The organism is Nonomuraea zeae (genome assembly GCF_005889725.1).
Lineage (GTDB): Bacteria > Actinomycetota > Actinomycetes > Streptosporangiales > Streptosporangiaceae > Nonomuraea > Nonomuraea zeae.
The window spans coordinates 1-51185 of sequence record NZ_VCKX01000056.1 but is presented as its reverse complement, the minus strand read 5'-3'; the positions used below and the strand labels follow the sequence as shown (position 1 = coordinate 51185).

Here is a 51185-nt window from a genome sequence, read left to right as displayed (position 1 = left end):
CGCCCGCCCGCCCCGATCCATCGAGATCTCGGCCTTGACCTCCTCCGGCAGGGCGAAGAAGGCCCGGCTGGCCCGGTCGAGCCGGGCGAGGAGGTCCGGCGGCACCCCGTGGCCCGAGACGTAGAAGAAGCCGTTGTCCCGGCAGGCCGCCCCGATGGCCTCGGCCACCGCCTGCTTGCCGGAGCTCCCGCGGGAGCCCGGATCCGGACGGGTGGCGTCGGAGAGGAGTGGCGCGACATCGATCACCGGCAGTTCGCTCACGCCACCATTCTCACCCCTTGTCGCGTCCGGCATCATTCCTCCCCGTCTCCGGCGGCGGGACTTAGCATCGAAGTCAGAACCCCCTGTGGGAGGCCAGATGCGCTTCATTCGCCGGAAGCAGGACGAGCCCGCCGAGCCTGGTCAGGTCACGCGCATCGCGCCGGCCGTCGCGTACGACGGCGACCTCTACCACCTGCCGGACTGGCCGCGGCGCCGCCAGGAGGAGCGGGAGCTCGGCCGCGCCCATGCCAACGACGGACAGATCGACACGCTCACCCTCCAGACCGGCAGCGTGCCACGCTTCCACGAGCTGGAGGACGAGCGCCTGGAGGAGCTGGCCAGGATCGAGGACCGTACGGAGCAGGAGGTCCAGCAGGCGCGGGCCGAGTTCGAGTCGCAGAAGATCCGGCTCGCGGAGTCGCAGCGCACGTTCGGCGAGGCCCGTAAGGCGCTCGACGACAGCCAGCACCGGGTCACCGAGCTGGAGCAGCCCAGCAGACGGCCGGGTGACGGCCGCCCGAGCTCGATCGCCATCTCCGGCAGCCACTGGCCGGTCATCCGCCGCTGGCTGCCGGCCGCGCTCCTGCTGCTGCTCCTCCTGATCGTCGAGGTGCCCATCCTCTACCAGGTGATCCTCAGCTGGGGCGACAGCGTTGCGATGACCGCCCTGCTCGCCGCGGGCGCGGCCCTGATCATGCTGGTGGCCCCGCACATGTACGGGCGGGCGTTCCGGTCCTGGCAGGAGCACGGCAGCTCGGCCAAGGGCCGCTGGCTGCTGGCCGGGGTGGCGCTCGTCTGGCTGGGACTGATCGTCGCGGTCGCCGTCCTGCGCCGGGACGCCCTGGTCAAGCCCCTGGTGGTGGACGGCCAGGAGATCGGCCCCACCTCGGACGGCGTGGGGCAGCTCCCCACCATGATCCTCCTGCTGGCCCTCCTGGTGGCCACCGCCCTGATCGCCGCCGACCTGGGCCGCAGGATGCACAACCCGAACGACCGCCGCCTCAGGGAGCTGCGCGCCAAGCGTGACGCCGAGGCCAGGACCTGCGCCGCCGCCCAGGCGGCCTACCAGCGGGACGCGGGCTACGCGGAGAGCGTCGCCCAGTTCCTCCAGGCGGTGGACCGGCGCAGGGCCAGCCGGTTGCGGCAGCTGGACAGCGGGTTCGACAGCCTGGCGACGGCCTATCTCGGGGGAGTGGTGGAGGGCCTGCGGGACCCGGAGGCCGCGAGCTGGGCGGAACGCATCGTCCTGCGGCGCCGTACCCGCTCCTGAGCCGGACGCAGCCGCCGAGCGCCGGGCTCGGCGGCTGCCCCGGGCGGCTCACGCGGTCGAGAACGTGAGCCAGTTGACGTTGACGAAGTCGGCCGGCTGGCCGCTGCTGAAGGTCAGGTACACCGTGTGCGTGCCGGTCACGCCCGAGATGTTCGCCGGCACCGTACGCCAGCTCTGCCAGCCGCCCGTGCTGGCCAGCGCGAAGTCACCGATGACCGCGCCCGTCGGGCTGTCCAGCCGGACCTGCACCAGACCGCTGACCCCGGCCGCCGCTCCTGAGGCCACCCTGGCCTTGAACTGCCTGGCCGCCTCCGTGCCGAAGTTCACCCCGTCGAAGCGGAGCCAGTCGCCGTTGGAGATGGCCCCGACGTTCTGGCCGCCGCCCGTGTCGGTGGTCGTCTCGACGATGGTGCCCGACTGGGCCTGGTAGCTCTCGGCCTGGATGGTCGAACGCGCGTCGACGCCCCCAGGGGGAACGGTCGGCGTGACGGTCGGGGTCGGGCCGGTGCCGCTCTGCCAGACCGCCACGTAGTCCACCATCATCGGCCTGCCCGGCACGGTCGCCGCCGTCGGCGTCTGGCCGCCCAGCGCGTTGGGGAAGGCGCCGCCCATGGCCACGTTCAGCAGCAGGAAGTAGCCCGCGTGCCCGGTCATGTTGCTCCAGGTCGTCGCGTCGAACTGCGACTGGCTCACGCTGTGGAACTGCTGGCCGTCCACGTACCACCGCAGCTGGTTCGGGCTGACGCTGCGGTCCCACTCGAAGCGGTAGGTGTGGTAGGCCGCCTGGCAGGTGGAGCCGGGGCAGGCGCGGTTGGCGCCGAGGCCGGTGGTCTCGTTGCACGGCCCGCCCGGGTTGACGCCGCAGTGGAGCACGGCCCAGACGGAGTTGATGCCGTTGACGTTCTCCATGATGTCGAACTCGCCGATGGCCGGCCAGTTCCAGTAGTTCCCCCGGTACGGCGCGCCGAGCGCCCAGAACGCCGGCCAGTAGCCGAGGGCGGCGTTGCCGGTCACGTTCGGCATCTGGATGCGGCTCTCGATGCGCAGGACGCGCCCGTCGGCGGGCTTGAAGTCGGCCCGCCTGGTCTCGATGCGGGCCGAGGTCCACTCGCCCGATGAGCTGCGCAGCGGCGTGATGCGCAGGTTGCCCGAGCCGTCGAGGCTGAGGTTGGAGGTGCTGGAGGTGTAGTTCTGGATCTCACCGGTGCCCCAGTTGCCGGGGCCGCCCGGGTACGCGTGTCCCGTGTCGATGATCCAGTTGGACGACGAGGGCAGGGTGTTCGCGCTGCCGTTGAAGTCGTCGGACCAGACCAGAGACCAGCCCGACGGAGTCGCGGGGACGGTGGCGGAGGCGCTGACGGCCACTTTGACGAGCAGGCCGGTGAGTGCCAGGAGCACCGCGGCCACTGCCGCCAGGCGGCGCCGGTGCCGGGTCGTTGTCGTCATTCTTGCTCCAGAGGGGGTGTGGAGGCGGAGAGAGAGCGCTCTCTCAGGCGATGTGAACACAGGGCTTACTTCCTGTCAATATTCCGCACTGACAGGTAGTCGCGGCTGTGATGCGCCCTGGGGAGAGACAGGAGAGAGCGCTCTCGGGTCGAGCCCCGGCGGGCAGTTGCGAACAGGAGGCCGGGTCCGCGGAAGCCCGCTCAGAGCAGGTCCACGGTGGTGGCGCCGGCGGCCTCGAACGCCTCCTTCCAGAAGCCTTCGAGCAGGGGGAACCTGTCAGGGCTGGACGTCTTCTCCCGCAGGAAGCCGTGGACGGTCACCGCGTAGCCGGTCAGGTCGGGCAGCAGGCGCGCGGTCTTCAGCTCCTGGATCTTCTGCTTGCGCGCGCCCTCGTTCAGGTCCAGCCGGTTGATGTCCAGGTCGCCCCGGTTGTTGATCAGGTCGCTGAACACGATGATCTGGTGCGCCTGATCCGGCCGCCGCTGAGCGCTGAGCTGCTTGACCAGGTACCGCAGCGCGCCCAGCACGTCCGAGCCCTGGCCCTCGGTGGGGCAGTCGAACAGCTTGACCGCCCTCGGCAGCACCTCCGTGATGCGGTGCGCTCTGACGCGGTCCTCGACCATGGGGTTGTCGTTGGGGTTCTCGGCCTGGGTGGCGGCGATGGCGACCGGGTCCTGGCGGCAGGTGCTGCTCTCCGAGCTGCCGGTGACCGCCGCGAAGGCGATCCAGTCGCAACCCTGGGCGAAGGGCGGGAGTTTCGAGGTGACGTCGGCTCTCGACGTGGCGGGGTCGGCGTAGCTGGTGGAGTCGACGATCACGCCGCAGACGCCCTTGGCCTCCGTGCCGCACCCGGCCACCCCCGTCAGCGCCAGGGCCAGCACCGCCACCGCTCCTGACGCCCGCCGCAGGCTCTCCTTGCCGCCGCTCTCCTCCGCCATCAGTCGCCTTCCTGCCGATCCCGCCGATCCCGCCGAGACTCCGCCTGGCCTGGGCCCTCCGAGGTGTCCACGGCCTCCGGGGCAGGCGGCTCGTCCGTGGCGCCTGAGGGGGCGGGGGACAGCTGGTGCTGCCGTCCCTCCGGCAGCTCGGCGGGACGTTCGCCGCGCGGCCCCCGGGCGGAATCCCTCGGCAACTCCCTGGGCAGGACCTCGGCGTGCCACACCTCGATCCGCTCCTCGACCTCGCGCAGGATCCGCCCGATCTCCTCGCGCCCGGAGACGGCCGCGGGAGTGCCCCTCGTGGCGTCCACCGCGATGACCTCGCCCTTCCACAGGGACGGGATCTCCTCCTTGCGCGGATGCGCCTTGAGCACGCCGCTCTTGTAGGCCGCGATGAGCTGCTCGGCCCGGGCGTGCACGGCCTCCACCTCGTGGTCGCGGTCGATCAGCGCGCTCTCCCACTCCTGGGTGAGGTGCTCGATGCGGGCTCGGGCCCGCTGCACGTTGGCGTTCGCCTCTTCGACCACGGCCCGCCGCCGCGCCTCCGCCCGCCGCACCCTGGCCTCGGCGATCGAGATGAACGGATCCACCGGCGGCCGTTCCTCCTCGCGCGGGCCCCGGGGACGGTCAGGCTCCGGCTCGGACCCGTCGTGGGCCGTGGCGGCGTGGCCGTTCGCGGAGGCGGCGGCCGGCTCCGGCCGGGTGTCGCTCCTGCCCAGCTCCCGCAGGATGACCTCGCGCGCGCCCAGCGCCCGCTCGAGTAACGCCGTACGCGCGGTGGCGAGTCGCCGGTCCACCTCGGTGACCTGTTCGCGGGCCCGGGCGCGGATCTCCGTCACATAAGAAGGTTGGAACTCCGGATTCGTGAACTCGCCTAAAGGGTGTTCGCGGGCGTCCCTCATCCCCCGCCGACGGGCCTCCTCCCGCTCGGCCGGCGGATCGTCCCGCTTGAACAGCCGCGACAAGAACGCCATCCGCGTCTCCCGGCTCCGGCCGGACCGGCACCCGGCCCGAGTGTCCCTGACTCCCCAGACTAATCGGCCACTTCCCCGAATGGCGGTGATGTCACCCGATGGCGCGGTGTCCTGCGTGACCACGTAACCGGCCCACGTCGCGCCGTTTCGGCGGCCAGCCGGTGAAGAGTCAGCGGGCGTCTCCCCGGAGGGCCGCCGGCGAAAGGCGGTGAAACGACTTGCGGCGCCGCACAGGGTGCGGCGCCGCAGGATCACGGAGGTAAGACGGTCGTCGGGTCAGCCCTTTTCTGCTTCGCCGGTGGCTTGTTCGAGGGCGTCTTCCGGGGATGCCTCAAGGTCCTGTTCGGCGTCGGCGCCCGCCTGGGCGGAGGCCTTGTCGAGGCGCACCCAGCTCGTCACGCTCTCCACCGCGAACAGCACGAACAAGTACGCCGTCAAAACCGCCAGCACGGGCGTCAGCACGTCAAGGGCGGCGCCCACCCCGATGATCAGCAGGCGCAGCTCCCAGCCGAGCCCCGCGTGGAAGACCCACGCGGGCGGCCAGATGCTCTGCCGGGTCCGGTAAACCGTGTCGTAAGTGTGATAACCCACGACGTACACCAGCACGAACAGCAGCCACTTGGGCGCCCCGCCCGCCAGGCCGATCGCGATCATGGCGAAGAACTCGGCACCGCGCAGCAGCGGCGGCGTGAGCCAGTCGAAGCGGCCCAGGTGGTCGCGCGGCGTCGTGGGCAGCACGAGCAGCAGCATGATCGCCACAGGCAGGAGCAGGATCGGGCCGGAGGTGAGCAGGCCGGTGACGGTGACGGCCACGACGGCCAGCAGGGCGATGAGCGCGGCGGGCACGGGCGGCAGGCCCTTGCCGAGCTTGCCCGACAGCGCGTGGGCGAGCGGGCCGTCGTCGCGGTAGGCGAGCAGGCGGGCGGTCTGGATGCGGCGGCGTTCCTCGTCGGGGTCCGGCGTGGGGGTGGCCATGGCCTGCGGAGCGGTGATCATACGAGCGACCTCATGAGGCGTCCGGTGAGGGTGTAGGCGGCGGCGACGGAGCCCCAGATCACCAGCGTGAGGAAGGTGATCCGGGCGTCGAAGAGGGCGGCGGTGATCGCGATGGCCGCGAACCGCTCGCCGATGGGGAACACGATCATCTTGCGCGCCCAGTGGACGGCGCGGAACTTGCCCGCCCGCGTCCACATCTTGAGCACGCCACGCAGACCCTGGCTGCGCTCCACCTTACGGCGTACGAGTGCCTGGCGGAGGCTGCGGTCGTCGGGGGCGTCCAGCGGCACGGTGGGCAGCGGGGACGGGGGCTTGCGGCGGTTGGAGATGCCGAAGGAGAAGTCGAGCAGGTGGCGCACCGACTGCAGGCCGATCGCGGCCAGCGCGAGGATCCAGATGTCGTCGCCGTTGCCGGAGACCACCCAGCCGACGGCCAGTCCGGCGAAGACGACGTATTCCTTGAACCGGTCGAACGTGGCGTCCAGCCACGCCCCCAGCACCCCGAACTTGCGGGCGTAACGGGCGACCTGCCCGTCGACGCAGTCGAAGACGAAGGCGAAGTAGATCAGCACGCCGCCCGCCACCATCCACGGCCGGTCGCCGGTGGCGAAGCAGGCGGCGGCGGCCACGCCCAGCACGATCGAGATCAGCGTCACCTGGTTGGGCGTCAGCCCGCGCCTGGCCGCCCAGCGGGCGATGAAGCGCGAGTAGGTGGAGACGAAGTAGGTGGTGAAGAAGCCGTCCGCGCCCTTGACCGCGTTGTCGAGCCTGGCCCGGTCCTCGTTCATGCCGGCCATCTCGGCGCCGGCCTCGTTGATCTCCTCCTGGGTGGTGACCCGGCGGTAGAACAGGTCGCGGCGGCCGCGGATGCCGACCGACACGCCGTTGCGCACCAGGCCGAACACGACGAGCTGGATCAGGTCGTCGTCCGCGCCGAACGCGTCGGCCATCTCGGCCAGCTCGCGGCACGTCTGCGCCAGGACCGGCGCGTTGCGCGCGCTCACGTGCAGCGGGCCGAGCAGAACGGCGTTGGGCCTGGTCACGGCGTGGTTGGCGGTGCCGACCGACACGACGCGGGACTTGCCGACGCGCGAGCGCACGGGCAGCCCCTCCAGGCGGTTGAGGCCGATCTCGGGCTCCGCCTCGTCGATCGGGACCGTCTCCTCCTGGACGGAGTCCTCCTGCGCCTCCTCGGTCACCCCCGCACGCGGCTCCTTGGCGACGAGTGCCAGCGCGCCGCGCTTGGCCTTGCTGATCTGGTAGATCAGCTCGTCGTGCACCACCGAGTTTTCCGGGATGATGAAGAGGTTCTCCGTTGCGGACTCCGCGACGTCGGCCAGTGCGCGCAGAGCGGCGGCCACGTCGCCTGACTCGATCGCGGCTGGTCGCGGATCCATGGTCGTGAGCTGGCTGCGCAGCCGCTCGGCCACGGAGGGATTGCCGGGTAGCGCGGCCAGCCTCAGGCCGGTCGGAGAGGTGTCGGGGCCGGGCGAGGCGCCCAGCAGGACCACGCGGGTCATGACTCCCTTTCGAGGCAGTAGCGGGGGGTTGAACAACGGGTAATGCGGGGACAGACGTCAAAGTCTAGTGAGGGTCACGCAAAGTCGGGTCACCAGAGCATGCCCGTAACGTCCCGACCGCCGGTATAGAGAGCGGCCGTAAGATGTCCGAGTGAGTCTCTACCGTGACGAAGGCGTGGTTCTGCGTACACAGAAGCTCGGAGAGGCCGACCGTATCATCACCATCCTGGCAAAGCGGACGGGGAAGATCCGGGCCGTGGCGAAAGGTGTCCGCCGGACGACCTCGCGCTTCGGGGCCAGGCTTGAGCCGTTCACGCACGTCGACCTGCAGCTCCACACCGGGCGTACGCTCGACGTCGTCACTCAGGCGGAGACGCTCAGACCTTACGGGGAGGCGCTGGCCGCCGACTATCCCCGCTACACCGCCGGCAGCGCCATGCTGGAGACGGCCGACCGGCTGACGCACGGGGAGAAGGAGCCGGCGCTGCGGCAGTTCCTGCTGCTGGTGGGCGGGCTGCGCACGCTGGCCGACCGCGATCACGAGGCCAGGCTCGTGCTGGACGCGTATTTCCTGCGCTCGCTGGCCGTGGCCGGCTACGCCCCCGCGCTGGACGCCTGCGCCAAGTGCCGGGCGCCGGCGATCAGGGCGTTCGCCATCGTGGCCGGCGGCGTCGTGTGCGGGGCCTGCAAGCCGGCCGGCTCGGCCGTTCCCGCCGGAGAGACGATCGGGCTCATGACCGCGCTGCTGCGCGGCGACTGGGCCGCCGCCGACGCTTCGGAGTCACGCCATCGCAGCGAGTGCAGCGGGCTCGTGGCCGCATATCTGCAATGGCACCTCGAACACGGAATACGCTCTCTCCGACACGTGGAAAGGGAGCCTGTGTGAACGTACGACCTCCGACCCCGCACCCGTCGGGCGCGACCCCGCCGCCGATCCCGCGCGAGCTGGTGCCCGATCATGTCGCCATCATCATGGACGGCAACGGCCGCTGGGCAAAGGCGCGGGGCCTGCCGCGCACCGAGGGGCACAAGGCGGGGGAGTCCTCGCTGTTCGACGTCATCGAAGGGGCTCTGGAGCTGGGCATCCCCTACCTGAGCGCGTTCGCGTTCTCGACCGAGAACTGGCGGCGCTCGCCCGACGAGGTGCGCTTCCTCATGGGCTTCAACCGCGACGTGATCAGGCGGCGGCGCGACGAGCTCAACGCCATGGGCGTGCGCGTACGGTGGGCCGGCCGCCCCGGGCGGCTGTGGAAGAGCGTCATCTCCGAGTTGCAGACGGCCGAGGAGATGACGGTCTCCAACCGCAAGCTGACGTTGCAGTTCTGCGTCAACTACGGCGGGCAGGCCGAGATCGTCGACGCGGCGGTCAAGCTGGCCGAGGACATCGTGGCGGGGCGGGTCAAGCCGTCCAAGGTCAACGAGAAGGTGTTCGCCCGCTATCTGGACGAGCCGGAGATCCCGCCGGTGGACCTGTTCCTGCGCTCGTCAGGCGAGCAGCGCTTCTCGAACTACCTGCTGTGGCAGTCGGCGTACGCGGAGATGGTCTTCCTCGACCGGCTGTGGCCCGACTTCGACCGCAGGGACCTGTGGGAGGCGTGCGAGACGTACGCCAAGCGCGACCGCCGCTACGGCGGCGCGATCCCCAACCAGGTCTAGCCTGCCGCTCTCCTGCGTTCCGGGGATTCCGCCTGGACTATTGACTATACGCGGGTATAGCTTGCTATCCATACGAATAGCGAGCTGTACACGCGAATAGGAGATGATGGCGGTGCGGTCTCCAAGAAGAGCCAGGCTGACACGTGCGGAGGCGGCCGGATGAGCGCCTTCGCGGGCACCGGCCACCTCGTCCGCCTGGCCCTGCGCCGCGAGCGCGCCATCGCCCCCTGGTGGATCCTGCTGACCGTGTCCCTGGCCCTGGTGATGGTCTCCTACGTCGAACGGGCCATGGGCACCCCGGAGCTCAAGGCGACCTACGTCGACCTCATCAGCACGAACGCCTTCCTGCGCGCCCTCGGCGGCGGCACCCCCGAGCCCCGGCTGGAGGTGCTCGCGACGTGGCGCAGCGGCGGGTTCCTGTACGTGGCGAGCGCGTTCGCGGCCCTCATGTCGGTCGTGCGGCACACCCGCAGGGAGGAGGACGCGGGCAGGAGCGAGCTGGTCCGCGCCGGCGTGGTGGGCCGCCGCGCGCCGCTGACCGCCGCCCTGCTGGTGGCGGGCGGCCTCAGCCTGCTCGGCGGGGTGCTGACCGGCGCCGTGCTGATCGCGATCGGGTTCGACCCGGTCGGGTCGATCGCGTACGGGGCCGCCATCACGGTCGCGGGCTGGGTGTTCGCGGCCGTCGCCGCGCTCGCCGCCCAGCTGGCCAAGAACGCCCGCACGGCCTCGGCGATCGCCCTGTCGGTGCTCGGCGCCTCCTACGTGATGCGGTACGCGGGCGACGCCGCCGGGCAGTACTGGCTGAAGGACCTGTCACCCATCGGGTGGAGCCATTTGGTCCAGGCGTACCAGGGCGAGCGCTGGTGGATGCTCGGCGTCTCCGTGCTGGCCGCCGGGCTCCTGGGCGCGCTGGCCTACCGGCTGCTCGACCGCCGCGACCTCGGCTCGGGGCTGCTGCCCGAGCGCCTGGGCAAGGCGGAGGCGGCCGAGCTGCGCGGCCCGGTCAGCCTGGCCTGGCGGCTGCACCGCGGGCTGCTGGTCAAGTGGGCGGCCGGGGTCGCGTGCTTCGCCGCGGCCGGAGCCGGGCTGAGCCCCCTGAGCAAGGACCTGCTCTCGCGGCCGAGCATCGTGGTCGAGAACATCATGAGCGTCCTCGGCGTGTCCGCCGAAGCGGCCCTCGGGGCCTACTCGTGGTACCTGATCCTGATCCTCGCCTACGCCGTGGCGCTCTATCCGGTGCTCATGACGTTGCGGCTGCGGTCGGAGGAGGTCTCGGGCCGGGCGGAGGCCGTACAGGCCACGCCGCTGACCCGCCTGCGGTGGGCGGCCGGGCACCTGGTGGTCACAGGGCTCGGCACGGCGGCGCTGATGGCGGTGGCGGGGCTGGTCTTCGGCACGGTGTACGCACTGCTCGTCGGCGACCTCGGCGCCGACCTGCCGCGCTTCCTGGCCGGGGCGATGAGCACCGTGCCGGCGGCCTGGTGCGTGGGCGCGGTCTGCGTGCTCGCCTACGGGCTGCTGCCCCGGGCGAGCGTGGCGATCTCCTGGGTCGTGTGGCTCCTGACCGCCGCGTCGGGGCAGGTCGCCGGCCCGTTGTACGGGCTGTGGGGCGGGAGCCCGCTGGAGCCGTTCCACTACGTCCCGAACGCGCTGATCGGGGCGTCGTCGGCCGTGCCGTCCGCCCTGACCCTGACGGCGCTCGCGGCGCTGCTCATGGGCGGCGGCCTGCTCGCCCTGCGCCGCCGCGACTTCGGCTGACGGGCGCTCAGGCCCGGCGGCGGGCGCGGTAGGCGGCCACGTGCATCCGGTTCCCGCACGTACGGCTGTCGCAGTAGACGCGCGACCGGTTGCGTGACTCGTCGACGAAGACGCGGTCGCAGTCGGGCGCCGAGCACGTGCGCAGGCGCTCCATCTCCCCTTCGACCAGCAGGTGCGCCAGCGCCACCCCGCAGTCGGCCGCCACGTGCTCGGCCAGCGTCGCGTCCGCCGCGAAGTAGTGGACGTGCAGCGGGTGGCCGTCGTGCTCCGTGAGCCTCGGCGTGATCCTGGTCTCCGACAGCAGCGCGTTCAGGGTGCGTACGGCGCTCGGCTGGTCGGGCGCGACGAAGACGCGGTGGAACGCCTCGCGGACGAGCCGCACCTGCCCCAGGTCGCGGGCGGTGAGCGCGCCGATGCCGCTGATCTGGTGGGAGTGCACGAACGCCTGGAGATCGGCCAGGGTGGCCAGGCCGTCGTCGCCGCCGGTGGACGGCGAGGTGTTGACCAGCTCGACAACGGTGGCCAAAGAATGCACCATGTCATGGCCAAACGGCATGTTGACTCCTGTCCGCTCCGGGTCCTAGCGTGGTCGCAGCGTATCTCCTGCGCGGGTATCCGGGGGTTTCCATGAGTGCACATCGGCGTATCGTGCTGATCGCGATCGCCGGGGCACTGATCATCTCCACCTCCGCGCCCCTGGTCCGGCTCTCTGGTGTATCGCCGGCCACGTCCGCCTTGTTCCGCTGCGCGTACGCCGTGCCGCCCATGCTCGTGCTGGCCTGGCTGGAGCGGCGCCGGCTCGGGCCGCTGCCGGTCAAGGGGATGGTGCTGGGCTGGCTGGCCGGGGTGGTCTTCGCGTTCGACCTGCTCTTCTGGCACCACGCGATCGACTACGTGGGCGCGGGCCTGGCGACCGTGCTGGGCAACCTGCAGGTGTTCATCGTGGCGTTCGCCGCCTGGGCGCTGTTCAGCGAGCGGCCCTCGTCACGGCTGATGGTGGCGACGCCCGTCGTGTTCGCCGGGGTGGTGCTGATCTCCGGCGTCTTCGACAGCGCCGCCTACGGGCGCGATCCGGTCATGGGCGTGCTCGCCGGCGTGGCCACGTCGATCGCGTACGCGGCGTTCCTGTTGCTGTTGAAGGCCGGCCCGCAGCGGGCGGTGGGGCCGCTGGCGCACGCGACGGTCGTCGCCACCGTGCTGATCGCGCTGCTCAGCCCGATGTTCGGGGGAGCGGACCCGGCGCCGAGCTGGCCCGCGCACGGCTGGCTGCTGCTGCTCGCGCTGGGGCCGCAGGTGCTCGGCTGGTCGCTGATCACGTATTCGCTGCCGCGCCAGCCCGCCGCGCTCACCGCGCTGCTGCTGCTGGTGCAGCCCATGACGACCGTGGCGCTGTCGACGCTGCTGCTCGACGAGCGCCCGTCACTGCCGCAGCTCGCCGGGTGCGCGGTGATCGTGCTGGGCGTGTTGTACGGCTCTCGCCGCGCTCAGCCCGCCCTGACCGTCGACGAGCAGGACGAGCAGGTGCCGAAGACCTCGACCGTGTGAGTGATCTCGGTGAAGCCGTGCTCGGTGCCGACCATCTCCGCCCAGCGCTCGACCGCGGGCCCGGCCACCTCCACGGTGTGCCCGCAGCGGCGGCAGACCAGATGGTGGTGATGGCTGTCGGTGGCGCACGCGCGATAGACGGACTCGCCCTCGTCCGTGCGCAGCACGTCGACCTTGCCCCCGTCGGCCAGCGCCTGCAGGGCGCGGTAGACGGTGGTCAGGCCGATCTTGGCGCCGTGCAGGCGCATCTCGGCGTAGACGTCCTGGGCGCTGCGGAAGCCCTCACTGTTGCGGAGGGTGTCGTGCACGGCATCGCGCCTCGTGGTCATGCGACCTCCTCGACGCGCAGCTTTGGTCGCTCGCTCACTGTTGACTCCTGGATACGGGCTCGCCGTACGAATTTACCGACCCCGAGGGCCAGGACGAAGCCGGCGAGCGCAAGAAGCACGATCGCGGCGCCAGGAGGAACCTTAGCCGAGTACGTGGAGGCCAGCAGCCCGCCGACGGACGCGAGCACGCCGAACAGCACCGCCAGTGCCATCGTCGAACGAAAACCCCTGGTGAGCTGCTGGCTGGTGGCCACCGGGATCACCATGAGCGCACTGACCAGCAGCAGGCCGACCACCCGCATGGCGATGACGACCGTGAGCGCGGCCGTGACGGCGATCAGCAGGCTCAGGAAGCGCACCGGCAGGCCGCTGGCCCTGGCCATCTCCTCGTCCTGGCAGAGCACGAACAGCTCCCTGCCGAAGATCAGGACCACCGCGATCACGGCGACGGCCAGCGCCCCGATGACCCAGATGTCCTGCGGAGTGACGCTGGCGATGGCGCCGAACAGGTAGGAGTTCAGCTTCGCGTTGCTGCCGCCCGGCGCGATGCCCATGAGCATGACGCCGCCCGCGATCCCGCCGTAGAACAGCAGCGCCAGCGCCACGTCACCGCTCGTCCGGCCGCGCGCCCTGACCAGCTCGATCGCCACCGCGCCGACGACGGACACGATCACGGCGGTCAGGACGGGGGCCGTCCCGGTCAGGAAGCCCAGCGCCACGCCGGTCAGCGCGATGTGGCCGACGCCGTCGCCCAGCAGCGCCAGCCGGCGCTGCACGATGAACGTCCCCACGGCGGGCGCGCACAGCCCCACCAGGAGCGCGGCGACCAGCGCGAGCTGGAAGAGCTCCTCCTGCAACAGCTCGAAGATCACCGTGGTTCCCCCTGCCAGCCAGTGAGCGGTCCCGCCGTCGTCTCGGTGGCGTGCGGGTGCTGGTGTTCGTGTCCGGGCCTGGCGCACTCGCCTTCCGGCCGCGGCGGCCTGCCGTCGTGCGCGACGCGTCCCTCGCGGATCACCACGCCGCGCGTGATGACCGGCTCCAGCGGGCCGAGCTCGTGCGCGACCAGCACGACCGTCTTGCCGTCACGCACCAGCCCGGAGAGCGTGTCGGCGAGCAACTGCTGGGTCTCGGCGTCCACGCCCGCCGTGGGCTCGTCCATCACGTATGTGTCCGGCTCCCCGGCCAGCGCGCGGGCGATGAGCACCCGCTGCTGCTGGCCGCCGGACAGCGACTGGACGGGGTCACCGGCGCGGTCGGCCAGCCTGACGGCCTCCAGCGCGGACGAGACCGCCGCCTTGTCGGCCGCGCTGGTCCTGCGCAGCCTGCTCTGCCTGGCGATGCGGCCGGAGGCGACGACCTCGCGGACGGTCGCGGGCACGCCGCCGCCGACCTGGAGCCGCTGCGGCACGTAGCCGATGCGCCACCAGTCGCGGAACTTGCCGGGCGGCGAGCCGTACATGAGGGTCTTGCCGCCGGTCAGCGGCGTGAGGCCGAGCAGCGCGCGGACCAGGGTGGACTTGCCGGAGCCGTTGGCGCCCAGGAGGGCGACGACCTCCCCGGGACATACGGTCAGGTCGATCCCCCGAAGGACGGGCTTGCCATCGAAGGAGACCCGGCCGTCGGTCATCGCGAAGGCCGTTTCGTTCATGCCGTACACCCCAGTGCTGTTTGTAGGGTTTTGAGGTTATCGCGCATGGCAGACAGGTAATCGCCGGAGGGCTTGCTCTCCAGCGGGTCGAGCACCGCCGTCCTCGCCCCGACCTGGCTCGCGAGCACTTCGGCCACCTTGGGGCTGACCAGGGTCTCGGTGAAGATCGTGGTCACGCCCTCGGCCTTGGCGACCTTGGCCACCTCGGAGATGCGCGTGGGGGAGGGCTCGGTGTCGGGGTCGAGCGTGATGCCGACCTGCTTGAGCTGGTAGCGGTCGGCCAGATAGCCGAACGCCTCGTGCGCGGTGACCAGCGTCTTGGTCTTGCACGTGCTCAGGCCCTTGGCGAACTCCTGGTCGAGCGTGCCGAGCGCGCTCACTGCCGCGGCGGCGCGGTCCTTGAAGCCCTGCGCGTGCGCGGGGTCGGCGGCGGCCAGGCGCTCGCCGAGCTTGGTGGCGACGGTGGCCAGGCGGTTTGGGTCGAGCCAGAGGTGGGTGTCATAAGGCGTCTCCGCGTGGCCGTGCTCCTCGCCCTCCTCGCCGGCGTGCTCGCCCGCGGGGATGGTGGTGACGGCGGTCGCGGCGTCGAAGCTCGTCTCCGCCTCGACCGCGTCGTCCACGGCGGGCTGGATGCCCTTGATGTAGACGGTCAGCGCGGCGTCGCGGATGCCGGTCACCTGCTGGATGCCCAGCTCCAGGTCGTGCGGCTCCACGCCGGGAGCGGTCAGTCCCGTCACCTGCACATCGGATCCGCCCACCTGCTCGGCCAGCCACTGCAGCGGGTAGAACGCGGCGACCACTTCGGGTTTGTCGCCCTGCCCTGGGGGAGTCTCAGCGGCACCGGAGCCACAGGCGGCGGTGGTGAGCAGGGTGGCTCCGGCCAGCAAACCGGCAGCACACGACCGGGAAAATCCTGACATCATGTGAGTCAGTATGCGCCAAAATGAAAACGGTTGTCAAAATCTCCCGCCGCGGCCCGGGGTTTGCGGGGCGACCACCGGGCGCTGAGCCGAAGGGGTGACCTGCTTCACCGCTATTAGTTGACACGACATATATGTCGTGTAATGTAATCGCCATGGCAATCAAGAAGGTCTCCGTAGTGAGCACCGGCACCGTGACCATCCACCCCGAGCACGTCCAGGCCTCGGGCAAGCCGCTCTACTGGTGGGTCATGACGTCGCGGCGGTGGACCGTCCCCCGTCCCATCAACGTGTACGTGATCGAGCACGACAACGGCCTGGTGCTGTTCGACACCGGCCAGGATCGGTCGTCGGTCACCGACCCGCGCTACTTCCCGGGCGGGCCGGTCGGGCTGTTCTACAAGCGCCTGGCCCGGTTCGAGATCGACGCGGATCAGACCCTCACCGCCCAGCTGGCGGCCCGGGGTCTCGACATCGCCGACGTGCGGACCGCGATCATCTCCCACCTGCACCAGGATCACATCGGCGGGCTGCGCGAGCTGGCCCACGCCGAGATCATGGTGAGCGCGCAGGAGTGGGCCACGCTCCACGAGGCCCGCCCCGAGCTGCGCGGGCTGCTGCGCGACCACATCGACCTTCCCGGGCTGCGCCTGCGCCATCCCGGCTTCCGGCCCGTGCCCGGCATCGCCCCCTTCACCGAAGGCCACGACCTGTTCGGTGACGGGTCGCTGGTGCTGGTGCCCACGCCCGGCCACACCCCGGGCTCGGTGTCCCTGCTCGTCCGGCGGCCGGGCCGCGACCCGCTGCTGATGGTCGGCGACCTCACCTACGACGACCACCTGCTGCGGGAGGGGCACCTCGCGGGGGTCGGCGAGCAGAACGAGCTGCGCGCCAGCACCGCGCTGGTCAACGAGTTCCGCCGCCGTAACCCCGGGCTGAGGATCCTGGCCGCCCACGACCCCGGAGCGGCCGCCGCCCTTGCCGCCGCGGAGGGTATTGGTGAGAGTGCCGCGTATGCGTCCCGCTGAGGAGTTCCGTTACCTGGTGCTGGCCGCCCAGCGTGAGGGCAACCGGCTGCTCGGGCAGGCGCTCAAGCCGCTGGGCGTCACCTCGTCCCAGGCCGAGGTCCTCCGCCTCCTCCAGGACCGCCAGCCCCTCACCCTGTCCGGCCTCGGGGACCTGCTCGTCTGCGAGAGCGGCAACAGCCCCAGCCGCCTCGTCGAACGGCTCGTCCAGGCCGGTCTCGTCCGCCGCCAGACCCTCGAACACGACCGCCGCCACATCGAGCTCACCCTCAGCCAGGAGGGACAGGAGCTCGCTCGCCGGATCGCCGCGATCGAGGACGACCTCTACGCCGCCATCGACGCCCTGGACGCCGACCTCGAACCGGCCATGGCCGCCCTGCGGGCCTTCGTGCGGGACCTTCCCTCAGGGCAGGCCCTCGCCCGGCGGGTCGGGGACGCGTGAGCGGGCGCGGCGTTGAGCTGGAAACAGGGGACGCCATACGGCGGCTGGGGGCCAGCGCGGCCGTACGGCATCCCTGTTGTCACCCCGTGCTCTGAGCGGCGGCTGAGCCGTAGCCGCCGCTCGGGGTGACGTTCAGGCGCCGCTCGCCCGTGTAGACGTTCATCGAATCCCCGCGCAGGAACCCGATGAGCGTCAGCCCCTCTTCAGCGGCCAGTTCGGCCGCGAGCGAGGACGGCGCCGAGACCGCGGCGAGCACGGGGACGCCGCCCATGACCGCCTTCTGGACCAGCTCGAACGACGCCCGTCCCGACACCATCAGCACGGTGCCGCGCAACGGGAGCCGGTCGTTCCTGAGCGCCCAGCCGAGCAGCTTGTCCACCGCGTTGTGCCGGCCCACGTCCTCCCGCACGCACAGCGGCTCGCCGTCCGCCGTGAACAGCCCGGCCGCGTGCAGCCCGCCCGTCCGGTCGAACACCCGCTGGGCCGCACGCAGCCGGTCGGGGAGCGCGGCGACGACCGACTGCGTCAGCCGGACCGGGTCGTCGCCGGCGCTCCACCGGGCCACGGTGCGCACCGCCTCCAGCGACGCCTTGCCGCAGACGCCGCAGGAGGAGGTGGTGTAGAAATTACGCGGCTCCGGCGCCGGCACGCCGGGCGCCAGCCGCACGTCCAGGACGTTGTAGGTGTTGCCGTCGTCCACCGTCGCGCCCGCGCAGTAGCGGATCGTGGCGATGTCGTCGGGCGAGCCCACCGCGCCCTCGCTGACCAGGAACCCGGCGGCGAGGTCGAAGTCGTCGCCGGGGGTGCGCATGGTGACGGTCAGCGGCGTGCCGTCGAGCCGGATCTCCAGCGGCTCCTCGGCGGCCAGCGAGTCGATCCTGCGCGTGCGGGCGGTGTCCTTGACGCGCAGGATGTGCCGCTTGACGGTGACCCTAGACACCGGGCCCGCCGTTCCGCCGGGCCGTCGGGCTACACATAGCCGTACCCGAAGCGGCCCTTGACGCACAGGTTGCCCTTGGTGACCGGGTTGTCGTGCGGCGAGGACACCTTGACGATCTTGTTGTCCTGCACGTGCAGGGTCAGGTTGCAGCCGACCCCGCAGTAACTGCAGATCGTCGTGGTCTCCGTCTGCCGCGTCTCGTCCCAGGTGCCCTCGGCCCGCATGTCGAACTCGGTCTTGAACGACAGCGCCCCCGTCGGGCACACCTCGACGCAGTTGCCGCAGTAGACGCAGGCCGAGTCGGTGAGCGGGGCGTCGAACTCCGTGGAGATCGTCGAGTCGAAGCCCCGGCCGGCGACGGCGATGGCGAAGGTGTTCTGCCACTGGTCGCCGCAGGCGTCCACGCACTTGTAGCACATGATGCACTTGCTGTAGTCGCGTACGTAGAGGTCGTTGTCCACCTTCGCGGGCTGCTCGACGGTGGCCGCGCCGGGGCCGAACCTGGCGGGGTCGGCGCCGTACTCGGCGACCCATTCGGCGGCCCTGGGCGTGGTCGACAGGTCCACCGAGGAGCCGAGCAGCTCCAGCACCACCTTGCGGCTCTGCCTGGCCCGGTCGGTGTCCGTGCCGACCTTCATGCCGGCCTCGGCCTTCCTGGAGCAGGCGGGCGCCAGGGTCCTCGCGCCCTCCACCTCCACGACGCAGACGCGGCAGGCGTTCTTCGGGGTGAGCGTGTCGCCGTAGCAGAGGGTCGGGATGTCCTTCCCGGCCGCCGAGCAGGCGTCGAGGATGGTCGAGCCTTCCGGCACGCGGACGGCCTCGCCGTCGATCTCGACGTCGATGAGCCGCCGGGGCGGCTGGAGCGGGATCATTTGAACACTCCCAGGCGGTCGATGGCCGATTCGACGGCGTTCCAGGCGGTCTGTCCGAGGCCGCAGATCGAGGCGTCGCGCATGGTCTGGCCGACCTCGCGCAGCAGCACGAGATCGCTCTGATCGACCCGGCCCGACAGCCGGTGCAGGGCCTCCTCCTGGCGTACGGTGCCCACCCGGCAGGGCACGCACTGGCCGCAGGACTCGTCGCGGAAGAACTCCGCGATGCGCAGCAGGAGCCGCTTCAGGTCCACGGTGTCGTCGATGACGAGCACCACGCCGGAGCCGAGCGTCGCCCCCGCGCTCCTGGTGCCCTCGAAGGTGAGCGGGATGTCCAGGTCGGTGACGAACGCGCCGGCCGCGCCGCCGAGCAGCACCGCCCTGGTCGTGCCGGTGGTCCCGGCCAGCTCCAGCAGCTCCCGCAGGGTGGCGCCGAACGTGAGCTCGTACACGCCGGGCCGCTCGACCGCGCCGGAGACGCAGAAGAGCTTGGGCTCGGCCGCCGCGTACGCCTGCGCGCCGCCCTCCAGGATCGGCAGCACGTTGACCAGGGTCTCCACGTTGTTGACCACCGTCGGCTTGCCGAACAGGCCCTTCTCCACGGGGAACGGCGGCTTGCTGCGCGGCTCGCCGCGGTGGCCCTCGATGGAGTTGAAGATCGCGGTCTCCTCGCCGCAGATGTACGCGCCCGCGCCTCTTCGCAGCTCGATGTCGAACGACAGGCCCTTGCCGAGGATGTCGTCGCCGAGCAGCCCGCGGGAGCGCGCGGTGGCGATGGCGTGCTGGAGCCGGGCGGTCGCCCGGGGATATTCGCCCCTGATGTAGAGGTATCCCTTGGCGCAGCCCGTGGCGTAGGCGGCGATCGTCATGGCCTCGACCAGCGCGTACGGGTCGCCCTCCATGATGACCCGGTCCTTGAACGTGCCAGGCTCGCTCTCGTCGGCGTTGCACACCAGATAGTGCGGATGGTCGGGCTGCCGGGCGGTCGCCTCCCACTTGCGGCCGGTCGGGAAGGCCGCGCCGCCCCTGCCGACCAGGCCGGAATCCAGCACCTCGCGGATCACCCCGGCGGGCCCGAGCTCGAACGCCCTGCGCAGGGCGCTGTAGCCGCCGGCCGCCCGGTAGGCGTCCAGGCTCGTGGGATCGACCGTGCCGACCCGCCGCAGCAGCGTCAGGCCGGGCTGCCCGGCCTGCGGCACCGCCTTGGCGACCGGCGCGTCCCCGGCCACGTCGAGCCGCGGCGTGCTGCCGTTGGGGCTCGGCGCGGTGGCGACGGCGTCGGCGGCGGTGCTGACCATGCTGTCGGGGTTCGCCGGGGCGTACACCTGGGCCTTGGGCGGGAGGCCGGCCTGGAGGGCGAGCGCGGCCGGGGCCCGCTCGCACAGGCCGAGGCAGGGGCTCTCGTGCCAGGACGTGCCCGGCGGGCCGAGCCGCTCCTCGACCTGGTCGCGTACGCGCTGTGCGCCCTTGGCCTGGCAGGCCAGGTCGGTGCAGACGTGCAGCACCCGCTCGGGGCGCGGCTCCATGGAGAACAACGAGTAGAAGGTGGCCACGCCGTACGCCTCCGCCGGCGGCACGGTGAGCCGCCGGCAGATGTATTCGAGCGCGCCCTCGCTGATCCACCCGATCCGGTCGTTGACCGCGTGCAGCGCGGGCAGCAGCAGGTCGCGGGCGGACTCGGACTTGGCGGCCGAGCGCAGGTCGGCGTCGGTCCTCGTACCGCCGTCCCAGGCGGTGGCGGGCGCACCCAGCAGGGCGTCGACCGCCGCGCGCTCCTCCTCGGACGGCTCAGCGCCACGGAATCTCAAATCCATCTGATCACCCGGCCTTGACGAGCTTCTCGACGCGTACGGCCGCCGCCTTGAACTCCGCCGTGCCCGCGATCGGGCAGGTCGCCTCGATGGTGAGGGAGTTGGTGTCCACGTCGTCGGGGAAATGCATGGTCATGAACACCAGCCCGGGCCGCAGCGCGGGGTCGATGTACACCGGCGCGATCACCGAGGCGCGCCGCGAGCTGATCCGCACCTCTTCGCCCGCGACCAGACCGAGGCGCTCGGCGTCCTCCGGGCACAGCTCGACGGTCTCGCCACGGCGCAGGGGCGAGGCGAACCCCGACGACTGCACGCCGGTGTTGTAGGAGTCGAGCCGGCGGCCGGTGGTCAGCCGCAGCGGATACTCCTCGTCCAGCAGGTCCACCGGCGGCGAGTGCCGCAGCACCGCGAACGGCGCCGGCGTGCCCCGCCGGACCGGGTCGCTCTCCCACAGCCGCCCGTGCAGGTAGGGCGGCTCCAGGGAGTCCTCCGACGGGCAGGGCCACTGGATGCCCTGAAGATCGGTCAGCCGCTGGTAGGTCATGCCCGCGTGCTGGGGGGACAGGGCGCGCAGCTCGTTCCAGACCTCTTCCGCGCCGTCGTAGTGCCAGTCGTGGCCGAGCCTGCGGGCCAGCTCGCACATGATCCAGATGTCGTCGCGGGCCTCGCCCGGCGGCTCCAGGGCCTTGCGCACCCGCTGGACCCGGCGCTCGCTGTTGGTGAACGTGCCGTCGGCCTCGCACCACGCGGCGCTGGCCGGCAGCACGACGTCGGCCATCTGGGCGGTCTTGGTGAGGAAGATGTCCTGCACGACGAGGTGGTCGAGCATGGACAGGCGCTTGATGCAGGCGAGCGAGTCGGCCTCGGACTGCACGGGGTTCTCACCGATCAGGTAGCAGGTGGTCACCTCGCCGTCGGCCATTCCCTCCAGCATCTGGGTCAGGTTGCGCCCGTACCTGGGCTGGATCTCCTTGCCCCACACGCCCTCGAAGCGCTCCCTGACGCCCGGGTCGAGGAGGTCCTGGAAGCCGGGCAGCCGGTTGGGGATGGCGCCCATGTCGCCGCCGCCCTGCACGTTGTTCTGGCCGCGTAACGGCGACAGGCCCGAGCCGTAGCGGCCGACGTGGCCGGTCAGCAGGGACAGGTTGATCAGCGCTCGTACGTTGTCCGTCGCGTTGTGGTGCTCCGTGATGCCGAGCGTCCAGCAGAGCTGGGCGCGGTCGGCGCGGGCGTAGGCGTGGGCCAGCTCCCGGATGGCCGCCCCCGGCACGCCGGTGACCTGCTCGGCGGCGCTGAGCGTCCACGGCTCGACCGACGCCTTGAACTCCTCGAAGCCGGTGGTGGCGCGCTCGATGAACTCCTCGTTGTGCAACCCGGCGTGGATGATCTCGCGGGCCACCGCGTGGGCGAGCGGGATGTCGGTGCCCACGTTGAGCCCCAGCCACAGATCGGCCCACTGGGCGGTGCCGGTGCGCCGCGGGTCCACCGCGAACATCCGCGCGCCCTTGCGGATCCCCTTCAACACGTGCTGGAAGAAGATGGGGTGGGCGTTGCGCGCCGCTGAGCCCCACATCACGATCACGTCGGTGTCCTCCACCTCCTGGTAGGAGGAGGTGCCGCCACCGCTGCCGAACACCGCCGACAACCCCGCCACGCTGGGCGCGTGACAGGTGCGGTTGCAGGAGTCCACATTGTTGGTGCCGATCACCACGCGGGTGAACTTCTGCCCGACGTAGTTCATCTCGTTGGTGGAACGGGCGCACGACAGCATCGCGAAGCTGTCGGGGCCGTGTCTGGCGACGTTGCGGCGAAAACCCTCGGCCGCTCGCTCCAGCGCTTCGTCCCACGTCGCCTCGCGCAGCACGCCGTTCTCGCGCACCAGTGGATGGGTCAGGCGGTCATAGCTCATGATCCCTCCATTCTGTATACAGACTACGGTATTCCCAGCTAGACCGCGCGGACAAGGTTCTCGTTCAGCAGATCGCTGACCGCGTGGATCGCACGCAGCGTCGGCACGTCGGCGCCGGTCAGGTCGGCCAGCTCGACCACCGCGGCCAGCAGCACGTCCAGTTCCAGCGGCTTGCCCTTCTCCAGGTCCTGAAGTGTGGAGGTCTTGTGCTCGCCCGCCTTCTCCGCGCCCCGCAGCCGGCGCTCGATCGAGATCCCCGGATCGCAGCCGACCCGCCGGGCCACCTCGACCGTCTCCCGCATCATGGCCACGACCAGCTCCCTGGCGCCGTCGTGGCGGCAGATCCCGGCCATGGTCGCCCTGGCCAGCGCGCTGATCGGGTTGAAGGCGATGTTGCCCATCAGCTTGATCCAGACGTCCCGGCGGAGATCGCGCTCCACCGGGCACTTGAGCCCGCCCGCGACGGCGGCCTCGCTGAAGGCGGTGCAGCGTACAGTCAGCTCGCCGGTCGGCTCGCCGATGGAGAAGCGGGTGCCTTCGAGGTGGCGGATCACGCCCGGTTCCTCGATCTCGGTGGCGGCGTAGACGACGCAGCCGATCGCGCGGTGCAGCGGCAGCGCGGCCGTGACCGCGCCGCCGGGATCGACGCTCTCGATGCGGTAGCCCTCGTGGGGGCCCTTGAGCCCGTGGAAGTACCACCAGGGGATGCCGTTCTGCGCGGCGATGATGCTCGTGGTCCCGTGCAGCAGCGGCTTGATCATGGGGCCGGACGCGGCGTAGCTGTTCGCCTTGAGGCCCAGGAAGACGTGGTCCACCGGACCGACCTGTGCGGGGTCGTCGGTGGCGTGGGGATGGGCGACGAAGTCGCCCCTGGGGGTGAGCACCCGCACACCGGCGCTACGGATCGCCTGCAGGTGCTGGCCTCTCGCGATGAGGTGCACCTCGACTCCCGCCCGGTGGAGGGCGGCCCCCACGTACGCGCCGATGGCGCCGGCGCCAAGAACAGCGACCTTCATGCTGCGCTCCGTTCTCGCGTCGGATTGTCAGTCCGGGTTTCCGTGACCTGGAGGCGGCTCGCTGATCGCGGCCCGCAATGGGTACTGGTCCCGTAACTCGCGAGGGCCGCCGGCCGCGGCCCATCGTCGTGCATTCGGTATACAGTATGGAAAAAAACGGGTCAAGGAGCGTGCCAGTGACCGATGTTCGGCATGATCCAGTGGTGGAAGCGATGTCATGGACCTCCGCGCGAGCGCTCGCGGCCGAGGCTGCCTGTCCGTTGGAACCCGTGCCGGTGCCCCTTGACGAGGCGCTCGGCTCCCGTCTGGCCGTGCCGTTGCGCGCCCTGGTCGCCGTGCCGGGGGCGGACGTGTCGGCGATGGACGGCTACGCCGTGGCGGGGGATGGCCCCTGGCGCGTGGTCGGGCGCGTGCTGGCCGGGGGCGCCGTGCACGCGGCGGAGCTGCGGCCGGGGGAGGCGGTGGAGATCGCCACCGGCGCCCCGGTGCCCGGCGGCGCCGAGGCGGTGGTCCCATGGGAGCGCGTCACGATCGCACCGGCCTCAGGCGGGTCGGCGTCAAGTGGTCCGGTTTCGGGTGGGCCGGTGTCGCGCATGCGGGCGGCGAGGGTTCCCGCATGGGGCGACGACGTCTGGATCGAGGGCGCCGTGGAGGTGGGGCGGCACATCCGGCGCAGGGGCGAGGACATCGCCGAGGGCGCTGTCGTGCTGGGCGCGGGCACGGTGGTGACGCCCGTGGCGCTCGGGCTGGCCGCGGGGCTCGGGCACGACGTGCTCCTGGTCCGCCCCAGGCCGCGCGTGACGGTGCTGGTCACCGGGGACGAGGTGGTCCAGCAAGGGCTCCCCGGGCCCGGACGCGTCCGCGACGCCATCGGGCCGTTCCTGCCCGGGCTGGTCGAGTGGGCCGGCGGCCGGATCGCCGGCACGCTCCGGCTCCCCGACGGCGCTCACCCCCTCCACGACGCCCTCGCCCTCCCATCCAGGCCCGCCACCGCGCCGCCCGGGCCTGCCAGCGCGTCGCCCGGGGCCGCCTTCGCGCCGGCCTCGGCGGCTGACGTGCTGGTCGTGTGCGGGGCCTCCGCGAAGGGGCCCGCCGATCACCTGCGGAAGGTGCTCGGCGACCTGGGTGCCGACGTGCTGATCGACGGCGTGGCCGTGCGGCCGGGCCACCCGCAGCTGCTGGCCAGGCTGCCGGGCGGGCGCCTGCTCGTGGGCCTGCCGGGGAACCCGTTCGCGGCCCTCGCCGCCGCCCTCACCCTGCTGGCCCCCATCCTGCGCGAGCTGGCCGGTACGCCGGTGCGGCACGAGGCGAGCGCCCTGGCCGGCGAGGTACGGGCGCACCCCCACGACACCCGCCTGGTCCCGGTACGGAGGTCGGGCCGGGGCGCCGTTCCCGTGGGCCACGACCGCCCGGGCTCGCTCTGGGGAGCGGCGCTGGCCGACGCCCTGGCCGCCGTCCCGCCGGGGTGGGCCGGTGAGCAGGTGGAGCTGATCGAGTTGCCCGCCGGGGTCTAGACAGGTCTGGCACGAGAGAGTAAGCATTGCGTTCATACGGTATGCAGTATGCGGAAGACAGTGGGCTCCGTTGCCAGGAAAGGGCGGCACGATGTCTGAAACGATCTCCGGCGGTCATCTCGTAGCGAAGGCGCTCAAGGCCGAGGGCGTGGACGTGATCTACACCCTCTGCGGCGGCCACATCATCGATATCTACGACGGCTGCGTCGATGAGGGCATCGAGGTCATCGACGTACGCCACGAGCAGGTGGCCGCGCACGCCGCGGACGGCTACGCGCGCATCACCGGCAAGCCCGGCTGCGCGGTGGTCACGGCGGGGCCGGGCACGACCGACGCGGTCACCGGCGTGGCCAACGCCTTCCGCGCGGAGAGCCCCATGTTGCTCATCGGCGGCCAGGGAGCGCTGAGCCAGCACAAGATGGGCTCGCTGCAGGACCTGCCGCACGTGGACATGATGACCCCGATCACCAAGTTCGCCGCGACGGTGCCCAGCACGGAACGGGTGGCCGATATCGTGTCGATGGCCTTCCGCGAGTGCTATCACGGCGCTCCCGGGCCGTCGTTCCTGGAGATCCCGCGCGACGTGCTCGACGCGAAGGTGCCGCTGGAGAAGGCGCGCATCCCCGAGCCCGGCCGCTACCGGGCCTCCACCAGGCAGGCCGGCGACCCGGAGGCGATCGAGCGGCTGGCCGATCTGCTGGCCCACGCGGAGAAGCCGTGCATCCTGCTCGGGAGCCAGGTGTGGACGTGCCGGGCGACGGACGCCGCCATCGACTTCGTCAGGGCGCTGAACGTGCCGGCGTACATGAACGGCTCGGGCCGCGGCACGCTCGCGCCGGGCGACCCGCACCACTTCCAGCTCAGCCGCAGGTACGCCTTCACCGAGGCCGACCTGATCATCATCGTCGGCACCCCGTTCGACTTCAGGATGGGCTACGGCAAGCGGCTCTCCCCGTCCGCGACGGTGGTCCAGATCGACCTCGACTACCGCACTGTCGGGAAAAATCGGGACATCGATCTGGGGATCGTGGGCGACGCCGGCCTCATCCTGGCGGCGGCGGCCCAGGCCGCCAGCGGCCGGATCGAGAGCGCCGCGGCCCGGCGCAAGGAGTGGATCGAGGAGCTGCGCGCGGTCGAGACGAAGGCGTACGAGAAGCGGCTGCCCCGCCAGCTCTCCGACGCCCAGCCCATCGACCCCTACCGCCTGGTCCACGAGATCAACGAGTTCCTGACCGAGGACACGATCTACATCGGCGACGGCGGTGACATCGTCACCTTCTCCGGCCAGGTCGTGCAGCCCAAGTCGCCCGGCCACTGGATGGACCCCGGCCCGCTCGGGACGCTCGGCGTCGGCATGGCCTTCGCGATGGCCGCCAAGCAGGCCAGGCGGGACAAGGAGGTGCTGTGCCTGTTCGGCGACGGCGCCTTCAGCCTGACCGGCTGGGACTTCGAGACCATGGTCCGCTTCGACCTGCCGTTCATCGGCGTCATCGGCAACAACTCCTCCATGAACCAGATCAGGTACGGCCAGGCCGCCAAGTACGGCGAGGACCGGGCCCGCGTCGGCAACACCCTGGGCGACATCCGCTACGGCGACTTCGCCAAGCTCCTGGGCGGCCACGGCGAGGAGGTGCGCGACCCCGCCGAGATCCGCCCCGCGCTCGAACGGGCCAGGGAGTCGGGCAAGCCCTCGCTGATCAACGTATGGGTCGATCCAGAGGTCTACGCCCCGGGGACCATGAACCAGACCATGTACAAGTAGGGGTTTCTCGACATGAAGGCTCTCGAAGGTGTCCGCGTCCTCGACATGACTCACGTCCAGTCCGGCCCCTCGGCCACCCAGCTGCTCGCCTGGCTCGGTGCCGACGTGGTCAAGCTGGAGGCCCCCACCGGCGACATCACCCGCCAGCAGCTCCGCGACGTGCCCGACGTCGACAGCCTCTATTTCACGATGCTCAACTGCAACAAGCGCAGCATCACCCTGAACATGAAGAGCGCGCGCGGCAAGGAGATCTTCACCGAGCTGGTGAAGAGCGCCGACGTCCTGGTGGAGAACTTCGGGCCGGGCGCGGTCGACCGCATGGGCTTCACCTGGGAGCGGCTCCAGGAGCTCAACCCCCGCCTGATCTACGCCTCGATCAAGGGCTTCGGCACCGGCAGGTACGCCAAGTTCAAGGCGTACGAGGTGATCGCGCAGGCGATGGGCGGCTCGATGAGCACCACGGGCTTCGAGGAGGGCCCGCCGCTGGCCACCGGGGCCCAGATCGGCGACTCGGGCACCGGGATCCACGCGGTCGCCGGCATCCTGGCCGCCCTCTACCAGCGCGAGCGGACGAGCCGCGGTCAGCGCGTACAGGTGGCCATGCAGCACGCCGTGCTGAACCTGTGCCGCGTCAAGCTGCGCGACCAGCAGCGGCTGACGCACGGCCCGCTGCGCGAGTACCCGAACAAGTCGTTCACCGACGAGGTGCCCCGATCGGGGAACGCCAGCGGCGGCGGCCAGCCCGGCTGGGCGGTGCGCTGCGCGCCCGGCGGCCCGAACGACTACATCTACGTGATCGTCCAGCCGGTCGGCTGGAAGCCGCTGTCGTCCATCATCGGCCGCCCCGAGCTGGCCGACGACCCCGAGTGGGCGACCCCCGAGGCCCGGCTGACCAAGCTGGACAAGATGTTCCAGCTCATCGAGGAGTGGACGATCCGCCACGACAAGTGGTCGGTGCTCGACCGGCTCAACGCCGAGAACATCCCCTGCGGGCCGATCCTGTCCACCAAGGAGCTGGTGGAGGACGAGTCGCTGCGCGACGAGGGCATCGTCGTCACGGTCGAGCACCCGGAGCGCGGCGAGTTCGTGACCGTCGGCAGCCCGCTGCAGCTGTCCGACTCGCCGGTGGACGTCGTCACCCCGCCCCTGCTCGGCGAGCACAACCACGAGATCTACGGCGAGCTCGGCGTCGGCACGGACGAGCTGGCCGAGCTGAAGACGAACGGAGTCATCTAGTGGCGACCACCAGCAGTGCGGTCCGGGAAGTCATCGAGAAGGCGCTCGCCGAAGGACGCACGGCGCTGACCGCGCCGGAGGGGCGCGGGCTGTGCCAGGCGTACGGCATCGCCACCCCCGGCGAAGGGCTGGCCACCTCGGCGGACGAGGCCGCGCGGCTGGCCGGGGAGATCGGCCTGCCGGTCGTGCTGAAGATCGTCTCGCCCGACATCCTGCACAAGACCGACGCCGGCGGCGTCCTCGTCGGCCTGAAGACCGAGGCGGAGGTGCGCGAGGGCTACGACCGGATCCTCGCCAACGTCCGCGCCCACGACCCGGACGCCAAGATCGACGGCATCCAGGTGCAGCAGCTCGTCGGCGGCGGCCACGAGGTGATCGTGGGCGCCGTCACCGACCCCACCTTCGGCAAGGTCATCGCCTTCGGCCTGGGCGGTGTCCTGGTTGAAGTACTCAAGGACGTGACCTTCCGGCTTGCCCCGGTTTCGGGTGATGATGCCCTTGCGATGCTGGACGACATCAAAGCGGCTGAGGTGCTGCGCGGTGTCCGTGGTGCCGCGCCCGTCAACCGGGCGGCGCTCGCAGGGCTGATCGAACGCGTCGGCAGGCTGGTCTCCGACTTCCCGGAGATCACCGAGGTGGACCTCAACCCCGTCTTCGCCGACGCGGACGGCGCGGTCGCCGCCGACGTGCGGATCCTCATCGGGGAGCCGCCCGCCGAGGTCGTCCGGCTGTCGCGCGAGGAGATCCTGCGGCAGATGACGCGGATCTTCAAACCGCGCTCGGTCGCCGTGATCGGCGCCTCCGCCGAAAGCGGCAAGATCGGCAACTCGGTCATGCGCAACCTCATCAACGGCGGCTACCAGGGGCAGATCTACCCGATCAACCCCAAGGCCGACGAGATCATGGGGCTGACCGCGTACAAGAGCGTCTCGGACGTCCCGGGCGACGTGGACGTGGCGGTGTTCGCGATCCCCGCCAAGTTCGTCGCGCCGGCGCTGGAGGAGGTCGGGCAGAAGGGCGTGGCGGGCGCGATCATGATCCCGTCGGGGTTCGCCGAGACCGGGAACGTCGAGGGCCAGAAGGAGATCGTCGAGATCGCGCGCCGGCACGGCGTGCGGATGCTCGGCCCCAACATCTACGGCTACTACTACACGCCGGAGAACCTCTGCGCGACGTTCTGCACCCCGTACGACGTCAAGGGCAGCGTGGCGCTGACCTCCCAGAGTGGCGGCATCGGCATGGCCATCCTGGGCTTCAGCCGCACCACCAAGATGGGCGTCTCCGCCATCGTCGGCGTCGGCAACAAGGCCGATGTGGACGAGGACGACCTGCTGACCTTCTTCGAGCAGGACGACAACACCAAGGCCGTGGCCATGCACCTGGAGGACCTCAAGGACGGGCGCGGCTTCGTCGAGGCCGCCCGCCGGGTCGTCAAGGAGAAGCCGGTCATCGTGCTCAAGGCCGGGCGCACCGCCATGGGCGCGCGGGCGGCCGGGTCGCACACCGGGGCGCTGGCCGGCGACGACAAGGTCTACGACGACATCCTGCGCCAGGCGGGGGTGGTGCGCGCGCCCGGGCTCAACGACATGCTGGAGTACGCCCGCGCGCTGCCGATCCTGCCCGCGCCCAAGGGCGAGAACGTCGTCATCATCACCGGGGCGGGCGGCTCGGGCGTGCTGCTGTCCGACGCCATCGTGGACGCCGGGCTGACCCTCATGGAGATCCCGGACGACCTGGACACGGCGTTCCGCGCGTACATCCCGCCGTTCGGCGCGGCGGGCAATCCCATCGACATCACCGGCGGCGAACCACCCTCGACCTACGAGAACACGGTCCGGCTGGGGCTGGCCGACGAGCGCATCCACGCGCTCGTCCTCGGCTACTGGCACACAATCGTGACGCCGCCGATGGTCTTCGCCGAGCTCATCGCCCGTGTGGTGGCTGAGGAGCGGGCGAAGGGCAACGTCAAGCCGGTCGTGGCGTCGCTCGCCGGCGACACCGAGGTTGAGGAGGCCAGCGAGTACCTGTTCGAGCATGGCGTGGTCGCATATCCGTACACGACTGAGAAGCCCGTGGCGGTCCTCGGTGCGAAGTACCGCTGGGCCAGGGCCGCCGGACTGCTGAGCTAAGAGCCGAGCGAAGCAGCCATCCAGGCGAGGGGGCTATTCGGGGCAGCGGACGAGAAAGGCAACAAACCCCCCAGGAGGTCCGTAGGTGGACACATCGAACACCCCACCGGCGACGGCCACGCCGCCGGTCGAGGATCAACGAGTATGGAAAGCGGGCCGGCTTGAGCCGATGCCCATCAGGAAGCTCCCCGACGCGCCCCCCTCGGTGCACATTCTCGGGCCGACGGTGTTCCTCGTCGCCCTGGGCGTGGGCATGGGCGAGTCGTACATGTGGCCCAGGCTGGTGCTGCTGTTCGGGCCCGAGATCAGGTGGCTGTTCCTGATCGGCGTCACCCTGCAGGCCGTGGTGATGCTGGAGATGGCGCGCTACGCCATGGCGACGGGGGAGAGCATCTTCTCCGGCGCGGCCAGGGTGTTCAAGCCGCTGATGTGGTTCTTCTTCATCGTGGCCATCGCCGTCTACATCTGGCCGGGGCACCTGTCGGCGGGAGCGGCCGCGTTCGAGGAGATAACCGGCATCCCCTGGATGGTGACCGCGATCGTCGGGCTGGTCCTCGTCGGCGTGGTCTTCACCCTGGCCAAGGTGATCTACAACCTGCTCGAAAACGTGCTGTCGCTGCTCATCGGCGCTCTCGTGCTCGGCACGTCGGTGGTCGCGGCGATGGTGGGCTCCTGGAGCGACGTGGCCTCCACGATCACCGGCATGTTCTCCTTCGGCTACCTGCCGTCAGAGGCGATGTCGGCGGCGTGGTTCCCCGTGATCGTCGGGGCGTGCGCGTTCGCCGGGCCGTCGGGCATGCAGCAGATGTGGTACACGCTGCACCTGCGTGACTCCGGCGCCGGCATGGGCGTGCACATCCCGAAGGTGCGCGGGCTGCGGCACGCGGGCGAGGAAGAGGAGATGCCCGCGCGCGGGTTCATGTTCGACACCGAGGACCCGGCCGAGATGGCCAAGTGGAAGGGCTGGCGGCGCTGGGTCACCTTCGACGCGTTGCTGCTGTTCTGGGGCATCACCATGCTCGTCACGATCTCCTTCACGGTGATCGCGCAGTCGGCGGTGCGGCAGAACCCGGCCGTGCGCACGGCCATCCAGGGTGACGACCGGGAGGTGGCGCTGAGCGCCATGTCCGACGCCGTCTCCTCGGCCGGCAGCTCTGTTCTCGGGGTCGTGTTCCTCGGGTTCATCGCGCTCATCGGACTGAACGCGACGCTGGGGCTGTTCGACTCCTTCTCCAGGGGACAGGCCGACATGACCTACAACTTCGTCCCCGGGGCGAAGAAGCTGGGCATGTCCCGCCTGTACGGCGTCTTCCTCTGGGGCGTGATCCTCTTCGGAATCCTGATCCTGCTGTTCGGGCCGGCCGACGGGCCCAGCGGGATCCTGGACACGCTGGCGTTCCTGTCGACGTTCGCGATGGGCGCGTACTGCGTGACGCTGCTCCTCGTGAACAACCGCATGCTGCCGAAACCGATCAGGCCCAAGTGGTGGACCAACGTGATCATCGGGTTCGGTGCGGTGTTCTACCTCGGCATGCTGTTCTACAGCCTGTTCGCCTACGGCGTGGTCGTGGGCTGATGGGCGGACGGCACAGCCTCGAACTCGCCCTGCCAGGGGCGTCGATCGGAGCCGTCGCCGGAGCCATGGCCGGTGGGCTGACCCTGTTCGCGGGGCAGCCCACCGGGATGGCCGCGCTGTCGGCCCTGGCGCTCGCCGTGCCGCTCGCCCTCTTCGGCGGTCTGTACGGCGTGCTCCTCGGCCACGGCGTGTTCCGGCCCGGCACCTTCGGGCCCGTCGGCCTCTACTGGCTGGTGGCCTTCCCCGTGGCCCGGCTCATGCAGGAGAGCCTGGTCGGCGTGGGCGGCCTGGCCGACGGCGTCCTGCCGTTCCTGGCCTTTCAGGTGATGGTGAGCCTCGGTTTCGCCATCGGCTTCCTCTGGATGCACGAACGCCTCATGCCGCACTGGCTCGTCCGCCGCGCCGGTGACAACCCGCTCGCAAGGGGGCTGCTCGACCACTATCTCCGCTTTGCCCAGATGATGCGTGCGCGGAAGGGAGCGCGTCGATGACGGTGCCGGCGATGGACCTGCCCCTGTGGATCTGGCTGGCCACGATCGGCGGATTCTGCGTCGTGCTCGCCTTCGACTTCTACCTCGTCGCCCGCAACCCGCACGAGCCCTCGTTCAAGGAGTGCGTGGGCTGGGTGTCGTTCTACGTGGGCCTGGCCGTGGCCTTCGGGATCGGCCTGCTGATCCTGTCGGGCCCCGCGCACGGAGGGGAGTTCTTCGCCGGCTGGATCACCGAGTACTCGCTCAGCGTGGACAACCTCTTCGTCTTCCTGCTGATCATGAGCAGGTTCAAGGTGCCGCGGGAGTACCGCCAGAAGGTGCTGCTCATCGGCATCATCCTGGCGCTGGTCATGCGCGGCGGCTTCATCGCCGCCGGGTCGGAGGCCGTCAACAGGTTCGACTGGCTCTTCTACGTCTTCGGCGCCTTCCTCGTCTACACCGCGTGGAAGCTGATCGGCCACGAGGACGAGGAGGCGGAGTTCTCCGAGAACGTCGCGCTGCGCGCGGTGCGCCGGGTGCTCCCCACCACGGACACCTACCACGGCGCCCGGCTCACCGTGCATCTCGGCCGGCGGATGGTCACGCCGATGCTGATCGTGATGGTCGCCATCGGGACCACCGACCTGCTGTTCGCGCTCGACTCGATCCCGGCCATCTTCGGGCTCACCAAGGAGCCCTACCTGGTGTTCACCGCCAACGCCTTCGCCCTCATGGGGCTGCGGCAGCTCTTCTTCCTCGTCGGCGGCCTGCTCGACCGGCTCGTCTACCTGAGCAAGGGGCTGTCGGTGGTGCTCGCCTTCATCGGCGTGAAGCTGATATTCGAAGCCCTGCACCACGACGGCGTGTCGTGGGCGCCGGAGATCCCGATCCTGGTCTCTCTCGGCGTCATCGTCGGCACCCTCGCCGTCACCACGGTGCTGAGCCTGCTCAAGTCGGCTCGCGACGCCAAGGCGAAGGAGGTGGAGCCGGAGCCTGCCGAGCGCTGACGGGCCGCCCTGCCGGGGCTGGCCGGCTGCTGGCGGGCGGACTCGTGACGGGCCTGCTGCTCAGCCGCGCGGGGGCGAAGACGCCCCTGCCGCGGCTCAGTGGCGCGGGCTCTTGTGCGGTGCGTCCTGGCCGGCGGCGGCCCACTCGCGCAGGTAGCGATCGGCGTCGTCGGCGGAGTAGTGCTTCTTGAGCGCGGTGCTCAGCCCGAGGCCGATGGCTCTGCCGTCCGCCGCCTGGCCCGCGGGATCACCGAGGAGAAAGCGGATGAACGCCTTCATGGTCATGCACCTCCTGTCTTCTCGGCTCCATCCTCTACCCGAGGTGTTTCGGAGCATGTGGATTTCTGTGAACGTCAGGTCAACCTAGCTGCCGCGGTCGGCGGCGCCGCACCGGCTTGGGCGCGGGCTCGACCGGCTCGCTCTCGCGCTGCTCCATGTAGGAGGCGCGGGTGTGCTCGGTGTGCTCGCGCATGATCTTCGCGGCCCGCCGCTCGTCGCCGGCCTCGATGGCGTCGATCAGCGACGTGTGCTCCTCCCACGAGGCCATGCCCCGCTGGCGGGCCACCGGCGTGTGATACCACCGCACCCGCCTGGCCACCTGGCTGGTCAGCTCGGCCAGCACCGCGTTGCCCGACAGGGCCGTCACCAGGGCGTGCAGCTCGGAGTTGGTCGCCACGGCGGACTCGACGTCGTCGGACTCCACCGCCGCGATGCCGCGGGCGCACATGGCGCGCAGCTGCTTCACGCCCTCCTCGCCGGCGTGCTGGGCGGCGAGCCGGGCGGACTCGGTCTCCAGCAGGGTGCGCACGGCGAGCAACTGGTCGGCCTCCGCGAGCGTCGGGACGTGCACGAACGCGCCTTGACCCGGGTGCAGGTCGACCCAGCCCTCGCCGCTGAGCTGCTGCAACGCCTCGCGCACCGGCTGCCTGGACACGCCGAGCAGCTCGGCCAGCTCGCTCTCCACCAGGTGCTGGCCGGGCTTGAGCTGGCCGGAGACGATGAGCTCTTGGATAGCCTCGATCACGCTCTCCCTGAGCGTGGCCGGGCGGGGAATCTTGGCGGCCGCCGTCTGACCGGCCTGATCCGACAGCAACATGTTCGTGTCTCCAGAGCAGCTTTAAAGTTTTTCGTCGACTGCCTACAGCATACCGTCCGGGGGTTGCCTGCGGTCGTGAGTCTCATCACAAGGGCAGCGTGACCGGCAGGCCGGGCAGGCGCAGGCGCGGGGTGGCCAGGGCGGGCAGCGCGGCGAGGGCGGCGGCGGCCAGCAGGGCGCTCGCCGGGGCGGCCAGCGCGAGCCAGGCCAGGGCGACGGCGCCCGCTCCCGCCAGGGCCTTGGCGCTGTAGACCACGGCGTGGATCTCGCCGGCGCGCTCGGTGCCGAAGAGCTCGCGGACGAGGCTGGCGACGAGCGGGTAGAACGCGCCGCCGCCCAGCCCCGCCAGGACGGCCCCGGCCCACAGCGGCGCGCCGCCTCCATCCGCGCTCCCGGTCGCACCGGCCGCGACGGCGGGAGCGGCGGCGATCGCGAGGAGGAGCTGGCCGGCGGCGAGCGAGGTCAGGACCGCGGCGAGCGCGCGCCGGCGGCCGAACACCTCCGAGCAGCGCATCGCCACCGACCGGCCGGCCCCGTTGAGCGCCACCAGGAGGGCCACGGCGCCCCACGACCCGGTACGCGCGACCACGATCACGTCGAACACCGACACCGCGCCTGCGCAGGTCAGGATCAGGGCGAGCGCGGGCAGCGTACGCGTGCGCAGCGCCTGGGCCAGCCGGAACTGCCTGGCCGCCTCCGGGGTCGTGCGCAGCCGCGCCGCGTCCAGGGCGTGCGAGCGCGGGTCCACGTCACCCGGCCACCACAGGGCCGGGGGCAGCCGCAGGTGCCGGGCGGCCAGGCCGATCACGCCGGCCGCCAGGACCGCCGCGACCAGGAAGGCGGTGGACGTGGCGGACGGGTCGATCCCGGCCCAGACGAGCAGGGGTGCCGCGCCGTACCCGAAGGCGCCGGTGATCAGGCCCACGCGGCCGGCCGGTCGTTCCGGGTACCAGGCGGCGACCACCTCGGCGCAGACCCCGTACACCAGGCCCGCGCCGAGCCCGCCGAGCAGCGCGTATCCGGCGAGCGCGGCGGGCCCGCCCGTGGTGAGCCCCGCCGTGGCCAGGCCGAGCCCGCTCAGCGCGGCTCCGGCGGCCAGGCAGGCGCGCACGCTCAGGCGGCCCCGGCGGACGAGGTGCAGGGCCGGGAGCGCGCCGGCGGCCTGGCAGGCGATCCAGACGGCGAGCAGGGTCAGGCCGGTGGCCTCCTTGGCGAGAAGGGCGGCGTAGCCGTACTGGAGCGGGCTGATCGCGGCCATGGCCGCCAGGGCCAGCCAGAACATGCGCGGGCGGTCGGCGGGGACGGGCCCGGGGAGGTACGAGCGGCCGCGCCAATCTCTTACTGCATTCTCCATACTGTATGGAATATCCAGAAGACAGACGCTCTGTCGAGACCCTAGACGGAGGATATTCCATACGGTATACCGTCTACAAAGGAGGCTCGAATGGACCTGTACGAGTACCAGGCGAAGGAGCTCTTCGGCCGTCACGGCATCCCGGTTCCCGCAGGCAGGGTGGCGGCCACCCCCGCCGAGGCCCGTGCGATCGCGGCCGAGCTGAACACCCCCGTCGTCATCAAGGCCCAGGTGAAGACGGGCGGGCGGGGCAAGGCGGGCGGCATCAGGACCGCGGCGGGCCCGGTCACCGCCGAGATCGAGGCCGACCGCGTCATCGGAATGGACATCAAGGGGCACATCGCGCGCAGCGTGCTGGTGGAGGCCGCGACCGTGCCGTTCGAGGAGTACTACGCGGCCTTCCTCGTGGACCGGGCCGAGGGCGGCTTCCTGGCGATGGTGTCGGGCCAGGGCGGCATGGAGATCGAGGAGCTCGCCGCCACCGACCCCGACGCGCTGGTACGCCTGCCGATCGACCCGGTGACGGGGGTGGACGCGGACACCGCGCGGCTGCTCGCGGCCAAGGCGGGCCTGCCGGAACAGGCCGCCGAGGTGCTGGAGCGGCTGTGGCGGGTGCTGGTCGCGGAAGACGCGCTGCTGGTCGAGGTGAACCCGCTGATCTGCACCACCGACCAGCGGATCGTGGCGCTCGACGGCAAGGTCACCCTGGACGGCAACTCCGCCTTCCGGCACGACTGGGAGTACGCCGAGGACGCCGCCGGACTGGAGGCGCGGGCCAGGGCCAAGGGCCTCAACTACGTCAAGCTGGACGGGAACGTCGGCGTCATCGGCAACGGCGCCGGGCTGGTCATGAGCACGCTCGACGTGGTGGCGGGCGCGGGCGCCGCCCCGGCCAACTTCCTGGACATCGGCGGCGGGGCCTCCGCCAAGGTGATGGCCGACGGGCTGGAGATCATCCTGGCCGACCCCGGCGTGCGCTCGGTGCTGGTCAACGTCTTCGGCGGGATCACCGCCTGCGACGCGGTGGCGAACGGCATCGTCACCGCGCTCGGACTGCTCGGCGAGCGCGGCCTGGGCCGGCCCATCGTCGTACGGCTGGACGGCAACAACGCCGAGGTGGGCCGGCGCATCCTCAGCGACGCCAGGCACCCGGCGGTCCGGCAGGTCTCCACCATGGACGGCGCCGCCGAGACGGCGGCCAGACTCGCGGCAGGTGCGTGATGGCGATCTTTCTGACCAAGGACAGCCGGGTGCTCGTGCAGGGCATGACGGGCGCGGAGGGCACCAGGCACACGACCCGCATGCTCGCCGCCGGCACCGACGTCGTCGCCGGGGTGACGCCGGGCAAGGGCGGCAGGTCCGTGGACTTCGGCGAGCGCACGGTGCCCGTCTTCGGGTCCGTCGCGGAGGCGGTGTCGGAGACCGGGGCGGACGTCTCGGTGATCTTCGTGCCGCCGCGGTTCACCGGCTCGGCGGTGGAGGAGGCCGTCGCGGCGGAGGTGCCGCTGTGCGTGGTCATCACCGAGGGCGTGCCCGTGCACGACGCCGTGCGCTTCCGCGCCCTGGCGAACGGGCGCACCAGGATCATCGGGCCCAACTGCCCTGGGCTGATCAGCCCAGGGCAGTCCTCGGCCGGGATCATCCCCGCCGACATCACCTCGGCCGGGCGGATCGGGCTGGTCTCGAAGTCGGGGACGCTGACCTACCAGCTCATGTACGAGCTGCGCGACCTCGGCTTCTCCACCGCCGTGGGCATCGGCGGCGACCCGGTGGTCGGGACGACGCACATCGACTGCCTCCAGGCGTTCCAGGACGACCCGGGGACGGACGCCATCGTCATGATCGGCGAGATCGGCGGCGACGCGGAGGAACGGGCCGCCGCCTACATCGCCGCCCGCGTCACCAAACCGGTGGTGGCTTACGTGGCCGGGTTCACCGCGCCCGAGGGCAGGACGATGGGGCACGCGGGCGCGATCGTCTCGGGGTCGTCCGGCACCGCCCAGGCCAAGAAGGAGGCCCTGGAGGCGGTCGGCGTCCGCGTCGGCCGCACCCCCTCCGAAACCGCCCGCCTCATGCGCTCAGCACTGGCCGAACTCGGCCGTAAGGCGGCGTCATGAGGTTCGACGTTAACTTGTCCATACTGCTGACGGACTTGGACCTGGTCGAGAGACCTGCTGCGGCGGCCAAGGCGGGGTTCGACGCCGTCGAGCTGTGGTGGCCGTTCGATACCCCCGACCCGGGCGGTGCGGAGCTGGCCGCGCTGCGCGGCGCCATCGAGGACGCCGGGGTCCGCCTCGTCGGGCTGAACTTCGACGCCGGCGACATGGCCGCCGGCGAGCGCGGCCTGCTGTCCAGCCCCGAGGGCTCGGCCAGGTTCCAGGCGAACATCGACGTCGCGGTCCGGCTGGCCGGCGAGCTCGGGTGCGGGGTGCTCAACGCCCTGTACGGCAACGGCCCGGGCGACGACAGGGACCTGGCCGTGGCGAACCTGAGGAGGGCGGCGGACGCGGCGGCCGGCATCGGCGCGACCGTGGTCGTCGAAGCCCTCAACTCCCATGAAAACCCGAAATATCCGATCACATCGTCGCAAGCGGCGTTCGACCTGATCGACGAGGTGGACAGGGACAACGTGGCCTTCCTGGCCGACCTGTACCACCTGCACCGGATGGGCGAAGACGTGCTGGCGCTCATCGACGGGCACTGCGGCAGGTTCGGCCACGTCCAGATCGCCGACGACCCCGGAAGGGGCCGGCCGGGCAGCGGGCGGATGCCGTACCCGGAGATCTTCGCCCGGCTGGCCGCGGCCGGCTACCGAGGGCACGTGGGCCTGGAATACCGGCACGAGGGACCGGGCGCGTTCGACTGGAGGCGGGCATGAACATCGGGTTCGTCGGCTTGGGGATCATGGGCAGCCCGATGGCGGCCAACCTCATCAAGGCCGGACACGCGGTGACCGGTTATGACGTGAGCGCCGAGCGCGTCGATCAACTCGCCGCTCTGGGCGGCAAGGGCGCGTCGAGCGTGGTGGACGCGGTGGGCGGCGCGGACGTGGTGATCACCATGCTGCCCGACTCGCCGCAGGTGGAGGAGGTGGCGCCGCTGGTGATCGAGTACGGCAGGCCGAACCTCCTCTACATCGACATGAGCACCATCAAGCCGGAGACCTCCCGCTGGGTCGCGCGGCGGGCGGCGGCCGAGGGCGTACGCGTGCTGGACGCCCCGGTCAGCGGCGGCGAGCGGGGCGCGGTCGACGGCACGCTGTCGATCATGGTGGGCGGCGCGGAGGAGGACGTCGAGGCGGCCAGGCCGGTGCTGTGGGCGCTCGGCACGACGGTGGTGCACGTCGGCCCGGCCGGCGCCGGGCAGACCGTGAAGGCGGCCAACCAGCTCGTCGTCGGCGGCATCTACGGGCTGGTGTCGGAGGCGATCGTGCTGCTCGAAGCCTCGGGGGTGGACCCGGTGGCCGGGCTCGACGTGCTCGCGGCCGGCCTGGCGGGCTCCAGGATCCTGGAGCTCAAGCGGCACACCATGGTCAAGCGGGAGTTCGCCCCCGGATTCCGGATCGACCTGCACCACAAGGACATGGGCATCGCCGTCGCCGCCGCCCGCGAGGCCGGGGTGAGCCTGCCGCTCACCGGCCAGGTCGCCCAGCTCGTGGCCGCGGCCAGGGCGCAGGGCCACGGCTCGCTCGACCACTCCGCCCTGCTCAAGGTGATCGAAAGGCTCAATGGATGAACCGCATTCCGTGCATGGAGGCAGTCGTCGCGGTGCTGGAGTCGGAGGGCGTGGACACCGTCTTCGGCATCCCGGGCGCGGCCATCCTGCCCCTCTACGCCGCTCTCCAGCACAGCTCGGTCCGGCACGTGACGGTGCGCCACGAGGAGGGCGGCACCCACGCGGCCGACGGCTGGGCCAGGGCGACCGGGAACGTCGGCGTCTGCATCGGCACCTCCGGCCCGGCCGGCACGAACATGATCACCGGTCTCTACACCGCGATGGCCGACTCGATCCCGATGATCTGCGTCACCGGGCAGGCGGCGACCGCAAAGCTGCACCAGGAGGCGTTCCAGGCGGTCGACATCGTGGAGATCGCCCGGCCGGTGACCAAGTGGGCGGTGCAGCTCAAGGAGCCCGCGCAGGCGCCGTGGGTGTTCAGGGAGGCGTTCAGGATCGCGCGCTCGGGGCGCCCCGGACCCGTGCTGATCGACCTGCCGATCGACGTCCAGCGCGGCTCCTGCCTGTACGACCGCGAGCTGGACGCGCCGCTGGCCGTCGAGGTGCCGGAGCCGCTGCCCAGAGTCGTGCGCCGGGCCGTGGACCTGCTGGCCGGAGCCAGGCGGCCGATCATCCTGGCCGGCGGCGGGGTGATCATCGCCGACGCCTGCGACGAGCTGCGCGCGCTGGCCGAGCACCTCCAGGTGCCCGTGCAGGTGACGCTCATGGGCAAGGGCGCCTTCCCCGAGGACCATCCGCTGTTCGCGGGCATGGCCGGGACGCAGACCCAGACGCGGTGGGGCAACGCCGCGTTCCTGGAGAGCGACCTCGTGCTGGCCGTGGGCGCCCGCTTCGGCGACCGGCACACCGGCGACCTCGACGTCTACCGCAGGGGACGCACGTTCGTGCACGTGGACATCGAGCCCACGCAGATCGGCCGGGTCTTCGAGCCCGACCTGGGGATCGTCGGCCACGCCAGGCCGGTGCTGGCGGGGCTGCTGGACGAGGCGCGCGGCCGCTCGGGGCCGCAGGAGCCGGGCAAGTGGGTGAGCAGGATCGGCGAGCTGCGCCGCACGATGGCCAGGCGCGACGACTTCGACGACGTGCCCATCAAGCCGCCGAGGGTGTTCAAGGAGATCAACGACTATTTCGGCAGGGACACCACCTTCGTCACCGCGATCGGGCTCTACCAGATCTGGTCCGGCCAGTTCCAGACCACGTACCTGCCGCGCCGCTACCTGGTCTGCGGGCAGGCGGGACCGCTGGGCTGGGAGGTGCCCGCCGCCATGGGCGTCCGGCTCGCCCATCCCGAACGGCAGGTCGTGGCCGTGGTCGGCGACTACTCCTTCCAGTTCCTCATGGAGGAGGTCGCGGTGGCGGCCCAGTATCGGGTCCCGTTCGTCATCATCATGATCAACAACGAGTACCTGGGCCTCATCCGGCAGGCCGAGCTCCCGTACGACATGAACTTCGCCGTGGACCTGCACTACGGCGAGGGCGGCATCGATCACGTCAAGGCGATGGAGGCGTTCGGCTGCCCGGCGCGCCGGGTGGAGCTGCCGGGCGACCTGCGTGACGCGCTGGCCTGGGCGTCGGCGGAGTCCGCGCGGGAGCGGCTGCCGGTGCTGGTCGAGGTGATGGTGGAGCGCGAGGCGAACGCCGCCATGGGGCCCTCGCTGGAGGCGATCAAGGAGTTCGAGCCGCTGCCCGAGCTCATCACCGCCGACTGGTCCGACTGAGGAGGGGCGCATGCAGCTCAAGCCGGGTACGGCCTGGCGCGACGCCTACGAACGCTGCTGTTCGGCGGCGCCGGAGGCCTTCCACGACGACCGGGTGCTGAACCACTGGGGCGGCATCTGGCACCGCGACGGGCGTCCGGTGCCCGGGTTCTCGCCGGTGGACGGCACCGCCATCGCCGGCCTGCCCAGGCTCGACCGGGCGGGCGCGGGACGGGCCGTGGCGGGCGCCGCCGAGGAGCACAACCGGTGGCGCTACCTGCCGCTCGCCGAGCGCAAGGCGATGGTGTCGGCGGCCGTGGAGTCCATGGCCGAGCACCGCGACCTGCTGGCGCTGCTGCTGGTCTGGGAGATCGGCAAGCCGTGGAAGACGGCCCGCGCCGACGTGGACCGGTGCCTGGACGGCGTGCGCTGGTACCTCACGGAGATCGACCGCATGGTGGCCGGCCGCGCGCCGCTGCCCGGCCCGGTCAGCAACATCGCGAGCTGGAACTATCCGATGAGCGTGCTCATGCACGCCATGCTCGTGCAGGCGCTGGCCGGGAACGCGGTGATCGCCAAGACGCCCACCGACGGCGGGCTGTGCTGCCTCACCCTGGCCTGCGCGCTGGCGGTCCGGGAAGGGCTGCCGTTCACGCTGGTCAGCGGAGGAGGGGCGGAGCTGTCGCCGGTGCTGGTGGGCGCCCGCACGTTGGGGTGCGTCTCGTTCGTCGGCGGCAGGGACGCGGGGGCGAAGGTGGCGACCGGGCTGGCCGACCTCGGGCGCCGGCACGTGCTGGAGCAGGAGGGGCTCAACTGCTGGGGCGTGTGGGAGTACGGCGACTGGGACCTGCTCACGAGGCAGATCCGCGGGTCGTTCGACTACGGCAAGCAGCGCTGCACCGCCTACCCGCGGTTCGTGGTGCAGCGGTCGCTGTTCCACGAGTTCCTGGGCGCCTATCTCAAGGCCGTCGGATCGCTGCGCTTCGGGCATCCGCTGGCGGTCGCCGAGCCCGGCGATCCGCTGCCCGAGCTGGACTTCGGGCCGCTGATCAACGCGTCGAAGGCCAAGGAACTGGCCGACCAGGTGGACGAGGCGGTCGCGCGGGGCGGGGTGCCGGTGCATCGGGCGGAGTTGGCTGCCGGACATTTCCTGCCGGGACAGGATATTTCCGCTTATGCGGCTCCGACCGCCCTGCTCAACCCGCCGCGCTCCTCCCCGCTCTTCCACGCCGAGCCGTTCGGGCCCGTGGACACGTTCGTGCTGGTGGACACCGAGGCGGAGCTGCTGGCGGCGATGAACGCCAGCAACGGCGCCCTGGTGGCCACGCTGTCCTGCGACGAGGAGGAGACCTTCCACCGGCTCGCGCCCGAGGTGCGGGCGTTCAAGGTGGGGCACAACAAGCCGCGCTCGCGCGGCGACCGCGAGGAGCTGTTCGGCGGGCTCGGCGCGTCGTGGCGCGGCGCGTTCGTCGGCGGCGAGCTGCTGGTGCGGGCCGCCACCACGGGTCAGGACGCCGACGAGCGCCTGCCCGGCAACTTCCCGCACTACACGATGCTGCCGTAGGAGCACCACACGATGCTGCCGCAGGGGCGTTCGCCGGTGCCTAGAAGGCCCCGAAGCGGGTCGCCGCCAGCAGGACGAGAAAGGTCAGCATGGCGACCCGCAGCAGTTTCCCGCCGATCCCCAGCGACGGCCACGACAGGTAGGCCAGCCAGCCGATGAAGACGATCACCGGCAGCACGGCCACCCCGCCGATCGGGTTCGCCACCGCGAACCCGGCCAGCAGCAGGATCACCAGCACCGCGGGCGCCGCCCACCGGGGCACCTGCGTGAACAGGAACGTCATCGGCACCGCGCTGCGCTGCTCCACGGCCTTGCGCACGCCGGTCGCGCCCGGCGTGAAGAACTGCTCGCCCAGCGGGAGCGGGCGCTTGTTGTCACGAGCCACGCCCCAGAGCCTACGGGAGCGCCCGCCGGCCCGGGCCCCCGTCATGGGGACCTGCGAGAATTGGCGTATCGGGCCGGGCGCAGCGCCTCTAGGCTGGTCGCGTGCTCGCTGTGATCCGATACACCGTTCCAGAGTCCCAGTCCCAAGACTTCCTCAAGCAGGGCCACACGATCCTCGACGCGTTCTCCGCCCAGCCGGGCTATCTGCGCGGCAGGCTGGCCCGTTCGGTCGATGAGCCCAATCTGTGGGCGCTGGTCAGTGAATGGGAGGGCGCCGGTTTCTACCGGAGGGCGCTCTCCGCCGCACGGATGGCGATGTATCCATTGATGATCCTGATGGTCAACGAACCCAGTGCGTACGAGGATGTCTATACACAGGACGGGGCCTAGCGATACCCGCGCGCGAGAGCGGCGGGCGTCCCCTAAGCTGGGATCTCACCGATTTCACCTCGCCGACCTCCAGCCGGAAAGAGAATCAACCAAAATGGCACGACGCACCGACGTCATGGACACCATCGTCAGCCTCGCCAAACGCCGCGGGCTCGTATACCCGTCGAGCGAGATCTACGGCGGACTGCGCGCGTCGTGGGACTACGGTCCACTGGGTGTCGAGCTGAAGAACAACGTCAAGCGGCAGTGGTGGCTGTCGATGGTCCAGTCGCGCGACGACGTGGTGGGCCTCGACTCCTGCGTGATCCTGGCCCCCGAGGTCTGGCGGGCCAGCGGTCACGTCGAGACGTTCACCGACCCGCTGACCGAGTGCCTGTCCTGCCACAAGCGCTTCAGGGCCGACCACCTCATCGAGGCCTACGAAGAGAAGAACGCCAAGACGCCGGAGAACGGCCTGGCCGACATCACCTGCCCCAACTGCGGCAACAAGGGCACCTTCACCGAGCCCCGGCAGTTCAGCGGCCTGCTCAAGACCTACCTCGGCCCGATCGAGGACGAGTCGGGCCTGGCCTACCTGCGGCCCGAGACCGCGCAGGGCATCTTCATCAACTACCTCAACGTGCAGCAGTCGGCCCGCAAGAAGATCCCGTTCGGCATCGGCCAGGTCGGCAAGTCCTTCCGCAACGAGATCACGCCGGGCAACTTCATCTTCCGCACCCGCGAGTTCGAGCAGATGGAGATGGAGTTCTTCGTCAAGCCGGGCACGGACGAGGAGTGGCACCAATACTGGATCGACGAGCGCTTCCGCTGGTACTCCGACCTGGGCATCAACAAAGACAACCTGCGTCTTTACGAGCACCCCAAGGACAAGCTGTCCCACTACTCCAAGCGGACCGTCGACGTCGAATACCGCTTCAACTTCACCGGCTCGGAGTGGGGTGAGCTGGAGGGCATCGCCAACCGCACCGACTTCGACCTGACCGCCCACTCCAAGGCGTCGGGTGTCGACCTCAGCTTCTTCGAGCAGGACACCGGCGAGCGTTACGTCCCCTACGTCATCGAGCCGGCCGCCGGTGTCGACCGGGCCACGCTGACGTTCCTGCTCGACGCCTACAGCGAGGACGAGGCGCCCAACGCCAAGGGCGTGCTGGAGAAGCGCACGGTCATGCGGCTCGACCACCGGCTCGCGCCGGTCAAGGCCGCGGTGCTGCCGCTGTCGCGCAACGCCGACCTGTCGCCGAAGGCCCGCGACCTGGCCGCGCAGCTGCGCCGCAGGTGGAATGTGGAGTTCGACGACGCGGGCGCGATCGGCCGCCGCTACCGCCGCCAGGACGAGATCGGCACGCCGTTCTGCATCACGGTCGACTTCGACACCATCGAGGACCACGCGGTGACGATCCGCGAGCGCGACTCGATGGCCCAGGAGCGCATCTCGATCGACGGCGTGGACGCCTACCTGCGCCAGCATCTCAACGACTGACCGGTTTCCCGTCGGGCCGCTCGCCGCACTGCCGGCGGGCGGCCCGCGTTGTTTCCCGGCCGTCCGCCATTACGGCCTCCGGGGGAAACCCGGATTTTTCCGAGTCCTGGCCGTTTCGCGGGCTCGTACGTTTTCGGACGCCGTTCGGATCACGCGAGGCGAAGACTGACCAGATGTGGCCGTCGTGATTGACAAGCCTCCGACATACGCGGACATTGCGGGCATCCCTTTGCGGCAATCGGGGGCTGATCTCTCTCGGAGGCGCGATGAAGCGCACGCTCATTTTGATCGCCGGAATGCTTCTCTTACTCGGTTCGTTCGCGATCCCGCCCGCCTCGGCGGTGCCGAAACCGTCGGCGGGGCCCGACGGGGTCTTCGTCTACACCGGCGAGCTCACCGCCGACCAGCTCGGCAAGCTGGTGGCGGCGGGCGTCGACCGCGAGGAGATGCGGATCGTCAAACGCGCGAACGGCAAGGTCACCCTTGAGGTGATCCTGTCCTCCGCGCTGGCCGACCGGCTCGCCGGGCAGGGCGTCACCCTGAAGGCCCAGACCGCGGCCGCCTCCCGGCTGGCCCAGAAGGGCGACGGTGTCTTCAAGCGCTACGCGGGCGCCGGCGGCATCCGCGAAGAGCTGATCGCGGCGGCCAACGCCAAGCCCGGCATCGCCAAGGTCGTCAACCTCGGCAACAGCCTCAACGGCACGCCGATCACCGCGATCAAGGTGACCAGGAACGCCCGCAGCCTGGCCGACGGCACGCGCCCGGCCATGCTCTACTCGGCCGCCCAGCACGCCAGGGAGTGGATCACGCCCGAGATGGTCCGGCGGCTGCTGCACCACTTCCTCGACGGCTACGGGACCAATGCCGAGCTGACGCAGCTCGTGAACACCACCGAGCTGTGGTTCGCCCCGGTGCTCAACCCCGACGGCTACGACTACACCTTCACCCCCGACAACCGGCTGTGGCGCAAGAACCTGCGCGACAACGACGGCGACGGGCAGCTCACCAGCGCCGACGGCGTGGACCTCAACCGCAACTTCACCTACAAGTGGGGCTACGACAACGAGGGCTCCTCGAACGTGTTCTCCAGCCAGACCTTCCGCGGCAAGTCGCCGCAGTCGGAGCCGGAGACCTTGGCGATCGACAACCTGGCCAAGCGGGTGAAGTTCCGCTACATGCTGAACTACCACTCGGCGGCCATGCTGCTCCTCTACGGCGTCGGCTGGCAGCAGGCCACCCCCTCGCCGGACGACCTGATCTTCGAGGCGCTGCTCGGCGACGACGCCAACCCGGCCGTGCCGACGTACGACCCGGACATCGGCGCCGAGCTCTACACCACGAACGGTGAGTTCGACGGGCAGATGACCAACGTGCGGGGCGCCATGTCCATCACGCCGGAGATGTCCACCTGCGAGGCGGCGGCCGAGAGTGACCCGAACGACGAGTGGGAGCTCGCCGACTGCGCGGGCGGCCTCGGCTTCACCTTCCCCGACGACGAGGCGCTGATCCAGGCCGAGTTCCTGAAGAACGTCCCGCTGGCGGTGGCGACCGCCAAGACGGCGCTCACGCCGGACACTCCGGTCTCGGTGGTCGGGCGCACGGTGCCCGACTTCGCCCCCGACTCCTTCAGCGTGTCGTACGGCGACCCGCAGCCGGTGGCCGTCACCGCCCGCAGGTCGCTGCTGGCCAAGGTGGCGCGCTTCCGCATCAACAACGGCCCGGCCCAGATCAGGCCGCTGGCGGAATGGCAGGGTGGCGAGCGGTACGGCGACGAGAACGATCTCTACTTCGCCGAGTACCGCGCGACCGTGAGCGGGGCGAAACCGGGTGACAAGGTCGAGGTCTGGTTCCAGGGCCTCAAACCGGGCACCGGCATCGTCTCCAGCTCGCACTTCACCTACACCCTGGCTAAGGACTCCGCGGCCAAGGTCCTGGTGGTGGCGAACGAGGACTATACGGGCTTCAACCCGGACTATCCGGCCTCGGTGACCGCGCCCAAGTACGCCACGAAGTACAAGCAGTCGCTCCAGGCCGCCGGGTACGCCTCCGAGACGTGGGACGTGGACGCCCAGGGCGTGCCGCACCACCTGGGCGTGCTCTCGCACTTCAAGGCCGTGGTGTGGGAGCTGGGCGACAACCGGCTGTCCATGGACCAGCAGGACGTGGTCACGGTCACGCCGCTCGGCAACCTGCCCGACGCGGACGTCAAGCGGTCGCAGCAGGACCTGACCATCTCGATCCGCGACTTCCTCAACGAGGGCGGCAAGCTGCTCCACACCGGCGAGACGGCCGCGTACTACGGCATTCTCGACACGATCATCGGCGGCATCTACTACGGCATCGACGGCAACCCGGACGGGGACTGCGTGGTCACGACCGTCCAGGGTCTGTTCGACGAATGCCTGCTGCTGGCCGACGACTTCACCCAGTACTACATGGGCATCGGCGGGCGCATCCCGCGCAGCGGCCCGACCGGCTTCACCGGCACGGGTCCGCTGGCCGGGGTCAACGGCACGTTCGGCGGTCCCGCCACGGTGGACAACCCGCTGGACGAGGCGGGCGTGCTGCAGCCGATGGGCACGGACCTGCCGCGCTTCACGGGCACTCCGGCGGCCGACTACGTGCTCGGCGCGGGCGGGCCCTTCGACCCGGTCGAGGGCCAGTGGTACGTCAGGGGCCAGCACGTCGACGACTCCTACATGCGGCTGGCCAGGACGATCAACCTGGGCACCGTGACGGCGGCGCAGCAGCCGAGACTGGCCTTCCAGCTCTCCTTCGACACCGAGCCCGGCTACGACAACGTCATCGTCGAGGCCCACACGGTCGGCCAGGACAACTGGACCACGCTGCCCGACCTGAACGGCGGCACCGACACCGGCGTCCCCGCGGAGTGCGAGGCCGGGTTCTACCTGGACGAGCACCCGTGGCTGCTGCACTATCTGACCCCGGGCAACCCGTGCACGCCGACCGGGACCAGCGGATCCTGGAACCGGTTCACCGAGAACTCGGGCGGCTGGCAGCAGGTGGCCTTCGACCTGTCCGCGTACGCGGGGCAGCAGGTCGAGGTGTCGATCAGCTACGTGACCGACCCGGGCACCGGTGGCGTCGGCGCGTTCGTGGACGACACCAGGATCACCACCTCGGCGGGCACCCTGGAGGCCGAGGGCTTCGAGACCGGGCTCGGGCCGTGGACGCTCCCCGGACCGCCGGCGGGCAGCCCGACCGGCGCCGGGGACTTCGTCAGGGCGCAGGCCGACAAGACGGCGGCGGTGGCCACCAAGGACACCGTGCTCGTGGGCTTCGGCCTGGAGCAGATCGCCACCGACAGTGAGAGGAACGCGGCGCTGAAGAAGATGATGAAGTACCTGATCGGCTGACCTGCCGACCGCACGGGACGGCCACCCCGCACGGGGTGGCCGTCCTCCCGCGTCCGGCGTGGGCCGGGCTCCTCACGCGAGGTGGCGGCCGAACCAGGACAGGACCCGCTCGTACGCCTGCGCCGCCGCCGGCGCGTTGTACCGCTGGCCGGTGTCGTTGAAGAACGCGTGCCCGACCCCGGGGAACGTGACCAGCTCGTGCGTGAGCCCCGCCTTCTCCAGCGCGGCCTTGGCGGCGTCCCTGGAGGCGTTCACCCGGTCGTCCTGCTCGGCGTACACCCCCAGGACGGCCGCCTTGGTGCCGGCCATGTCGGCGTTGTCGGGCAGCGGCCCGTAGAAGGGCACGGCGGCGGCCAGGCGCGGCTCGGACGACGACAGCAGCAGCCGGGTCATCCCGCCGCCGAAGCAGAAGCCCATCATGCCGAGCTTCGCCCCTTCTGCCCGGTTGACCAGCTCGCCCACCGCCGCCTTCATGTCGGCCACGAACCGCTCCGGCGTGATCTCCCCGAGCTTGGCGGTGGCCTGCGCGGTGTCGGTGAACGACGCCGTCCCGCCCTCGCGGGACAGCAGGTCGAGGGCCAGCGCCGAGTAGCCGCTGGCGGCCAGGCGGCCGGCGACCGAGCGGATGTGGTCGGTCAGCCCGCGGTTCTCGTGGATGACGAGCACCGCACCCTTGGGGTCCGCGGCCGCGGCCCAGGCGGCCCGCAGCGTCGTCCCCTCGGGCCCGGGGAAGGTGATCGCCTCCGTCGGCAGCGGCGCGGGCCCCGCCGGGCTGGCCGTTGCGGACGGGGCGGGGGCTGTGGACGACGGCGCGGGCGTGGTCTCCGGTGGCGCGCCGCAGGCTGCAAGGAGGGCGCTGGCGGCGGGGAGGCCCAGTCCCAGCAGGGCGAGCCGCCGCAGCGCCTCACGCCGTGGGATCAGGCCGTCGACGTGGTCGTGAGCCACCTCTTCTGCGAGATAGCGCTGGATGGGCGTCATGCCGGAGGTGTATCCCCGTGAACCGAAAAATCGTGTAAAGGGCAGGGTTACGCCGGTTTTCTCGCCCGCCTGATGACATGCCTTCTACGCCGATACGAGGGACGAGGGAACCCATGCGTACATCACGTTTCGCTCTTGTGTTGCTGGCCGCCGGCGCGGTGCTCATGACGGGGAGCGCCGCGTTCGCCGATCCCGAGCCGACCGCTCTGGAGCTGCGGGTGGTCGTGGACGACTGCCACAGGAAGGTCGTCCAGCCATGACCGACCACGCGCTGCTCGAACGGGCGCTGTTCGAGGTCAAGCGGGTGATCGTCGGGCAGGACCGGATGGTGGAGCGGCTGCTCGTGGCGGTCCTCGCCAAGGGCCACTGCCTGCTGGAAGGCGTGCCGGGCATCGCCAAGACGCTCGCCGCCGAGACCATGGCCACCGTCGTGGGCGGCACGTTCGCCCGCGTCCAGTTCACGCCCGACCTGGTGCCGTCCGACATCGTCGGCACCAGGATCTACCGGCCCTCCACCGAGACGTTCGACGTCGAGCTCGGCCCGGTGATGGTCAACCTGCTGCTCGCCGACGAGATCAACCGGGCGCCCGCGAAGGTGCAGTCGGCCCTGCTGGAGATCATGGCCGAGCGGCAGGTCAGCATCGGCGGGGTCACCCACGACGTGCCCAGGCCGTTCCTGGTGCTGGCCACGCAGAACCCGATCGAGTCCGAGGGCGTCTACCACCTGCCGGAGGCGCAGCGGGACCGCTTCCTGATGAAGATCGACGTGGACTATCCCAGCGAATCGGAGGAGCTGGCGATCGTCTACCGGATGAGCGTGGACCCGCCCGCGGCCCAGCCCGTCCTGGACCCGGCGCGGGTCGTCGCGCTCCAGCGGCGGGCGGAGAAGGCGTTCGTGCACCACGCCGTCGCCGAGTACGCCGTCCGCCTCGTCTACGCCACCCGCGAACCCGAGCGGTACGGGGTGGCGGACGTGCGACGGCTGCTGGGCTTCGGCGCGAGCCCCAGGGCCACGCTCGGCCTGCTCGCGGCCGGTCGGGCGCTGGCGCTCCTGCGGGGACGGGACTACGTGCTGCCCGAGGACGTACGGGACCTGGCCCACGACGTGATGGCGCACCGGCTCGTGCTCTCCTTCGACGCCCTGGCCGACGGGGTGTCCGCCCGGGAGATCGTGGACCGGGTGCTGGACGCGGTCCCGATGCCGATCATCGCGCCCCAGCAGGACCTGGGGACCCAGCGGCAGGAAGCCGTGGCATGAAGCCGTACCTGATGGCCGAGCCCGCGCTGCGCAGGCTGGAGCTGACGATCACCAGGAGGCTGGATGGACTGCTCCAGGGGGAGCACCTCGGCCTGGTGCCCGGTCCCGGGAGTGAGATGGCGGAGGCCAGGGCGTACCAGGCGGGGGACGACGTACGGCGGATGGACTGGAACGTCACCGCCCGCACGGGCGAGCCGCACGTGCGGGACCTGGTCGCCGACCGGGAGCTGGAGATCTGGGCCCTGCTCGACGCCACCGCGAGCATGGACTTCGGGACCGCGACGATGGAGAAGCGGGAGCTGGCCCTGTCCGCGCTGGCGGCCGTCGGCTTCCTCACCCAGCGGACCGGCAACCGGATCGGCACCCACCTGCTGCACGGCGGCGGCGTCAGGACGCTGCCCGCCAGGACGGGCCGGCCGCACCTGATGGCGCTGCTGCAGGCGGCGTTCGGGCTGCGCAGGACGCCGCCGGGGGTGGCGGAGCCGCTGCTCGGCGTGGCGGCCGAGCAGCTCGGCCGGGTCGTGCGGCGCCGGGGCCTGATCGTCGTGGTCTCGGACTTCCTGGACCCGCCCGAGACCTGGGAGCAGCCGCTGCGGCGGCTCGCGGCCAGGCACCAGGTGCTGGCCGTGGAGGTGCTCGACCCGCGCGAGCTGACCCTGCCGGACGTCGGGATCCTCACGCTGATCGACCCGGAGACGGGCCGGCGGCGCGAGGTCGCCACCGGCGACGCCCGCCTGCGCCGCAGGTACGCCGAGGCCGCGGCCGGGCAGCGGGACGCCATCGCGCGGGGGCTGAGCCGGGCGGGGGCGAGCCACCTGCGCCTGCGCACAGACCGGGACTGGGTGTGTGACCTCGTCCAGTACGTCATGAGACAACGCCGCCTGGCGGCGCTGGCCCCGAGC

General features: G+C 71.0%; 47 protein-coding genes. 26 read left to right on the top strand and 21 right to left on the bottom strand.

Features of this window, described 5'->3' with window-relative positions; genetic code table 11:
* The coding region (locus ETD85_RS19860) for a 2-oxoglutarate and iron-dependent oxygenase domain-containing protein (RefSeq protein WP_206058413.1) at positions 1-261 on the bottom strand (261 nt) is incomplete at its 3' end.
* 97 nt (positions 262-358) lie between these two features.
* Between ETD85_RS19860 and ETD85_RS66880 the strand changes: the two genes are divergently transcribed.
* Positions 359-1531: a hypothetical protein gene (locus ETD85_RS66880; protein WP_138691231.1), complete on the top strand. Its 1173-nt coding sequence runs from the start codon at positions 359-361 to the stop codon at positions 1529-1531.
* A 48-nt stretch (positions 1532-1579) separates the two neighbouring features.
* Here ETD85_RS66880 and ETD85_RS19850 read toward each other — a convergent pair whose 3' ends face one another.
* From ETD85_RS19850 to ETD85_RS66870, 5 genes are all read right to left on the bottom strand, one after another.
* Complete coding sequence (locus ETD85_RS19850; RefSeq protein ID WP_138691230.1) at positions 1580-2977, bottom strand: glycoside hydrolase family 16 protein; 1398 nt, start codon at positions 2975-2977, stop codon at positions 1580-1582.
* 200 nt (positions 2978-3177) lie between these two features.
* Positions 3178-3915 carry a vWA domain-containing protein gene (locus ETD85_RS19845; RefSeq protein ID WP_138691229.1) on the bottom strand — a complete coding sequence of 246 codons (738 nt, stop codon included), beginning with the start codon at positions 3913-3915 and terminating at the stop codon, positions 3178-3180.
* On the bottom strand, positions 3915-4754 hold the full coding sequence (locus ETD85_RS19840) for a hypothetical protein (protein WP_138691228.1): 840 nt from the start codon (positions 4752-4754) through the stop codon (positions 3915-3917). Before ETD85_RS19840 ends, ETD85_RS19845 begins: the two co-directional genes overlap by 1 nt.
* 411 nt (positions 4755-5165) lie before the next feature.
* On the bottom strand, positions 5166-5885 hold the full coding sequence (locus tag ETD85_RS66875) for a DUF5941 domain-containing protein (RefSeq protein ID WP_138691227.1): 720 nt from the start codon (positions 5883-5885) through the stop codon (positions 5166-5168).
* A complete protein-coding gene (locus ETD85_RS66870) occupies positions 5882-7405 on the bottom strand; it encodes a CDP-alcohol phosphatidyltransferase family protein (RefSeq protein ID WP_138691226.1) in 1524 nt (507 codons plus the stop codon). Before ETD85_RS66870 ends, ETD85_RS66875 begins: the two co-directional genes overlap by 4 nt.
* Before the next feature lie 151 nt (positions 7406-7556).
* Here ETD85_RS66870 and recO point away from each other — a divergent pair, with 151 nt between their 5' ends.
* The 3 genes from recO (at position 7557) to ETD85_RS19815 (ending at position 10819) form a co-directional block, all read left to right on the top strand.
* Positions 7557-8291 (top strand): DNA repair protein RecO, encoded by a 735-nt coding sequence (gene recO / locus ETD85_RS19825; protein WP_138691225.1) that lies wholly within the window; start codon positions 7557-7559, stop codon positions 8289-8291.
* Entirely contained in the window at positions 8288-9061 is a 774-nt protein-coding gene (locus tag ETD85_RS19820; protein ID WP_138691224.1) for an isoprenyl transferase, read from the top strand. The genes recO and ETD85_RS19820 overlap by 4 nt, the downstream gene beginning before the upstream one ends.
* A gap of 159 nt (positions 9062-9220) precedes the next feature.
* Entirely contained in the window at positions 9221-10819 is a 1599-nt protein-coding gene (locus tag ETD85_RS19815; protein WP_138691223.1) for an ABC transporter permease, read from the top strand.
* Between the two features lie 7 nt (positions 10820-10826).
* On the opposite strand, the gene ETD85_RS19810 is transcribed toward ETD85_RS19815, so the two are convergent.
* The gene (locus ETD85_RS19810) at positions 10827-11354 is read right to left on the bottom strand and encodes a CGNR zinc finger domain-containing protein (RefSeq protein ID WP_338087153.1); all 528 of its coding nucleotides are present in this window, start codon (positions 11352-11354) and stop codon (positions 10827-10829) included.
* Positions 11355-11446: 92 nt separating this feature from the next.
* Here ETD85_RS19810 and ETD85_RS19805 point away from each other — a divergent pair, with 92 nt between their 5' ends.
* Entirely contained in the window at positions 11447-12364 is a 918-nt protein-coding gene (locus ETD85_RS19805; RefSeq protein WP_170246751.1) for a DMT family transporter, read from the top strand.
* Here ETD85_RS19805 and ETD85_RS19800 read toward each other — a convergent pair.
* From ETD85_RS19800 to ETD85_RS19785, 4 genes are read right to left on the bottom strand one after another with little or no spacing between them, the layout of a single operon-like run.
* On the bottom strand, positions 12304-12693 hold the full coding sequence (locus tag ETD85_RS19800; RefSeq protein ID WP_138691221.1) for a Fur family transcriptional regulator: 390 nt from the start codon (positions 12691-12693) through the stop codon (positions 12304-12306). The two genes, ETD85_RS19805 and ETD85_RS19800, sit on opposite strands and share 61 nt — an antisense overlap.
* Positions 12690-13562: a metal ABC transporter permease gene (locus ETD85_RS19795; RefSeq protein ID WP_138691236.1), complete on the bottom strand. Its 873-nt coding sequence runs from the start codon at positions 13560-13562 to the stop codon at positions 12690-12692. The genes ETD85_RS19800 and ETD85_RS19795 overlap by 4 nt, the downstream gene beginning before the upstream one ends.
* Positions 13562-14341 carry a metal ABC transporter ATP-binding protein gene (locus ETD85_RS19790; RefSeq protein ID WP_138691220.1) on the bottom strand — a complete coding sequence of 260 codons (780 nt, stop codon included), beginning with the start codon at positions 14339-14341 and terminating at the stop codon, positions 13562-13564. Before ETD85_RS19790 ends, ETD85_RS19795 begins: the two co-directional genes overlap by 1 nt.
* Complete coding sequence (locus tag ETD85_RS19785; protein ID WP_240779254.1) at positions 14338-15228, bottom strand: metal ABC transporter substrate-binding protein; 891 nt, start codon at positions 15226-15228, stop codon at positions 14338-14340. The genes ETD85_RS19790 and ETD85_RS19785 overlap by 4 nt, the downstream gene beginning before the upstream one ends.
* Positions 15229-15416: 188 nt before the next feature.
* On the opposite strand from ETD85_RS19785, the gene ETD85_RS19780 reads away from it, so the two are divergent.
* Positions 15417-16289, top strand: a complete 873-nt coding sequence (locus tag ETD85_RS19780; protein ID WP_138691219.1) for an N-acyl homoserine lactonase family protein — start codon at positions 15417-15419, stop codon at positions 16287-16289.
* Positions 16276-16728: a MarR family winged helix-turn-helix transcriptional regulator gene (locus ETD85_RS19775; RefSeq protein ID WP_138691218.1), complete on the top strand. Its 453-nt coding sequence runs from the start codon at positions 16276-16278 to the stop codon at positions 16726-16728. The genes ETD85_RS19780 and ETD85_RS19775 overlap by 14 nt, the downstream gene beginning before the upstream one ends.
* 79 nt (positions 16729-16807) lie before the next feature.
* Here the strand turns inward: ETD85_RS19775 and fdhD are convergent, their stop codons facing one another.
* The 5 genes from fdhD to ETD85_RS19750 are packed head-to-tail and all read right to left on the bottom strand — an operon-like array spanning position 16808 to position 23276.
* Positions 16808-17668 carry a formate dehydrogenase accessory sulfurtransferase FdhD gene (gene fdhD / locus ETD85_RS19770; protein WP_138691217.1) on the bottom strand — a complete coding sequence of 287 codons (861 nt, stop codon included), beginning with the start codon at positions 17666-17668 and terminating at the stop codon, positions 16808-16810.
* Between the two features lie 29 nt (positions 17669-17697).
* Complete coding sequence (locus ETD85_RS19765) at positions 17698-18540, bottom strand: 2Fe-2S iron-sulfur cluster-binding protein (protein WP_138691216.1); 843 nt, start codon at positions 18538-18540, stop codon at positions 17698-17700.
* Positions 18537-20354: an NAD(P)H-dependent oxidoreductase subunit E gene (locus tag ETD85_RS19760; RefSeq protein WP_138691215.1), complete on the bottom strand. Its 1818-nt coding sequence runs from the start codon at positions 20352-20354 to the stop codon at positions 18537-18539. Before ETD85_RS19760 ends, ETD85_RS19765 begins: the two co-directional genes overlap by 4 nt.
* Positions 20355-20358: 4 nt before the next feature.
* On the bottom strand, positions 20359-22260 hold the full coding sequence (locus ETD85_RS19755; RefSeq protein WP_138691214.1) for a molybdopterin oxidoreductase family protein: 1902 nt from the start codon (positions 22258-22260) through the stop codon (positions 20359-20361).
* Positions 22261-22298: 38 nt separating this feature from the next.
* On the bottom strand, positions 22299-23276 hold the full coding sequence (locus tag ETD85_RS19750) for a 2-dehydropantoate 2-reductase (RefSeq protein ID WP_138691213.1): 978 nt from the start codon (positions 23274-23276) through the stop codon (positions 22299-22301).
* A gap of 146 nt (positions 23277-23422) precedes the next feature.
* Here ETD85_RS19750 and ETD85_RS19745 point away from each other — a divergent pair, with 146 nt between their 5' ends.
* The 7 genes from ETD85_RS19745 to ETD85_RS19715 all read left to right on the top strand — a co-directional run bounded on the left by ETD85_RS19745 (position 23423) and on the right by ETD85_RS19715 (position 32970).
* Complete coding sequence (locus ETD85_RS19745; protein ID WP_276617234.1) at positions 23423-24790, top strand: molybdopterin molybdotransferase MoeA; 1368 nt, start codon at positions 23423-23425, stop codon at positions 24788-24790.
* 91 nt (positions 24791-24881) lie between these two features.
* Positions 24882-26552, top strand: a complete 1671-nt coding sequence (locus ETD85_RS19740) for a thiamine pyrophosphate-binding protein (RefSeq protein WP_138691211.1) — start codon at positions 24882-24884, stop codon at positions 26550-26552.
* A 12-nt stretch (positions 26553-26564) separates the two neighbouring features.
* Entirely contained in the window at positions 26565-27788 is a 1224-nt protein-coding gene (gene frc, locus ETD85_RS19735) for a formyl-CoA transferase (protein ID WP_138691210.1), read from the top strand.
* Positions 27788-29917: an acetate--CoA ligase family protein gene (locus ETD85_RS19730; protein WP_138691209.1), complete on the top strand. Its 2130-nt coding sequence runs from the start codon at positions 27788-27790 to the stop codon at positions 29915-29917. Before frc ends, ETD85_RS19730 begins: the two co-directional genes overlap by 1 nt.
* 85 nt (positions 29918-30002) lie before the next feature.
* Entirely contained in the window at positions 30003-31493 is a 1491-nt protein-coding gene (locus tag ETD85_RS19725) for an Nramp family divalent metal transporter (protein WP_240779252.1), read from the top strand.
* Positions 31493-31984 (top strand): hypothetical protein, encoded by a 492-nt coding sequence (locus tag ETD85_RS19720; protein ID WP_138691208.1) that lies wholly within the window; start codon positions 31493-31495, stop codon positions 31982-31984. The genes ETD85_RS19725 and ETD85_RS19720 overlap by 1 nt, the downstream gene beginning before the upstream one ends.
* A gap of 11 nt (positions 31985-31995) precedes the next feature.
* Positions 31996-32970: a TerC family protein gene (locus tag ETD85_RS19715; RefSeq protein ID WP_138691233.1), complete on the top strand. Its 975-nt coding sequence runs from the start codon at positions 31996-31998 to the stop codon at positions 32968-32970.
* 96 nt (positions 32971-33066) lie between these two features.
* Here the strand turns inward: ETD85_RS19715 and ETD85_RS19710 are convergent, their stop codons facing one another.
* The 3 genes from ETD85_RS19710 to ETD85_RS19700 all read right to left on the bottom strand — a co-directional run bounded on the left by ETD85_RS19710 (position 33067) and on the right by ETD85_RS19700 (position 35420).
* Positions 33067-33249 (bottom strand): hypothetical protein, encoded by a 183-nt coding sequence (locus ETD85_RS19710; RefSeq protein ID WP_138691207.1) that lies wholly within the window; start codon positions 33247-33249, stop codon positions 33067-33069.
* Positions 33250-33328: 79 nt separating this feature from the next.
* The gene (locus tag ETD85_RS19705) at positions 33329-34066 is read right to left on the bottom strand and encodes a GntR family transcriptional regulator (protein WP_138691206.1); all 738 of its coding nucleotides are present in this window, start codon (positions 34064-34066) and stop codon (positions 33329-33331) included.
* A gap of 85 nt (positions 34067-34151) precedes the next feature.
* A complete protein-coding gene (locus tag ETD85_RS19700; protein ID WP_138691205.1) occupies positions 34152-35420 on the bottom strand; it encodes an MFS transporter in 1269 nt (422 codons plus the stop codon).
* Between the two features lie 90 nt (positions 35421-35510).
* On the opposite strand from ETD85_RS19700, the gene sucC reads away from it, so the two are divergent.
* From sucC to ETD85_RS19670, 6 genes are read left to right on the top strand one after another with little or no spacing between them, the layout of a single operon-like run.
* Positions 35511-36641 (top strand): ADP-forming succinate--CoA ligase subunit beta, encoded by a 1131-nt coding sequence (gene sucC, locus ETD85_RS19695; RefSeq protein WP_138691204.1) that lies wholly within the window; start codon positions 35511-35513, stop codon positions 36639-36641.
* Positions 36641-37537 (top strand): succinate--CoA ligase subunit alpha, encoded by an 897-nt coding sequence (gene sucD, locus ETD85_RS19690; RefSeq protein ID WP_138691203.1) that lies wholly within the window; start codon positions 36641-36643, stop codon positions 37535-37537. The genes sucC and sucD overlap by 1 nt, the downstream gene beginning before the upstream one ends.
* Positions 37534-38298, top strand: a complete 765-nt coding sequence (locus ETD85_RS19685) for a hydroxypyruvate isomerase family protein (RefSeq protein WP_138691202.1) — start codon at positions 37534-37536, stop codon at positions 38296-38298. The genes sucD and ETD85_RS19685 overlap by 4 nt, the downstream gene beginning before the upstream one ends.
* Positions 38295-39155, top strand: a complete 861-nt coding sequence (locus ETD85_RS19680; protein ID WP_138691201.1) for a 2-hydroxy-3-oxopropionate reductase — start codon at positions 38295-38297, stop codon at positions 39153-39155. The genes ETD85_RS19685 and ETD85_RS19680 overlap by 4 nt, the downstream gene beginning before the upstream one ends.
* Positions 39152-40873, top strand: a complete 1722-nt coding sequence (gene gcl / locus ETD85_RS19675) for a glyoxylate carboligase (RefSeq protein WP_138691200.1) — start codon at positions 39152-39154, stop codon at positions 40871-40873. Before ETD85_RS19680 ends, gcl begins: the two co-directional genes overlap by 4 nt.
* Positions 40874-40883: 10 nt before the next feature.
* A complete protein-coding gene (locus tag ETD85_RS19670; RefSeq protein WP_138691199.1) occupies positions 40884-42416 on the top strand; it encodes an aldehyde dehydrogenase family protein in 1533 nt (510 codons plus the stop codon).
* A 40-nt stretch (positions 42417-42456) separates the two neighbouring features.
* Here ETD85_RS19670 and ETD85_RS19665 read toward each other — a convergent pair whose 3' ends face one another.
* Positions 42457-42801 carry a DUF6703 family protein gene (locus ETD85_RS19665; protein ID WP_138691198.1) on the bottom strand — a complete coding sequence of 115 codons (345 nt, stop codon included), beginning with the start codon at positions 42799-42801 and terminating at the stop codon, positions 42457-42459.
* A gap of 101 nt (positions 42802-42902) precedes the next feature.
* Here ETD85_RS19665 and ETD85_RS19660 point away from each other — a divergent pair, with 101 nt between their 5' ends.
* The 3 genes from ETD85_RS19660 (at position 42903) to ETD85_RS19650 (ending at position 48047) form a co-directional block, all read left to right on the top strand.
* The gene (locus ETD85_RS19660; protein WP_138691197.1) at positions 42903-43190 is read left to right on the top strand and encodes an antibiotic biosynthesis monooxygenase family protein; all 288 of its coding nucleotides are present in this window, start codon (positions 42903-42905) and stop codon (positions 43188-43190) included.
* A gap of 94 nt (positions 43191-43284) precedes the next feature.
* On the top strand, positions 43285-44670 hold the full coding sequence (locus ETD85_RS19655) for a glycine--tRNA ligase (RefSeq protein WP_206058412.1): 1386 nt from the start codon (positions 43285-43287) through the stop codon (positions 44668-44670).
* A gap of 296 nt (positions 44671-44966) precedes the next feature.
* Entirely contained in the window at positions 44967-48047 is a 3081-nt protein-coding gene (locus tag ETD85_RS19650; RefSeq protein ID WP_206058411.1) for a M14 family metallopeptidase, read from the top strand.
* Positions 48048-48119: 72 nt separating this feature from the next.
* Here the strand turns inward: ETD85_RS19650 and ETD85_RS19645 are convergent, their stop codons facing one another.
* On the bottom strand, positions 48120-49025 hold the full coding sequence (locus tag ETD85_RS19645; protein WP_138691195.1) for a dienelactone hydrolase family protein: 906 nt from the start codon (positions 49023-49025) through the stop codon (positions 48120-48122).
* A 113-nt stretch (positions 49026-49138) separates the two neighbouring features.
* On the opposite strand from ETD85_RS19645, the gene ETD85_RS63190 reads away from it, so the two are divergent.
* The 3 genes from ETD85_RS63190 to ETD85_RS19635 form a co-directional block, all read left to right on the top strand.
* Positions 49139-49285, top strand: a complete 147-nt coding sequence (locus tag ETD85_RS63190) for a hypothetical protein (RefSeq protein ID WP_170246750.1) — start codon at positions 49139-49141, stop codon at positions 49283-49285.
* Positions 49282-50283, top strand: coding sequence for an AAA family ATPase (locus ETD85_RS19640; RefSeq protein ID WP_138691194.1), 1002 nt, complete (start codon positions 49282-49284; stop codon positions 50281-50283). Before ETD85_RS63190 ends, ETD85_RS19640 begins: the two co-directional genes overlap by 4 nt.
* The coding region (locus tag ETD85_RS19635; RefSeq protein ID WP_138691193.1) for a DUF58 domain-containing protein at positions 50280-51185 on the top strand (906 nt) is incomplete at its 3' end. The genes ETD85_RS19640 and ETD85_RS19635, both read left to right, overlap by 4 nt.

Bases quoted from the DNA above. Each gene is read 5' to 3' on its own strand.
- ETD85_RS66880 (WP_138691231.1), top strand. From the start codon at position 359: ATGCGCTTCATTCGCCGGAAGCAGGACGAGCCCGCCGAGCCTGGTCAG.
- ETD85_RS19850 (WP_138691230.1), bottom strand. From the start codon at position 2,977: ATGACGACAACGACCCGGCACCGGCGCCGCCTGGCGGCAGTGGCCGCG.
- ETD85_RS19845 (WP_138691229.1), bottom strand. From the start codon at position 3,915: ATGGCGGAGGAGAGCGGCGGCAAGGAGAGCCTGCGGCGGGCGTCAGGA.
- ETD85_RS66875 (WP_138691227.1), bottom strand. From the start codon at position 5,885: ATGATCACCGCTCCGCAGGCCATGGCCACCCCCACGCCGGACCCCGAC.
- ETD85_RS66870 (WP_138691226.1), bottom strand. From the start codon at position 7,405: ATGACCCGCGTGGTCCTGCTGGGCGCCTCGCCCGGCCCCGACACCTCT.
- ETD85_RS19815 (WP_138691223.1), top strand. From the start codon at position 9,221: ATGAGCGCCTTCGCGGGCACCGGCCACCTCGTCCGCCTGGCCCTGCGC.
- ETD85_RS19805 (WP_170246751.1), top strand. From the start codon at position 11,447: ATGAGTGCACATCGGCGTATCGTGCTGATCGCGATCGCCGGGGCACTG.
- ETD85_RS19800 (WP_138691221.1), bottom strand. From the start codon at position 12,693: ATGACCACGAGGCGCGATGCCGTGCACGACACCCTCCGCAACAGTGAG.
- ETD85_RS19790 (WP_138691220.1), bottom strand. From the start codon at position 14,341: ATGAACGAAACGGCCTTCGCGATGACCGACGGCCGGGTCTCCTTCGAT.
- ETD85_RS19780 (WP_138691219.1), top strand. From the start codon at position 15,417: ATGGCAATCAAGAAGGTCTCCGTAGTGAGCACCGGCACCGTGACCATC.
- ETD85_RS19775 (WP_138691218.1), top strand. From the start codon at position 16,276: ATGCGTCCCGCTGAGGAGTTCCGTTACCTGGTGCTGGCCGCCCAGCGT.
- ETD85_RS19765 (WP_138691216.1), bottom strand. From the start codon at position 18,540: ATGATCCCGCTCCAGCCGCCCCGGCGGCTCATCGACGTCGAGATCGAC.
- ETD85_RS19760 (WP_138691215.1), bottom strand. From the start codon at position 20,354: ATGGATTTGAGATTCCGTGGCGCTGAGCCGTCCGAGGAGGAGCGCGCG.
- ETD85_RS19755 (WP_138691214.1), bottom strand. From the start codon at position 22,260: ATGAGCTATGACCGCCTGACCCATCCACTGGTGCGCGAGAACGGCGTG.
- ETD85_RS19750 (WP_138691213.1), bottom strand. From the start codon at position 23,276: ATGAAGGTCGCTGTTCTTGGCGCCGGCGCCATCGGCGCGTACGTGGGG.
- ETD85_RS19745 (WP_276617234.1), top strand. From the start codon at position 23,423: ATGGAAAAAAACGGGTCAAGGAGCGTGCCAGTGACCGATGTTCGGCAT.
- ETD85_RS19740 (WP_138691211.1), top strand. From the start codon at position 24,882: ATGTCTGAAACGATCTCCGGCGGTCATCTCGTAGCGAAGGCGCTCAAG.
- frc (WP_138691210.1), top strand. From the start codon at position 26,565: ATGAAGGCTCTCGAAGGTGTCCGCGTCCTCGACATGACTCACGTCCAG.
- ETD85_RS19720 (WP_138691208.1), top strand. From the start codon at position 31,493: ATGGGCGGACGGCACAGCCTCGAACTCGCCCTGCCAGGGGCGTCGATC.
- ETD85_RS19715 (WP_138691233.1), top strand. From the start codon at position 31,996: ATGGACCTGCCCCTGTGGATCTGGCTGGCCACGATCGGCGGATTCTGC.
- ETD85_RS19710 (WP_138691207.1), bottom strand. From the start codon at position 33,249: ATGAAGGCGTTCATCCGCTTTCTCCTCGGTGATCCCGCGGGCCAGGCG.
- ETD85_RS19705 (WP_138691206.1), bottom strand. From the start codon at position 34,066: ATGTTGCTGTCGGATCAGGCCGGTCAGACGGCGGCCGCCAAGATTCCC.
- ETD85_RS19700 (WP_138691205.1), bottom strand. From the start codon at position 35,420: ATGGAGAATGCAGTAAGAGATTGGCGCGGCCGCTCGTACCTCCCCGGG.
- sucC (WP_138691204.1), top strand. From the start codon at position 35,511: ATGGACCTGTACGAGTACCAGGCGAAGGAGCTCTTCGGCCGTCACGGC.
- sucD (WP_138691203.1), top strand. From the start codon at position 36,641: ATGGCGATCTTTCTGACCAAGGACAGCCGGGTGCTCGTGCAGGGCATG.
- ETD85_RS19685 (WP_138691202.1), top strand. From the start codon at position 37,534: ATGAGGTTCGACGTTAACTTGTCCATACTGCTGACGGACTTGGACCTG.
- ETD85_RS19680 (WP_138691201.1), top strand. From the start codon at position 38,295: ATGAACATCGGGTTCGTCGGCTTGGGGATCATGGGCAGCCCGATGGCG.
- gcl (WP_138691200.1), top strand. From the start codon at position 39,152: ATGAACCGCATTCCGTGCATGGAGGCAGTCGTCGCGGTGCTGGAGTCG.
- ETD85_RS19670 (WP_138691199.1), top strand. From the start codon at position 40,884: ATGCAGCTCAAGCCGGGTACGGCCTGGCGCGACGCCTACGAACGCTGC.
- ETD85_RS19655 (WP_206058412.1), top strand. From the start codon at position 43,285: ATGGCACGACGCACCGACGTCATGGACACCATCGTCAGCCTCGCCAAA.
- ETD85_RS19650 (WP_206058411.1), top strand. From the start codon at position 44,967: ATGCTTCTCTTACTCGGTTCGTTCGCGATCCCGCCCGCCTCGGCGGTG.
- ETD85_RS19645 (WP_138691195.1), bottom strand. From the start codon at position 49,025: ATGACGCCCATCCAGCGCTATCTCGCAGAAGAGGTGGCTCACGACCAC.
- ETD85_RS63190 (WP_170246750.1), top strand. From the start codon at position 49,139: ATGCGTACATCACGTTTCGCTCTTGTGTTGCTGGCCGCCGGCGCGGTG.
- ETD85_RS19640 (WP_138691194.1), top strand. From the start codon at position 49,282: ATGACCGACCACGCGCTGCTCGAACGGGCGCTGTTCGAGGTCAAGCGG.